This window comes from uncultured Paraglaciecola sp. (assembly GCF_937123705.1).
Taxonomy (GTDB): Bacteria; Pseudomonadota; Gammaproteobacteria; order Enterobacterales; family Alteromonadaceae; genus Paraglaciecola.
In genome coordinates this window covers 1-56,177 of the sequence record NZ_CAKZKO010000012.1, presented here as the reverse complement: position 1 = coordinate 56,177, position 56,177 = coordinate 1, and the positions used below count along the sequence as shown (strand labels likewise).

Here is a 56,177-nt window from a genome sequence, read left to right as displayed (position 1 = left end):
TCTTTTGATGGTTTTAAGCCTTTACGGGCGAGGCTTTTATCTGACTCTCCAAACACTTTACACCTACAACCCCAGCCGTTTTGCGGAAACCATACATTCCAGAACGGGCTGGTTTTGGGCAGTATGGTGCCGTCTTTTGATTTATGGTGTAGGCGCGGGTTGCGACTGTCGCCATGCTTGTAGCGCCAGTATTCAAAGTGTTGCAGCTGCGCATAACGCCCTGCATTGTAGCTTTGGCGCATATTGGTTGAGTAAATGATGTTGGCGCGCCACGCAGCTGAGCCGGTGTGATCCCATCCGTGTTTTTTTACTAGGCCTTTAAACTCTTTTTGAAACCAGTTTAACGACTTGCCGTTGGCTATGGATTGGTCAACAATTTTACGCATGTCGGCCAGTAAATCGGCTTTGGCGGCACCGGCTACCATAAAAGCTAGATTGTGTTGGTCGCGCCAAATGTCTGCCCAGCGCGCAGTGGGTACATCAACTTTGGTTTTAAAAAAGTCGATGGCCTCTGCAAATTTGAGTGAGCCGTATTCTACCTTGGCCATTAGTTACCTTGATTTACGTCAAAGCGCCCTGCTAATTCAGCGGCCACAAAAGCTTGACCAAGCTGCTCTTGGTAGGCCTCTGTATCAAGTTTTGCTTCTAATTCAAGCAATTGTTCTTTGAGGGCCTCTAATGATTCAGCCCCGTCTACAAGGTCTTGAATGGGTTGAAACATGCCAGTAAAACTTTCACCTATTTCACCTTTAAGCATGGCTGTGAAATGTTCTGGTGCGTCTGTAAGCTCTGGCGTTTTTGCTTTAAGGGCGGCTAAAGCCAGTTTTAAGGCGGCTTTTGGTTTTTCTTCTGGCGGCTCAATACTGGGCGCTGTTTGTGCAACCGCTAATACGGGTTCGTTAGCTTCTGGCATGGGGATACGCAATTTATCGTGGGCGTATTGCACTGGCACTTGTACTCCAATGCCAACCAATTTTGGCAATGCATCTGCATACAATGACAAGTCTTCTGGCTCTTGGGTGTCGAACACTAAACGAGGTTTACGCCTGGCATCGCCTGTGTAGCTTTTACCGTTAAGCATGTACATAGGCCAAATTAGGTCGCGGTTTAAGGTGCTGGCGATTTGGCGTAAGTCGTGATCGCGAATATCTAAACGCACTTCGTTATGTACATTACCAAGGGCTTGGCTGCCGCTACTATCCACTTGTGATGTAAGGGTTTGACCGACTATCACTTTTGATTGGATGCGTTCGCAGTGCGACATCATGGTCATAAATGGATCACTGCCGCCACCCTTGGCAGCATCGTGAAATTCGATTTCCATTCCTTTGGGAATGACACCACCGGCATTATGGCCAATGCTAAGCACGGCTTGTAATAGGCGCTGTTTTTCGGTGTCGGTAGCACCGCTGGGGTATTTACCTAATCGCACGGGTATGCCGTAAATTTCGAGGAATTCGGCAAGGTCGCGCAATGAGTAATTTTTAAAGATAAACGGCCACGCTAACTGGCGTATTAAGCCGATACGTGCAGGGTAGCCACTTTTGGCGCTGTGGCGATGTTGCAACCAGTTTAATGGGCGAAGGGCTTCACCTTTGCCGCTTTGGTCGCGCAGCATGATTTGATTTTGGTCGTGCTGGTTAAGCTGAAACCACGTAGCAGGGCGGTGCTGAAAATTAGTGGGTACCCGCCAATTTTGGTATATCTCCCATTCTAGTTCGGTATTACTAAAGCCTTTTAAAATGCCATCGGCCATGCCAAATACAACATCGTGCCATCCGTCTACGTCTTTAAGCATTTGCTCAATGTCGGCGGCGTCTTTTTGCTCTTGGGCGCTGGCATTGGCGGGTGGCTCAATATTAAATTCAACGTCGCTTAGGGCCATTTTGCGTTTAAACAATTCAGCTTGAATGTGGCCGTCTTTTTCTTCTATGTCTTCTGCTAGGTAACATTGCTGAATTAAATCACCTTGTTCGGCATTGGTCATAATTACCGCTAGTTTAGCCGGGGTTAAGCCGCTACTAGGGTGTTCGGCAAACTCACGGCGCATTTGGGCAACACGGGGATTATCTTCGGTTTGATGTTGTTTTAGTTCTTTTTCACGTACCCGATAACGGGTGCCATTGGTTTCGAATGTTTCCATTAGTAGCAGCCTGATTGGTCTATTTTAAAATCATCGTTGTGGTTAGGTTTACCCCAACGTTCTTGTTTGCTGGGCAGTGGCGTAAAGGCAATTTCGCCGCCTTCCATTTGACTGGCTGCCACCATCATGCAACAGGCTACAGCGCTATCGCCGTGGCGGTCTTTGGCTTGGTCGGTTTTGCCTTGAGGTATAGATGGCACGCCCCTAGCGTTAATTTGTAGGGCCCGTAAGTCGTCCATTATGTCGGCATCTTTGGGGATGGTGATCGTAAAGTCTTCAAAGTGGGCCTTCATGCGGGGCATGTTTTCGCGATACCAGTTTTCGGTGATTTTTACCGCTTCTACTAAGCCTACGCCATATTTTTCAACGGTTTGCTCGGCTAAGTAATCACCGTTACCTGTGGCATCTAATTGCGCCCCCACAAACCTTGGCAGGCGGTCGATTAGATAAAACAGTATTTGTTCTTGTTGGCGGTAGGGTATGTTTTTAAGCTCTACGGCCAAGGGCACATGAATACTAAGGTCTTGATTGATTTGCCCTACCCACAAACAGGTTAAGTCGCCTTTACGGGCGAAATCTTCACCTAGGCAATGGCGGTAGTCAGCACTGAGTGATTCTAACCAGGGTAACAATACCTCTTGGCACCAGTCTTTAATGTCGGCACTGCGTAAATGCTCGGCCATGGCATTCCAGGCGTTATCTTTTTTCAACCTGAGTACTTGCCCTTGTGGCTGCATGGCTTTTTCGATGATGGCACGATTGAGATAAGCACCGCCACCTGATTTGGGTACGCAGCAATATTCTTCTAGGGCGTCTTCTTCACTGGCTGTGTCTTTTAGAAGGCCTGCTTTCCAGTCGTCTTCTAGTGCTTGAGTCCACTGGATGCCGCGCACTTGGCAAATACGTTGGTATAAACCCTCTGCACAGGCATCGTCTAGGGTGATGCGGTGAACGCTGTAACGCTTTTTGCCTGCGCGGCTGTCTTCGATTAGTTGGTTAAATAGGTTGCCATCACCGTTATGAGTACTGATGATGCGAATTTTAGCCCCCCACATGGTGAGTGCTAATGCTGCTTTAAGTACCTCGGCCAGCTGCTCGTGAAACGCGGCTTCGTCAATAGTAACGTTACCTTGCATACCCCGTAAGTTACTGGGTTTAGAGCTTAAGGCTTGAATTTTAAAGCCACTGGCAAAGTGAATAACAAAAGTTAATATCTCTTTGCCTTCTTGGCCTTCGTCTACAAATACTTCTTCTTGAATATCACCTGCGGCTTTATCAAAAGCCTTGGCCCACATGGCAGCGGCGTCGATAAATTCGCGTGCCATTTCTTTGTTGCTGCCCACATAGAAATGATTGGTACCTTGTGAGCTACGGCCTTTGGATGCAGATAATACGGCATCGGATGCTTCTGCCCAGGTTAACCCGGTACGCCTGCTTTTTTCGGCAATTTTTAAGGGGGCATCGTCGGCTACCCAGCGTTTTTGGTAGCCTAACAGTAATTCATCGGGATTAAATTCGACTAGCTGCATTAGGCAATACCTAATATTTCACGTTTAATTTGTTCAACGCCTGATGCCGTCATACCCGCTGCTGTAGCCACTGTTGCAGCTTGTTCTGCGGCTTCTTTGGCAAATTCTTTACGTAGCTCTTGCTCACGCTTTAAGCTTTTGCCTTCTGCGTCTTCTAGGCGAACGGATAACAAGGCCAGTTGATTCAGGGCTTTGGGTTCGAGTTTAGATACGTCGCCATCCATCATGGCGTTACCTACTTCAAAGCCTAGGGTGCGGATGATTTCACGGAGGATTTTACCCACTTCAGTGGTGGGCTTATCACCTAGCTCGGCTGTCCATTGCTTAGATACTTCGCGGGCTTGGCGAATACGCGCGCCTACAGCTTCCATTTTAGTGGCGTAGCGATTAAGGCCAGAGCGTGATAGATGCATGTCGTCGGGTAAACCTGCTGATGTGATCATGTTATTGATGCTATCGAGCAGGTCGGTTTGACTAATGGTTTTGTCGCGCAGGCCTTGGATCAGAGTCTTTTGAATGTCGTCTGGTAAAAAGTCGACTTTGTTGGCCTTGCCGCGTGTGGGTTTATCGGTCATGTGGTTTATCCTCGCGTAAACATATGATTAGCAACCAAATGAATAATGAAATACTCCAAAAAGCGGCTACCAGTACAATGATAAAAAGGCCCACAGTGTTATACCCTTGGTGCTGGGCGTTTAATGCCTGGCACTTTGGCTAGTCCGGCTTCGGCGTCAATGCCTCGGCTTGTAAGCGCAGCCACCATGTAAGGGCCGGTTTCTTCAAGCGTTACTAGCCCTTGCTCTTTTAACCAATACAAATGAGTGCGAATTTTGTCGATGGTCATGCTGTTGCCATATTGAGTACATACCGACTGCACTATGCTGTCGTTGGTGCTGTAACTGTCCATTGCGGCCAGGCAATGCAAAATACTCAAGCGCTGGTGTTCATTCATAATTGATTCAATTGCCATTGTTTTTCCCCATGTTTGAACCGCGCAATTCGTTTTCGAACAGCATGTTTTGATTGTTTAAAATCTGTTTTAACAGGGTATCAACCCCTTCTAAACGTCCTCTGGTGAGTGCTAGTTCTTCACGTAGGGCTTGGCTTTCTTTGGCGTCTGGCAAATGGGCTAAATGGCTGTCGATGGTTTTTACGGTGTCACGTAACTTGTAGTGCTCTAACTTATGAGCATCAAAAGCCACTTTGTGAGCGTCGAGGGCATCTTTGTGATCGGCTAATTCTGTTTTGGTGGCAAAATATTTTGATAACCAAAAAAGGGCTAAGCAGCTGAGTAAAAACACAAACAAGCTGTAAAGGCGCCAGTTGTCGTTGATATGTGAAACAAATACTTCCATTAATTACGGCTCCGTTTTTCGTGGTCTGTTTGGCATTCGATACAACGTTGAGTGCTGGGCAGTACTTCACGTCTACGGGTGATATTGGTGTCGCAGTCAATACAAAGCGGATTGCCTTGTGAGTCGGTGTTTTTAGCGGCTACTGGCGCAAGGTCAAACGCACGGTTTTGCATGGCTAGGTCTTGAAAATGTTGGGTGCGCTGCTGGGCGTCGTCGATTACGTCCATTATAACGACGCGCCTTGTTTGCTGAATTTATCCCATGTTCTAAAGCCAAACCAAGCGAGGGTAGGGGCAGCAATAAGGGTGGCGACTTCCCAATTTGCACCTGAGCCGTAGTCAAAGGCAGCAGCCCCTTCAAACATAAACAAATACAGGCAAGTAAACCAACTGTGGCGATTGGCGATTTCTGGCCTAATGCCTTTAATGTCAACGCTTTGAAGGGTGGTTTGTTGGGCTTGGTGCATGCCTAAATCGTGTTCGAGGTGGTTTTTTTCACGCTCTGCGGCTATTTGGGCAAGGCCTATTTCGAGATCTTTCATGACTTCTGGATCAAGGTTTTTAACCATGTCTTGCATTTGGGCTTGGGTTGGCTTGCCATTATTGCCGTCTATAAAACTGGCTACTTCTTCTGCTACGGTTTCAGCTTTGCCGCCTTTGGCCTTGCCAAACATGCGGATAATGGAAGGGCCAGCCGACAGCAATAAACTAATTATAGGGGCCATTGAGGTTCCTTTTTGGGTGAGTCTTGGTATAAAAACAGGTGTGATTTTTCGATATATTCCCCTGGCTTACCTTTGCCCAGTGCTGTGTTGTAGTGGGTTTTCCAGTAATAAGCACGGCCTTTGAGGTCTTGCGGGAACAAGTCTGGGATAAGCTTGTAAAAGCAGCGCGTAAACACTAAGGCTTTAAGTGGGTGGTTGGCTAAGTCGCTGGCAACAAGGGTACGAATATCAAAGCCAAAGTGCTCTAATATGCGTGTTCTGTCGCTTGGGCGAGTGCGATAAGCCACATCGATTACCGCTATTTGGTCGGCTTGGGTTAAACCCCAGCCAGCGCCGTTAGGTGTTGGGTCTTGATAGGTGCCTAGGCAAGTTTCGGCACAGGCGGTTTCGAGTAGCATAGCCACTGCATTATTGTGCCTGCCATGCCCAAGCACGTCACAGACCTGCACAGCCAGTTGCATAGCTTGGTCGGCATTATATAAGCCGTAAAGTGGTTTTTTATTTTCTTGGTTCATGCCGCCATGATATGGCGAAGATATGTGTAGCTGAGATTAGTCTGGGTTAGGGTTTTTGTGGTGTACGTTGTATAAGTTGTTTGAAGGTGACATTAGAGTGGATCGTGGATCAGATTTTCTTTGGTGTCAAATAACAAAGCTGGCGATTGCCAGCTTTTTGTAAAGTTAGAGTGGTGTTATGTCTATTAACCTTTGACCAAGGCTATTTAAAACGCTTATAAGGTGATTGTCGCGGCAGCTGGGTGGTTGCTGGGCCATTTGCTCTGATAGGCATAACAAGGTGATGGCGATTGTTTCGATTTCGGCGTGTTTTTTTTTCAATGTCATTTGGGTTCCTTTTTGACGAGTGAAATTTAATGTATCGCGCTTTTAATATCTCGCCACTTTCCTGACAACATAAAAAAGCCCGCTATTTTAGCGGGCTTTAGGGCTTATTAGTAAGGTTAGTCAGTGTCTGCTTTTAGTTTGTTTTTCTTAAATTTCTTTGCAAGCCATTCAAATTCTTGAAATAACGTTTTACGATCGTTCTTTTGTCTAAGGTCATATACAAAGGATTTAAAGCAATCCCAATCTCTTACTACAGTGCCATAGCTCATACGTTTATAGAGGTTAAAATCAAATGCTTTCTCTCTAACGCCTACTGCTATAAATTCGTAATTATTGAGTATTTCAAGTATGGCGGCTCGTTCTTTTGAGTCCTTGTGAGCATCATCGCAAAACTTGGTGATTTGATTTTTGTGTAGGATAGGATTGATGAGTTCGTCTAATTCTTTGAGTTTATCATCGCTTCTTTGATGGAGAACTAAATCGACTGTAGCTCTGCGCCTACTAATAACAGAATTTCTGTACACTGCAAACAAAGCTACAATCGCTGATATACCTAGAATGGTTGTTTTTGCGTCCAGCATTAATAAAAAGTCCATTTAATACTGTTTACCTATCTGTCCACCCGTCATTAAGGGTAACAGCAATTCCATTCTTTGATGCTAATAATTCTTTATTTAAAACCATATTATGTTCCTTGGTGGTTATAACGACAAACACACTATCTTTGTAGTGTTTATTAATAAAAAAGTTCAATTTTGTTGTTATTAGTAATGTTAACAACTAAGACATATCTTTGTTGTGTATACATAGTATATCGTTTGTTTTAGTAAAAACACCATATTTTAATGATGCCACGGATTGGTTATCTAAACATGGTGATGAGCTATTTAGTAAAAAGCCCGCTGTTTTAGCGGGCTTTTTTGATAGTACTGGGTTTTAGTGTTGCTGCTGTAGCAGTTGGTCTAGGGTGTTTTGTTGCTGGCTTTGTAGGTAGTCGAGTAACACGGCGAGCTTTTTAGTTGAGCACATGCCTTCTGGCACTTCACCTAGTAGCTCGACTATGACCAACTGACAAATAGTGAGGGTGGCGAGTTCGTCTAGGGTGTTATTGTTCATAGGTAACTCCTTGCACGTAATACGCATAGGACGAGCCATTGTATACACTACTCCAATACTTACCTTCGCCATGGGCTAACATGGCTCTGGCTTGTTTATTGTCTTTTGCATAGCCCATAGCAATTAATAAAGCGGTTTTATTAATACCCGGTTGTGATTGAATGATGGCTAAGGCTTGGGTGGTAAAAGCTTGAGTTTTAAGAGCGTGATGCTTTTTTGCTTGGATGCTGATTTTGGATTTTGGGCGGCTAACAGGGCGTTTAGGCTTGCTTTCTAGGGTTTTAACTTTGTCACGATACATATCAAGCAATTCATCTTGTAACTGCTGATTGCGAATTTGCAAGTCGTTTATTGCAGGGTGATTAGCTGGCTGTGCGGTTAATTGCTCTGCCATAACATTAAAGGCATTGATGTAGGCTTCTTTGATTGCCGCTGCTTGTTTGCCAGTAAAGCCCATCACTAAAAACATAAAACCGTCTTTGGTGACATTGTACATGTCGCGCATTTCACCTTTTAAATCCTTGTATTTAACGAGCGAAAAATTTCGCCCGTTAAAATACTCTGAACAATCTAACTTTCTAATTTTGGTTAAAACGTCTTTATGAGGTTTATTGAAGACTTCTGCAACGTGAGTAGATTGGGTGATTAATTGATTATTTTGAATATCGATGTATTGACGTAAGTCCACATCGGGTAGTGTATTGACCATAATGGTCTCCTTTGGTTTTTTCGAATTTAAAGGGTGTCAGGAGGTTCGAAACGGCCCAAAGAAACCGCGGACTTATTTCCCCGAAGGGTGTTGTATTCGTCGCCCTCCCGACATAGAAACTAACTATGAAGGGAAATACAGGCATAAAAATACCAACACTTACGGGGTTGGTTTGCGACCGCTTTGGGAAGAGGTTTCGACGCCTCTGACATGCGGACTGTATGCCTGTTTGATTATTTTGTCAAATTACTCCGTGTTAATTTGAAAACGGGTAATCCTTTGCGTTTTATGCTTTTTTCACTTTCACCAAATAACTGACAAAAGCAACGGGGTTGATACTGGCAATTTTTGTAATGAGAAAAAACAATACCATCTTGATTTACGCTTACCCTTTTATTGACCTTGTTCTCCAAGTCTTTACAGGCTTGTGGCGAATCATTACTGTTGCAACTCAACCTCACGTACTTGAAGCTTTCCATTTGTTTTAATCTACTTTTTTTATGTTCCTCAAAATGTTGTTTTTGACTTGCAGTTAATGCTTTCATGCTCAACCTCATTTTTTATTTGAGATTGAGCATATCCCGACTACTTACTTATTGGAACCACGCGAACAACGCGCACAACGCAAGTTAGTCATTTAGTAGTGAATACATGGTGCGATTAACCTTTTTGGCTGATAGCCAGTAGATGCTGTCGTATTTATCTAGCCGCGCTCTGGCTTGTTTATTGTCTTTTTCGAAACCTGCGGCATTGAGTAGGGCGGTTTTGTTCATGCTGGGTTGCTGTTGTAGGGCTGACTTAACTGCCGTAACAAAATCTAAGTCTTGCTCGGTGGATTGCGCTTCGATTAGGTCTTCTTCGATTAAATCTAGATTATCTGGCGATATATCAAAGGCGCAGTCTTTAATGGCGGCGCGTTCTTTTTTGACTTGCAGCAATACGCCTATGCCTTGTGACATTGCTAATTTAGAAAGCTGGTACATATTGTCGACGCTGTTGCGAATGTTATTACTGCCTTGGTAGTTTTTGCCGTCTTTGTTGGAGTGATGTAATACCAGTACGGTGGCTCCGGCTTCGCGAATGTCCATTAGGTAGTTTAAGGCGAGCATGGTTTTGGCATCGTTGGTGACGTCGGCAAAATTACGCAGGCTGTCGAGAATGATGATCATGTTATCAAACTTGCCACTGACGGCATTGCTGGCGAGCTGACGTAGTAATTCGAGAGGATCAACAGGGCATTTTGAACGGTGTATGTAGTTTATGTTGCGAAATCCTTGCACCATTTTTTCATGCACGCCACGCTGCTTGAGTACGTTTAATGGGTTGTCGAAGTCAAGGAACGCAACGTGCATACCTGCTAAAGCGCACTGCTTTGCTACGCCAAGACCTAACCAGCTTTTGCCATTACCGCCATCGGCATAAACCATAGTGATCATACGTTTGGCTAAAAAATTGGGGATAACCCATTCTACTTGTTGGTTGAAGTCTTCGGCACCAAGTGCGGATTGGGTGAGTATGTCTAGCATGTTAGTCCTCTAAAAATAATTGTAAGCCAAGTATTTTGGCTTTTTGTTTGGCTTTGCGTAGGGCGCGATTTTCTATTCTTGAAATTGCACTGCGGGAGCAGCTGCATACTTCAGCTATGTCGGCACAAGACAGGGTTTGTTCTGACGCGCTAATTGCGCATAACACGCCAAGGCCCACATCTATGTTTGGGTTTTGTAAATGGGTGTTGTGGCGCATGGTTAACACTCGTCTGTAAAGTGGCTGTCGATGTTGGTCATCACCAATTGGAGTTGGCAGCGCTGGCCGTTTATTTCATAGGTGCCTAGCCATTGGCGGCTTTCGTCATCGTTATACTCGACGTCTAGTACGCTTTCGCAGGTACGTCTATGCAGTAAATCTGACTCTTCTACTAAATCAATGATGGGCTGCTCTGCTGGTTCGTAGTCGGGGTGGATGTAGTCAAACATGGTTTATTCCTTATTTAATGTTTGTAGTTCGCATTGTTCGACCCCATGGCCGGTGATGCGGTATTTAAAGCCGTCTTGCTTGATTTGTTTTAGTTCAATCAGTACTGACAGGTTAAAGGTGCATTCGCCAAGGGCTTCGGTAATGCTTGATTCGGTAATGTAACCGGGCTTTAAACGCTGTTCGTTTTGGCGGGCGCTGTAGAGCAAGGTTAGTATTTGTAGGCGTTGTTTTATGATGGTGTGCATGGGGTTTCCTATAGTAGTTGTGGTTGGATTTTTTTAAGGTGCGCTTGCCTTGCTTCACGCAAGATTTTGTACACTTGAATTTGGTTTAGCTCTGGGCAGTATTGGGCGCGGATTTTTTCGGGCGACCAGCTTTGTTGGTGCCAAAGTCTGAACATGTGAATGTTACGTAGCTCTTGCTTGAGTTTGTCGCCACGGGGCAGGTAGTTGCATTGCCCGCCTTGGTAGTGGGCGATTTCGGCAATGATGTGGCAGCTTAATTGATAGGCTTTATCGCCTTGTATGCCTTGCTTGTTTAAACGGCGTTCCACTACGTTTACTAAGGCCCACAAATGGGATTTAAAGCGTTTTTCAGCTTTGGCTTTATCGGCTGTGGCATCGTTTAGGTTTTCGAGTAGTGCATCAAAGTTGTCGTCGAATGCAAAGCCTGCTTGGTTTTCGGTTGAGTCGGTCATTATTGTTTTGCCTTGAATAAATCACGCACTTTGGCGACACGTTGTAAAAAAGGATCGTTGGGGTTTTGGGGTTGATACCCATGGGTAATGTGATCTATCGCTGGCGCAGGTAATGCTTTTTTTATTTGGGGTAAGGTGCCTGCTTTGTGTTGCATTAGGGCGGTTTTGTATTCGCGCTGCATGTGTTTGTTAAAGGTTTTTTCGTCTTTGTTGACGTGCTGAGCACAACGAATATTTAGCACGGCTAACATGGGATGTTGTAGGTGCTTTTGCTCGTAGGTGGTTTTGTCGAAGCGGTATTTGGTATTGCATTCGATAATACGTGTGGCGGCTTCTTCTAGTGAGGGCATGCCGGTTACGCTTTCGTGATCACATAGGGCTAAAAATTCTATTAATTCTGGCGGCCAGCTCATTCGCATATACAGCACTTGTTCGAGTGCGTATTTAATTTGGTTGATGGTGATTTGTTCTTTTAAAAAGGATATGGCCCAAATGCGTTTGGTTTTGTCTATTTCAGCGCTGTTACCAAATCGACTGGTGTATTTACGGCCAAACATGGTTTGCAGTTGGTCGAATACTTCGTTGATTAGTGGTGCTACTGCGTTCATATCACTTTGCCCAGCTTGTGTCTGTTGTGTTTGAGAGGGCTTGGCTAACGCTTTGTTTGCTTGATTGAGCAGGTGCTGAGATGAGTGCATGTGAGGTGCCTTGTGTTTGATCCCATCCTTGGATGCTGGTTAGTACTTTTTTAAAGTAGTTGTGATTGGATAGCGGTTTGCTGTCGCCCGATTGCACGCGGTTTTGCTTAATTTGCACGGTGGTTTGGTCGAGTGCCTGGCATAGTGCTGAGTGATTGGCGTTATATGCCATGATGTCGGCCATTAAGCGTAAGGCGCGGCCATTGTTTAAGTCGGATTTGGCAGGGCGAAATAGGGCGATGTAACTTAAGCAGCTGCTGGCAACTTGTGTGGGCAGCTTTGACATAAGGGCCATAAGCTCACGGCCTGATTCGTCTTGCACTAGTGATTCAAGCGTTATGTGATGATGGCAAACTGGGCAGCGGCTTAACTTCATAGTTTGCCGTCGCTTAGTGCTTCAGCAAATGTTTCTATGATGGTGTTGTAACTTTGTTTGTATAGCACATTGCCTAGTTCGTCATGGGTGATACCTATTGAAGAGAGGCGTTTTAGTGCTTCGCGTATATGCCAGGCTTTAAGCGCTTCTAGCACTTTGTGGGCTAACTCGCCATTTAACCAGGCTACTGCGTCAACGCCTTTGCCGTTATTTTGTTGGGCTGACATGCGTTTTACATAGCCATCTAGTGCGGCTTCGCTGTTATCACGGACTATGCCGTGTAGGTGCATGGTTATCCATACGGCGCGAATTTTACGAATTTGGGGCGTTTTAACTGGCTCGCTTGAGTTAGGTGACATGCGACGACCATTTTTTGGCTTGGCTTTGAACCCTTTATTTTTAAAGTGATCTAGGACATTTTTTAACTGGTTGTCGGACATTTTTGAGCAGCTGCTTTGCCCTGTTATGTGGTTGAGCACATCGCGGTATACGTCGTCGTCTAGGTTTAATTGTTTTTTGGCAATATGAATCTTTGCCATAAGTGCTTTTCTCATTGGTTGGCACCTATGAAAAATGCCGCGATTAAGAAAAGGCAAAAACAGTAGCCGACGGCAACATATCCGGCGATGGTGTCGAGTGAATAACCGGCGATAGTGATAACGCCTAACACAAGTAGTATTAATTTCATTTCAGTTCCTTTTATTGATTAATCAAAAGTCACTCGGTGAGTGGCCTTTGATTAATGCCCGTTTAACGGGCATTTAAAGGGTTATTGAGTGGGTTTTATTTCAATCCACTTTTCGCCTGTTTGGCGGTCGGTGTACTTATTTACCTCGTAGGTTTCTTCTAAGCCTTCTACGTCTTCTGGTAGTTGCTTTAGAAACTCGCGAATGTCACTCACGCAACCAACATATTTGGTGGTGCAGTGTGGTGGTAACTGGGCGGTTTTTGCCATGGAATAGCTCCTATTTTGAGGTGACTTTAATACCCGAATCGGCGATCATTTTATTGCGTAAGACTTTAGCCTTTGGCCCATCCCAAGAGCCGGTCAAACACTGCGTTGCATTTTGATAATTAACTCCTTGTTTCTTACACCATTCGGTGAGTGACGAGCCTTTAGTTACAAACCCACCACGGACGTGGTTATACAATTCTCTGCCAGGCTTGATTTCTTGCATGCGATAACTCCTAGTGAACGTCGGTTATGTTGAGTGGAATTGATTCGTAACCACCTGCCTCGTTGCGGTAATAGGCGCGGTAGTAGGTTTCGGTGTGGCTTTGTTCGATAGAGTTAGCCAGGGCTTTCATGGCGGCTTGCCAGTTGGGATCGTCTTGGCCAATTTTCATGCGCATGAGCTTTTTAAGATCTTGCACTGAGTAACTGCCTTTGCCGTCGGTACGAAAGTACTTTTGCACTAATGCTTGTAGGTCTTTTTTAGCGCCTTTGGCCCATGCTTTAATGCAGTCGTCGACCATTTGTTTAGCAACTAGAATGTGCTCGTTGGTGGTTTCGCGCTCTTGCTGGGTGCGTTCTAATTTTAACGATTTGTCGTAACTGAATAGGGTGACGTTGCCTTTTTTGCCACCCATCTTTTGACCATACTGAGTAAGCATTTCGTTAATAAGATTTTGGATTTCTGTTGAGATGCGTTGTTTTAAGTTTTGTATTTCAAGTGAAATAACTGAGCAATCGGCGCAAACTTTACGGACGAGTTTGTCGCGCACTAGGTCGTGCTTTTTTATTCTGTCGACTATGACTAAGCTGCCGTGCTCGTCTTCCATGCGGCCGTTTTGCGCTTTTTTGTCGGCCAGTGGAAATACTTTGTCGACTATGGTTGGTGCTACTGCATTCATTATTGGTACCTTATTTTGTTTGTAGTTGTGGGTGTGATTGCCAAAGCACAGTGCAACCGTGTAAACGCGTTTGGCTGTGAAAATGGCGACCATGTTGATTACCGGTGATGGTGGTTTCTATACCTTGTAATTTTTTGCTCATTTCTGCGTTGAGTGGCGGCAATATTTCAATCACATTGCCTTGGTCGTTTACGCAAAGGCTTTTAATGGCGCAGCCGTAACTCATAAGCTGATTGATAGCTTTGGTTACTTTGTCGATGCGTGTTTTAAGTGCTTGGTTATGAGGGTTCATTGTGTCCTCCTTGCTTGTTGTGAGGGCAGGTTTTGCACGTTTTATATAGCCGTACACGAGTAGGGTTTGCAGCACTGAATGGTTTCTTTTTCTCGATGTTGCAGCGCTTTACAGGGATGCTTCCGAGTACTGGGCACGTAACTTTTATGTTTGCATAGGCGGCTAAAACATTGGCTTCAATATTCGCCATTGAGCCTGCGTACTTTTTGTTTAGTACTTGGCTTAGCGTGGTTTTGCTCATCCCTGTGTCGCTTTCAACAATGCGGCGGCCAAGGGTGTTTACTTTGAGGGTTAGCAATTCAAACCAATTCATTTTTGTTGTCCTTTTTTGTGGCATTTAATGGGATCAGAATATTTTGGTTTTGGTCCCGCATGCCTTTTGCGCTAACTACTGGGTATTTGTGACCTGTGTTGTTGATTAACAAATATTGATTAAGGTGGCCTCGGCGCTTTGCCATGGATAACTTCACGTTTTGCTTGCGTACTGTTGCTACATATCCATACCTGCGTAGATGCGTTAAGTAGCTTTCTACATTTGCCTTTGAGCAGTCTGCGGCGGCCATGATTTCTGGAATGGTAAATTTGTTTAAAAAACGTATTGCATTCCAAATTTTCTGGCGGATACATTTTTTCCTAGGGCTTGTTGGGTTTTTACCAGGCAGGTGAGGGGTTGCTCCCTCAACTGCGAGGTAAACGGTGCCTTTATATCCACGGTGTGAACTTTTGATTGCACCTAAATCTTTGAGATGGCTAATAACCATTTGCGCTTGATGTAAATTCACATCCATGGCGCTGGCCAGTTCTTTTGAAAGAAACTCTGGCCTTGTTTTTATCCATTCCCAACTGCGTTGACTTAGTGTTTTTGTCATGCCTGTACCCTTACTTCGCTGACCATTGGGCCGCACTTATTTTGGTGAGATTGTTGACGTGACAGAACTTTTCTATATGAGAAAGTGCGACGGTAATTCGTCGGAAATTGCCTTTGGATTCATCTAGTACTTTTTGAATTAGGTCATCTTCTAAAGAGCAGTTTTCTAGAAGCTGAGTTGCCATTATTTGGGTGTCTTCAAAATCAGCAGGTTCGAATTCAACATGCTGGCTGATACGTGAGTCTAGCTGCGGTAGGCGTTTGAGCTTTCTTGGTAGTTCGGCGTATCCAATTAGAATAATTGGGATATTGGCTAAGTCGTAGATGTCGCGAATTGTTTCAAGGACATTGAATTTTTCAGCTAGATAGTCGGCTTCGTCTATAAATAATGGTTTACCTGCTAGCGCTAATTCTTTCACTATATAGTCAATCATGTCGGCTTGACGCTGGCGCTTGTCTAAGCCTAAATCATTTGCTAAACGTTCGAGAAATGTGCCGAGTGTATCGGCCTTTAGGCATCGAACTAATATGCCGTCTGCCTGGCAAAACAACCAAGCCCCAGCTGTGGTTTTTCCTAAACCTGCTTTTCCAGAAAACATGCCCATTGCTGGGATCCCTTCTAATGCGGCTTCGGTTATTGTGATGTACGCGTCGTAAGCGTTTAGTATGTTTTTGGTTTGAGCTGTTATGGATTTCATTTGTATTTCCTACTTTTGGTTGGTGGATTGTGCTGAGAAACTTTTATCAAGCATTTTTGCGGCGTTTGGGTTGGCGTTTCGGTATTTATGAAGCCATGCTTTGTCTAAATTTGTGATAGAGGCATCACGCTTTTGAATGGTTAAACAACGCGCCTTGTGATGGTCATTTTTGTAAACAGAGGTGGTGGTGTTTATGCCTTCAATGATTTCTAACTCTTTGCGACGAGCTTCAAAAACGTTGATTTGTTCTTGAGAGTATTCCGGCACAGTTGGCTTGTTTTTAAGCGCATCTTGTGCAGTACTGATAACGTCGTTTGTAAAGTCTTTGGAAGGCTTTGGAAAGGCGGTTAAACCTTTGGTTTGTTCGGTTCTGAAGTCGAGATACTTTTGTGCTGCGTCACTGACATCATGTGTTTTAGCTAACGATTTAAACGCTTTGCGTTGAATGGCGAGTTTTGAACGCTGTAACTTACGAGCCTCTTGCGCATGCTCTATAGTGATATCGTTATCGGCTATTTCTGGGTTGATTGCCTCACAGATAAAATGGCCATGAAGTGCATGAAACACATAAATTTTGCCAATGTCATTTGGATTGTGACGACAGAAAACTCGCTCGCCTACATACTCTCCCAGATTGGCATGTATGTAATACCCGCCATCAACACTGATGCCTTCCTTGCTAATAGTTCTAAAGCCTTTTTGAGAAGGAACAGGCGCTAGAAGTACGTCTAAAATTCTTTCGTCTTCAATAAAGGAGATGGTTTGCTTTTGCTCTGTTAGTTTTTCAAACGGTGTGCAACCTAATTCACTATGTTCGGTGTGGTGGTAGTGACTGTCGACCCATTGGTCTATGAATGCTTGAAACTCTGTGGAACTTAGCTGGACGTCTAAAGCGACTTTTTGAGCGCCTTTTTCTCGTTTTTCCATCAATCTTTCTGCAAAAGTTAATCGTGCTGATATTTTTTCTCGATCAGATACATTGTGACCGATATAACCTTTGACTAACTCAGCTATGCCATGGGAAAACGTTCTGAAAAAGCGCTCGATAAATGGCTTTTCCCAACCAGAATAAGGGTTGGTAATGTCGTTTATTATGTCTAGTGAATTCCAGACAGTAGTAATATGAGCAGATAGATAATCAGCGCCATTATCGGTTCTCGCTATCTCGGGTTTGCCCCAGTCTATTAATGCTTCACGAATTAATAGTGCTATTCCCTCAGCGTTTGAGGTGGGTTTTAGTATGAGTTTTACTCGTCGAGTGAAAACATCAAGCACACCCACAATACTAAATCGACCATCTGTTAACATTGTGTCTGCGGGAGTTGAATCAAATTCCCAAAGCTGATTGATCCTAATGATGTTTGCCGACATGCTGCCAAAAGCAGTCATTCTTTTGTTGTTGTACGCACTAGGATCAAACATAGACATGTATAAGGAAGAGTTTTCATTCTTCCATGTTTTTAGCCAGTGTCTGCAAGTAGAGGCGCTTGGAATTGGGTATTTAGAGTTGAATTGAGCCTGCAAAAGTTCGTGTATTCTCTGCCCAGTAATATGTGGATATTCTTGGATTAGAGCTAGACAAAATTCTTTTATCTCTAAATTAGAGTCGATAATTCCGGATCCTTTTGCTTTACCATAATTACCGGCTAAAGCAGTAACGCCCTGTGTGTTGTATGTTTTCTCCCAGCGCAAATAAGTTGCGCGACTCAAACTTTTACAGACCGAATAAACTTCTTCATTTAGGCTGATTACGTTCTCATTGAATAGGCGACAAAATTCGTCAACAGATTTAATTTTTGGAAGTTTGGTGCGTGCTTGAAATTCTTTCACAGCTTCAATTATTTGAACTTTTGATAGCGCCCGTTGAAGTTTTTCCCCCTGCATTCCAGCAAGGTTTTTTAAGCTGTCTTGTCTTACTTTGAGTTGGACTTTCTTGTGATTTTGCTCCACCTCAGAGATATGACGACCAGCTGCTGAACCTTTAATAGCAGCTGATGTTTGTGGAATTACTTTAACCGCGAAGTATTTATTTACCTTTTGAGCTATTTCTGGGGGGAGGTCTTCAATAGAGTAACTGGCCGTTTTACCTCCGTTTGCATTAACTAAAGTAAAAGGCCACCCCTCTTTTTTAGCTTTAATTTGTACGGTTCTTTTGGATACACCCAAAACTAAAGAAATATCAGCGGCACTATATTTATGTGTCATATCTATTCCCCAGCATCCATTATCGTGTACACGGACAGATCTTTTGCTATGCTGTTTTTCTTAGTAGAGTGCAGGCCTTTTTTTCTGGTGCCGTCGCAATTGTATCGAGATGGCCATATTTGGTGTGCTGGGATAGAGATAGCTTTTGCTATTACTTGTTCTGGCTTCTCGTATGGGCGTAATAGTGCTTGTTGACACGCAGCCACATTAAGTCCGTTTGAAATTGATAATTTTCTAAGTGAAAAGCCCGTTTTCATTCGAACCTGGGCAATTATCATTGCGTTATGCATATCTACTGATGACATGGGATGTACCAATTACTGTATTTATACATACAATAATGTGTGCTTAATTTTATATAGTCAATAGCAGTAAATACAATAATTTGGACTTTAAGTCCATCTTGTTGTTTTTTATTGTGTTTTTTATACACATGGTTGGGTTTTTATGAGTGCAAAAGAGTTTTGCGAGTTTATATTCGAATTGAGAAAGGCTTTTACAACCCGTTCGGCGATGGCTGAAAAATGGCCTTGGCATAGAAACACAATGATTGGATATGAGAGAGACAGACTTCCAGATGTTGATTACTTGTACGCTATATCTGTGGAAACAAATTATGATTTTATTGAGCTTATTAAAAAACGTTTATCGGCGGGATTTCTCCAATTACCTGAAGATGTGGAGCTTCCTGGTGTAAAAATGGCTGATAGTGATAATAAGGAAGTTATACAGAAAAACACTACGCAAATTAATGATGATTCAATGGCACCTACTATTCTAAAAAACGCATTTATAAGTATTGATTCAACCGATAAAGAACTAAAACAAGGCAGTATTTATGCGATTGTTTTAAACGATCAAGTTATAGCTAGAAGAGTGCAATTTGGTTTGGATGGTGACATTATTTTACTAGCTGAAAATAGTAAATTTATGAATATTACTGTCTCTAAAGAAAAGTTACCAGGTCTAAAGGTTGTTGGTAGGATCGTTAGTTGCTTGAATAGCTTGTAATTACTCAAGGTGCGATCATTGCACAATTATCAGGATCGCACCTTTACCCAGCCATAAATTTAATCAAAATCTCTTTACCCCTTATTTCTACTAACTTTCGCTTAAGGTGCGATCTAATTATCATGGTGCGAAAAATAGGATCGCACCTAGTCCTTAATAAAATTCTCTAATCAATCAGTTTTAGGTTTAATTTCCGAATTATGAAATCCGTTCAACCTCGTATTTAAACAGGTTTCAAACGGTATTTATGGATCAATTAGCCTCTAGATCGCACCGTTCACTAAACTACCCCGCGTTTTTCGATAATAACCATATTTTTATCAAACTACCCCGTTTTTTCAATTCTCAATATTCAAACCAAAATTTACTTGAAACCCTTGCCACTATTGAGTTAACCCGCATTTTCCCGCCAAATTTTATTAGATCCCACTTTTATCAATCTATATCGTTACCTACAATTTACCAAAACCGTCATCCAAAATGCAATCCTGAATTCTTTCTTTTGGGATTTATGACGCAACAATTGTTGAGCAAATGCGGCGCCCGGCCAACCCCCTGCTAAAGCTAGTCCATGCAGCGTGGCCTCTGAGGTGCGCCAATCGCCATTTTTGGCATTAGATTTATCGAATGCATAAACAATATATGTGAATAGACTTAACAGGCAATAAGTCACTGGAATCAAATGTGGAATCTTCCCTAGCAACCAAGTGATAACGATTGTAGCTAAAAAAAATACCGCCAGATACATAGAGAATTTATTGACTTTCTTGGTTGGTTTTCTAGTCAGTTTTTCGCCACTAAAGGTTGCTTCAATGGCGTTTGTTCGTCCTTTTTTATCTGCAGATAAGGTATAAGTGATTATATCGTTAATGGCCGGAACTCGGGCTTTGTTATTAAATCCACTTTTGTGGATAAATATATGACTACCTTTATCTAATGGCGCAATAAAGCCAAATGCTTTTTCTGCATTCCAACTAATAAGCTTCCCTTTTCCTCGCATTTTACGGACTCCATTTTAGTCTCTTTACTCAAGGGTATAACGTTAGAAAGAACAATTCATGAGCGAGCTAAATACTTATGTATAAGTTACAAAGCCCATAATTGAAAAAGGTAGCTCAAAAGCATCGGCTTTGCCGACTGAAAGGCTTTGGTTGCTTTGTGATTCATTAACATGAGATGTCTTTGTGAACTTTCTTATAAATAATATTGGGTGTTTTCATATCTTGGTTATGACGAAAAATATACGTCTAGCATTTAGTCAAGAGCGAGTTATCTCACTCTTGACTAATTAGGTTAATCAGCACTTCCAGCCAACGCCATACATTCTATTTCAACCCGTGCGCCTAAACCTAAACCACTGCCGGCTACTGCGCTACGGGCCGGTAATTTGTCGTTGAAGTACGTCACATATACCTCATTCACCATGCCCCATTCTTTGATGTCGGCCAAAAACAAGGTGCATTTGATCACCTTGTCCATATCCGAACCAAAATGTTGTAGCGTAGTTTTGATGTTTTCCAGTGCTTGTTGGGTTTGTGGTTTAACTCCACCTTCTATCAACTCTAATGTGCCGGGTTTAACACCCAGTTCACCGGATAAATACAACATATCACCTACTTTCACTGCTTGTGAAAAGGGTAAGTTGAGGGCTTTGAAAGCGGGTGTGCTAAGGCGCTCTATATCAGCATCTGCCATTGCCATTGTGGATGTTGAGGCCAGAAATAGACTGCTCAGAAGTAGGTAAATATTTTTCATGATGATCCCTTTGTCTTGGTTAATCGAGCAAATAACGTTTGCTTAACTGTTTTAGTACGACATTAGACTGCTGGTGGGTGTCTTTATCTTGTCCCATTGCATAACCCTGTGACATGCAGCTTTTTTTCATCTGGCCGAGTAAAGCTAAGCGGAAATGAAACTTCTGCTCACGAGTTTTCAGAGGTGGAACTGCAAGGGTGACGCCGTTAATTTTCCAGTCTCCATTATCCATCAACACTTGTTCGCAAGGTGCTGGGTTAAGAGTAGCAATAAATTCTCTTGGTTGAGGCATTTCCCAGCCATGAGCGGCTCTGGGGTATATGACACTGCCAATGGCAGAGCCTGCCGTTCGTAACTTATTTTCGATGTTGGCACAGGCTACCAAATCGTTAGATTGATCTTCGGCTCCACGTAAGCTAAACAATGGGGCTCCGGTGGTTTTTGGGGTCTGCAAATCAAAATGACATGGGCCGTAATAATCCAAATGCAGAGCAAATGGTGTTACACCCTGAGCCAAATTGTCATAAATTCGCTTATCCAGTGCGGAGCGAGTGGCCATGCCGCCATAAGAAAACCCCATTAGGCCGATTTTATTGGTATTGATTGCCGGATGCCGATTGAGCATACGTAACGCGCCATAGGCATCGGCTACCTCATCTGCATCGCTCACTATGGCCACTCGTAAGCCATAAGGTGTTGCATCAGTGACACCCCGTGCGCCGTAGGTATCAACTACCAAACCGGCAATGCCCCAGCTGGCCAGTAACTTTCCATAGGCCAGCTCACGGCTGGGCAATATGCCGCCGCTGCCATGTAAGATCACCATGGCTGGGACTTTGTGCTTAGCTGATGCATTCTTGGGTAAAAACAACTGAGCCTTGACCCGGGTATCTAGCAACGAACCATCGGGATGGACCAGTAATTTATAATCACCTGCGCTGACTGAGTCGAAATACAGCTCCCCTTGGCTACTTGCATTTAGCTGACTCACATCGGAATAAATTGGCAAGTTAGGCAGTGGTGGTGGCTGTTGGGCCAGTGCGTATACACTGGCGAGCAACAATAATAGGACTGATGGCCCTTTGAATAATATGCTCTGCATTAATTTATTCCTTAAAAGTTATATACTATTTCAACGCCGTAGGTGCGTGGCTCAGCATAGTTGTTGGTGACCGTGCCGAAAAAATCCTTACGGTTATCGATAACATCGCGCACATTGGCTAGATTACGCCCCCAAAAATACACTTCCCAATCGCCTTCTTGGCCGAGTATACCAATACGTGCATTAACCAGAGTGATAGTGTCTACATGACCAAAACTGACGGGGGTACCATCACGCAGTACTTGTGTTTTGACGTTGTCTACTGTGGTGAAGAAGCCCGCGCTGTGGGAGAGATCCATGCGCCAGATGATATCGGCATTTAGCGCTGCTAATTCGCTTATATACTGGGCGCTAAAGGAGAAGTTATTCTTCGGTGCATTGACTAAATCATTGCCTTTGGCGTTTTCACCACTGGCTAAGCCGCCTGGGAAATCGTCATACTGGGTATCGAGTAACCCGGCGCTGGCCTGAATTTCCAGATTAGAAATGGGTCTATAGGTCATTTCCAGCTCCAGACCTTGAGTCTTGGCCTCGGCCGCATTACGGATTGAAATAGAAGACGAACCATTGCCCAAGTCGATAAACTGGTTAACCTGATAGTCTTTAAACTGTGAGCTAAAGGCCGCCATATTCACAATCAGTCGATTGGAATAGAAGTTACCTTTCAGCCCTAACTCGGCACTGCCCACGGTTTCTTTGGCAAAATCAATGCCGGCTGCCAAGTCAGAATTGGTCACAAAATCTAGGTTATAACCCCCGCTTTTAAAACCGGTGGAATATTTGGCGTAGCCATTGAGTTGCTTGTTGATGGCATGGTTAAAACTTAATGCATAGGATAAATGGCTGTCATTGCGATTTTGCATAACATCGCCAACACCAATGCCGAAAATACCGGATTCGGAGCCATCTAGTTGCCAATTGACCTCTTTGTCTTCGTCACTGTAGCGTAATCCTAATGCTAGGCTGCTTTGCTCATTGAGATCGTAGCCACTGTTGAAATACAGCGCATAGCTGTCGGTGGTTACGTCGCCGTCGCTAAACACATGTGTACCCGGTGTATTGCCGAGCAAAAATGACTGAGCACCATTGATGGCATCGCGGCGGCTGTGAGCATCTTGTTGGTATAGATACAGCCCAGCTACGTAATCGAATGCTCCTTGGTCTTGGGGAGAAATCAATTGGAACTCCTGAGACCATTGCTTGTATTGATCTGAATATTCGATGGCCAGCAAGTCGGCGGCTGAATAGTCAGAATCGTTCCGATAAAAGATGTCAGTATCGCGGTACGCTGTGATGGACTTTAGATCATAACCATTTTCGAAATGGTACGCTAAATCTAGCGAACCGCCGCTGATGTCTCGCTCCTCTAACGTATCAAACGTAATCGCAACTTCATCTTTATTGGGTGAATCGGTGTTTAGGCTGATCCCTTGTGTATCTGAGATGGCTTCTCCAAGCATCGATAAACGGTCGGTTTCTGTCTTATCATAACTGAAATTTAACTCCAAATTATCACTAAGCTGAGAGCGGAACTGGGCCCGATAAGCCAGCGAATCTCGTTCTGCCATATCGTTACCGCTAAGTAAGTTTTTCACATACCCGTCGCGGTCTAACTTACTAGCTGAAAATTTTATGGCAGTATTATCCGATAAAGGTAGGTTTACTTGGCCCTGAAATTCCCGTGCGCCCATGTTTCCAATTGAGGCGCCTACTTTGCCTTCCAGTACGTCTGAGGGTTTCTTGGAAATGAGGTTGATAGCGCCAGCCACGGTATTTTTACCAAATAGCGTGCCCTGCGGTCCACGCAATACTTCGATGCGTTCTAAATCGAGCAATTCCTGATTAAGGGCTGGCGACTGGCCCAAGTAAACGCCATCCAGATAAACCCCCACGCGAGTATCGAAGCCAATGTTACGACTATTGGCTCCTACACCACGAATGGTAATCGCTGAGGTGAAATCGGTAGCGCGAGAAACGCTCACATTTGGAATGAAATCAGATAGCTCGGCAAGTTGGGTGATGCCTGTTTGGTTGATATTCTCGGCACTGAATGTCGAAATGGAAATGGGGACTTCCGACAGGTTTTGTTCACGTTTTTGCGCGGTTACTACCACAATTTCATATTCTTCATCTTGTTGTGCAACGGGAGTCTGCTGTGCCCATGCTGTTTGGCTGGTCAGCAGACCGATAATGACGGTGGTTAAAAAATTTTTATTAAACAGTGGGCGGACAGATGTGTTCATACAATGTTTGATTTTCATAATATTCTCTTTGTTCAAGTTTAGATTTATGAATAAAAAATTTACCATTTTAGTGTGCTGCTATATTAACCAGTTGGCAAGTCTCTATTAGCGTATCGAACTATTTTATATCCTTATAATTATGAATTCACTGAGCATTGTCTGTACTTCCTAAGTTGTTAGTTAAAAGAGTTTTTTGTTGATTTTGATTGATGTTCTCGTGACCTGTTAGGTTATTACAAAACGTTAATTGGTGATTGAGTTTAGGGTATGCAGGGGAGGTGAATATTGTTAGAAATCTTAGAACCAATTGGTATTGTTTTGATGATTTATATTCTTGAATTTTGGGAGTTTTTGTATCGGCCCATCGGCTTCCATATTGGCTGCATGAATAGTTTGCCGTGGTATTACGACAGCCTATTCAAAATGATTTGGTGGCCTTAAAATGCTGCCTTCATAACTGTTAAAAGGCAGCATTCAAATTGGGATAGATGCGACTATTTATCGAAATGTATAACGGTGCGAATGCTTTCGCCTCTATGCATTAAGTCAAATGAATCATTGATGTTGTCTAAGCTCATAGTGTGGGTAATAAAATCACTTAATTTGAACTCACCTTGTAAGTAACGCTCAACGTAATCAGGTAGTTCAGAGCGGCCTTTAACACCACCAAATGCAGAGCCACGCCATACACGGCCGGTAACTAATTGAAACGGTCGGGTGGCTATTTCTTGCCCTGCACCGGCTACCCCAATGACGATCGATTCCCCCCAGCCTTTATGACAACACTCAAGGGCTGAACGCATTAGGTTCACATTGCCAATACACTCAAACGAGTAGTCAACACCGCCATCAGTTAATTCAACAATGACGTCTTGAATAGGTTTTTCGTAGTCTTTTGGGTTGATAAAGTCAGTCGCCCCTAATTTTTTTGCTAGTTCGAATTTACTTTCGTTAATATCGATTGCAATAATACGACTGGCTTTTGCCATTGTTGCACCTATAACAGCAGACAGCCCAATGCCACCAAGTCCAAAGATAGCGACTGTGGCACCTGCTTCGACTTTTGCGGTATTCATTACCGCGCCCATACCAGTGGTAACGCCACAGCCTAGAAGACATACTTCTTCGAGTGGCGCTTCTTTATTGACTTTGGCTAATGAAATTTCTGGCAGTACTGTGTACTCAGAAAACGTCGAACATCCCATATAGTGGAAGATCGGCTGCTCATCTTTATAAAAACGAGTAGTGCCATCTGGCATCAACCCTTTACCTTGAGTTTCACGGATTTTTTGGCACAGATTGGTTTTACCAGACAAGCAGAACTTACATTCGCCACATTCAGGTGTATACAAAGGAATAACATGATCCCCTACTTTTACACTAGTTACGCCTTCACCTACTTGTTCGACTATACCGCCACCTTCGTGACCCAAAATCACTGGGAATATGCCTTCGGGATCATCACCCGATAAAGTAAATGCATCGGTATGGCATACACCCGAGGCCACAACTTTCACAAGTACCTCACCATGGCGAGGTAACATAACGTCAACTTCTTCAATCGACAATGGCTGTTTTGGACCCCATGCGATGGCGGCTTTTGACTTAATAAATTTATCTGACATTTTTATTCTCACTGTTTGATGAATGATGTTTAAAGGTGTTTGAGGCTATTCAAATTGTTTGTTATTTAACCAAGATAATTAGTGGTTATGACCTCCCGAAAGATTGATCATGGCAATGCCAATCGCGACAAGTGCCATGCCAGTCCATGTTGTAAGGTCAAGATGTTGCCGGTAGATAATTGTAGATAACAAGGTCACTGTGATGATAGCCAGCCCTGCCCATAAAGCGTGTACGATACCTATGGGCATGCCTTTCATAGCTTGCCCTAGAAACATGAAAGCAGCTAAGTGACCGAGTAACACAAAAGCGCTAGGGAATGGCTTTGTGAAGCCATCGGTCTCTTTCAATGCAACATGAGACATAGCTTCAGCAGCAACACCTAAAATCAAAAATATCCAACTCATGTTTACTTCCTAAAATCTCATGCAAGGTTTATGACCTAAGTCACAGCGTGATTGTTTGGCAAGTATTATATTTGTTTCTAAATAAATGATAATGTGTGATTTTGGTAAATAACTATTACTTATGAGTAATAAAATATGAAGTGGGAAGGTATTAGCGAATTTGTTAACGTGGCCGAAAACGAAAGTTTCACCAAAGCCGCAAAAAGCATGGCGATTTCGACGGCGCAGGTAAGTCGTCAAGTTAGTGCTTTAGAGAAACGTCTTAACATAAAATTGTTTTATCGTACTACTCGCAAAGTATCATTAACTGAAGAGGGGCGAGTGTATTATCAGCATTGTCGCAGCGTACTCGACGGCTTGGACGCTGCCGAGCGGGCGGTTACCAACTTGCAATCCAAGCCTCAAGGCAAAATTAAACTGACTGCCCCCGTCACTTATGGTGAGCAACAAATATTGCCACTAGTGAGCGATTTTATGCTGCAATATATGGATATTGAGGTGACGGCTTATTTAAGTAATCTGCAAGTTGACCTAGTTGAAGAAGGGTATGATTTAGCTATTCGACTCGGTAAATTACCCGACTCGAGCATGATGGCAAAGAAACTAGGTAAACGAACCAACTATGTTTGTGCGTCTCCGGCCTACCTCAATAAAAATGGTGTTCCACACTCCCTTTCAGAGCTGGATATGCATAGTTGCCTAAAGGGCACGCTTGATTATTGGCACTTTAAGAATTCACCAAAAGGAAGAAAAGTAAGAGTGTCAGGGAGGTTACGTTTTAACAGTGGCTATGGCTTGGTCGATGCAGCAATAAAAGGGCTGGGCATAGTGCAATTACCTGATTATTATGTTCAGGAATATCTAAAAAGTGGCGATTTGGTCACCTTACTAGACAATTACCGTGAGCCAGATGAAGGTATTTGGGCGGTCTATCCTCATAATCGCCACTTATCACCAAGAATTAAGTTATTGGTGCAATATTTAGACGCTAATTTAACCTAGCAATTGCCGTTCTTGAAGTCAGAGCGGGTATGCATCAATTGGTCAATTCTAATTTGGTTTCCTAAATAACCGAAAAACTGAGGTAAGTCGTTTACTTTATTTGAGTAAAGCATAATCATTGGTTTAGGGTAAGCAATTATGGAGGAGGTAATAACGTGAAAAAGATTAAGCTTATTCAGGACGAAAACCTTTCTGTAAAAGTGAGTTATCAGTTATTGCCAAATGATTTCCAGCGCTTCGATTTGTACTTTTCTTTGCCGAATGAAATGGGTATCAGCCCCAAAACGTTAGAAGAGGAGCAATATTTTCATAACAGTATTCAAAGCCACAGTGCCTATTATTCCGATCAGTTGCATTTGCCTTTGGTTCGTAGTCGTTTTATTAGCCAAAATAAAGGTGAAAAAAGTGACTATCGCTTAAATTTAAACTTGTTTTCCTATCAAATTCGTATTGCTTTAGATACCGATATAAAACAAACCCTTAAGATTAAAGAGTCACAAGAGTTTTACCCAAAAGCGATAGAACTAGCCGAACAGATTTCGGGGTTACTAAAAAAATTAAGGCGATACACTCCGCCGGACCAAAATCTAAAAGCCTACTTCGAAAATGCCGATAATTTCCTGAGTTGGCAAGTTGAGCAATCATTTTTAAAGCTGCTTTCACGAGCGCCTAAAAGTAGCGATTTTAGCAGTGAAAGAGAGTTTTTATTGAAGCTGTGCCGCAGTGAAAACGATTACCGCGAACAAAACCACTATAACTCGCAAGTTACTTTAGACGACCCTAATCGCATCACCAATAAAATGCGCTTGTTACAACGTTTAATTGAATATGGTGTGGTATTTCAAAAAGAGGTTAAAAGCCTCAATAGTAATTTAAACCGTATTGTTCGCGGCACGGTCACAGCCATTATCATGGCCTTTGTGATGGTGTTAGTGTTAAACGCTCGTACTAATTTTACTGAGGTAACTATAGCCCTAGTCGGTATGTTAGGTGTGATTTACGGATTGCGGGAGATATTCAAAGACGATATTACCCGCTTAATATGGCGCCGTATTCAAAAAGGCCTGCCAAAATGGAGAATTATTTATAGCCACAGTGTTAATAAAAGTCGCATAGCGAGTCAAACCATTTGGCTGGAATACATTCGCAATAAAGATCTACCCAAACAAGTGGATGAGTTATTTCAAAACCGCCGCCAGCAAAATAAACAAGAAGCACAGTTACTGCATTTTCGCAGTGACACTAAAGTTAATGCCAAAGGTTTTTTACCGGGGTACGATGCCATTCAACAACGTATTAATTTTAACTTGACGCCTTTTATTCGATTCTTAAAAAAGGGCGAAGGCCGTTTATATGCACTCGATAATAACAAGATCACCAAACAAGCCGTAGAGCGCCGTTATCAAATCAATGTGGTGTTAATGCACATCAACAAACAAAACCAACAACACACTCAGCGTTTTAAAATTACCTTGAACCGCTCGAATATTATTAATATTGAGGCGATTAAGATTGGTGATTAAAATAAAGTTTCAACTATCGCCGCAGCTAGCTAATCCATTGACATTTTCGTAAACCCCAATTGAATATAACAACCCGATCCCCGTTTTAGATGATATAGAAAGGAAAAATAACCGCAGCGGCAAGCCCCAGCTTTGTGCTTAGCGATTCCGAGTAAAGATAGATACTTTTCATTGAATTCAGTATTTCATCAATGCTAGCGTGTACACTTCTTAATCGTTTTTATTTGCAGGCTATTAAAAATGGCGTCAGCATTAACCATCAATATTGGTGTGACAGGGCATAGAGACATTCCCGAGCAAGACCATGATGCGCTTGCCAAAGCGCTTAAAGAAGAACTACTTGCCACTCAAAAAAAGTATCCAAATACCACTATCAATATTTTATCTGGGTTGGCTGAAGGAGCCGACCAATTAATGGTCAAGGTGGCCTTTGAATTAGAACTGGCTGTTATCGCTATTTTGCCTTTTGAGATTTCAGAGTACGAGAAAGACTTTACCACTTCAGACTCACAACAAACCTTTCGCAAGCTGTTAACACAATGTACTGATGTGCAGGTTTGTCCATTAATATTACATCTGCCTCGTGAGCAAGGGTATCGCGAACTCGGTAAAAAGTTAGTGGGCTGTTCGGATATTTTAATTGCATTGTGGGATGGGGTTATCAATGAAGGAAAACTTATCGATGGCACCCAAACCTTGCCTGGTGGGACGGCCGATGTGGTTAAAATGTGTGTGGAAGGCTTAGTAGATGAAAGTAGTTTGTTGTTTTCAAAGCCAAATAAAACCTATTGTAAGTGGCTGGTATGTAACCGTACACGACATGGGAGTCTGCCAGCTAGTATACAATCCTATGCGCACATAGGCACTTGGCAAAGCTTACCAATCAGTGGTCAACAAGACGAGAAGCTTCAGAATGATATTTTAAGTAAAACCGAGCGTTTTAATACTGAAGCGTTGAGTATTAGTGATAAACAAAAGGCAGATAGCGCGGCCTATTTATATGGTAAAAACCCGCCCCAGGATGGGGTGAAATCTATTCAAAAAATTGTCGATGTTTATTGTGTGGCCGATTGTTTAGCGCAGATCAGGCAAAAACAACGTTTTCAGTCTTTAAAATTGATCACCTGTTTGTCGTTTATTGCGATATTTGCGCAACAAATTTATGCGGGGTTGTTTCCCACTATAAGTTGGTTTTTGGCCCATGTATTTTTGGTTGGCTTAGTCATATTTATATACTGGAAATATTTTGTTGGCAGCGACTCTAAGGAAGAAGAATTTGTGGAATGGCGGGTGTTTGCAGAAGATCTAAGAGTGCAAATATTTTGGCATTTGGCAGGCATTGCCGAGCATAGCGCCAATAATTACCGTACCACTAAACTCTATGAAATGGATTGGATAGTCGATAACTTAAACAAGTTAATGTTGCATATTGCTGCGCCAAGTAGCCATCACATACAATTTGTTAGAGAAGCGTGGATCCAAGATCAGCGAAACTATTTTTACGGGCAACGGGGCGAAAGAGGCAGGGCTGCGGAGTGTCTGTTAATAGCAAAGCGCTATCAAATTAAGTCGATTGTTTTGTTTGTTAGTGCAATCTTATTGATGTGCCTAAGTGTGATAAAGATTCATTTAAATCTGTGGCCTGCATTTTCTTCTGAGGTGCTTTTCATTGTCATTGCCATGGCGTTTATCAGTTCAGCATTGCTTAAAACGTTTTCCTCACAAATGGGTTTTGATGAGTTAAGCCAGCGATATTTGCGCACCGGCTATTTTTTCCAACAAGCGATGAATCGCATGGCATTACTAGACAAAGACAAACCAGACGACATTCAAACTTATCAACAAGTGATTAAAACCATTGGTATTGAGGCACTCAACGAAAACGCTGCATGGTTGCAACTCCACAAAATGAATGCCTATCAGATTCAGGTTACTTAACTCAACAGGCTCTAGTCAGTTTGTGGATTAGTCGGGTTTTTGGACAGCATACAAACTGTCTAACTTAGGCCATAATTCAGCGGCACGATCAGGTTGGTCAGTGCGTTCGTAGACCACAATCAAGTCTTCTAATACTTCGATAAGGATATCGTTTTTATTATTTAATTTAATCAATTCGGCGTAACATTTAGCCAGAATGGATTCGGCCTCTTTGAGTTTGTTTTGAGCGAGTAGCGTGCGCGCTAAACCTGCGTGTACTCCCAGCACTATGGGATCAAACGCAGCAAAAGAATGACTCAGTACTTGTAATGATTCGCGCCAATTTGACTCGGCGGCAGAAAAGTCCTTTTGGGCGACATCTAATAGCGCAAGTGACCAAAGGTAATTGCCAATAAATTCATGATTAGGGCGTACTTCTCGGTCTATTTCTATAGCATTTATTAATAGCTCTCTGGCTTTTTCATGATCACCGTCCGATGTGATGAGGAAACTAGCAATGTTTCCCATGGTTTGCGCAACCTCTGGATGCTTCTTACCAAATATTTGTTGCAGCATTTCCAGTGATTGCCAGTACAACGGCTCTGCAAGATCAAAACGTTCCATATCGGTGTAGTGAATGCCAAGATTATCCAATGCAAAGGCCACATTGGGCGCGACTTCGCCATATACCTTTCGTGAAAGTGCTAGAGATTCTTTATATAAAGGTTCGGCTCGCTGATAGTCACCTAATGCACTAATTTGGTTTGCTGCACGGCGTATATACAGCTCTAGTTTTTTTGGGGTAACTTCTGGTGTAATGCGAGCATTGCGAAGCACTTCTTCGCTATATTCTACGGCGAGTTTGTCTTTACCTAACTTAGACATGGCCGAAGACATATTGCTAAGGGCGTCTATTGTCTCTATGGACTTATCACCATGTAACTTTCGATTAATAAGTAGCGATTCAATGGCGTATTTTTCCAATGCTAGATAATCGCCTTGATGCAGGGCGATATTGGCTAAATCATCCAAAGAGGCTAAGGTATCGGCGTGCTTATCGCCTAGATGTTGTTGGCGTATTCGATAGGCGTCATTCTTTACATTACGTGCTTCAGAATACAGTCCCAGCGCTTGATAAACCGAGCCTAAGGTATATAACAATTTCGCTTGAGTAAGAGGCTGTTCTACTAAATCTGATTGGGCTGTTTCTTTCGCTCGGTTGATAACGTCATGAGCCGTTACGGCGTTACCAAGTGACTCCCTTGGGTCAAATAATTCAAACATACCCACCAAAAAATTCGCTACTTTTTCGGCTTCGGTCTTGGCTTTCACTGCGACATCCTTTGATGCAATCGCTTCATCTCTAGCAATAACACTTAAGGCTTGTTGTTGCCTGGCAAAATCACGTTGCTCTAAGGCATAAAAAGACAAAAATGAGGTGACTGCCATTCCTATTACTGATGCAGCAGCTATAGCCATCATGCGTTTTTGTCCTCGAATAGCATCGCGGCGGATTAACTCGTCTAAGCCTACGTTAATCATTCCTGAAATAATCTTCAATTTAGCCATAGCTTTACCATCAAAGCCTGCTCTGGCGTCGGCGGCTAGGGGTTCTATATTACTAGAGATTTCATCTCCCGAGCTATTGAAGTCGACTAGTGTATTGGCAGGAAAGCTACATTCAGGTTTGTCTATCAATAGGCACAGTACGTTATTGCTGCGGCCTAACATTTTAAATTTTTTAACTTCTTCATTTACCCAACGAGATTGAGCCGAGTGTTGTGAGCAAATCACAATAAGATACTCAGAGTCTGCCATGGCCTGTTGAATAACATCAGACAAATTACCGGAAGAAGCCAGCTCATCACGATCACGAAAAATTGGCGTTAAATGGTTGTTTGCAAGTGAGTGTTTTTGTACTAAACGTTTAGGAATACGATAAGTTTCGAGCGCATTATGCAACCAACGAGCCCAAGACTCGTCTGCATGAGAGTAACTGATAAATGCCTTATACTTTTTATGTGCCATGGCGCAAACGACAATTTCTTAATAGAAAGTAGAATAGACACAACACAAAATTTATACAATATGCGCAGCTAGGGCATTTCTATTTAATTCAGAGTTCGAATGGTTTTTACAGGTGTTCTATACACCTGAGTTTTAAACCGGTGATTCAGCAAAACTAGAAACTAGTGGCTTGTTGATACCAGTCAAAACGGCCCAAAAGCAAGCTTGGCATTATTGAGTTTTATTGATATAAATCTATTGTAATGGAAAGTTAAGGAAATGATTTAAATGGAAAAAGTTGCTTTTATCGAATACTGCGCCCAGCAACTAAATCGGGTGTTTGTTGCTACTAAAAAAGGGCAACCTAATGACAAACTCAAACACCAAACTGAAGGATTATTGCGGGCTGCTGAATTGTTAGACATCATTAATCGTACTCAAGCACTTAAATTATTAGAAGATGAGCACGTTAAAGTATTTGGCGTAACGCCAGAACAAAGAGCAGAAAAGAAGCAGTTTTTGGAAAAGGTAAAAGAGGCTTCTTCTCTGGACTTTTTTGAAATCCCTGCAATTCAAAGACGATAGTGTGTTTTGAACCTTGAACTAGATGAAAAGTAGGTGTCAAACGGTAATTACAACACCAGCATTTGCAATATATGCAACAGTTGGTTGAATGGTAGCCTGTGCTAATCGTTTCTTTTCATAAACTCCTTCAAATAACGCTGAGTATTATCTAAATCGTGAGACACAATGACCGAAAATGCGTCGCTTTGATCTAGTGCATGTAGCCACTTTCTAATTTCTGCGGTGCGCGCGGTATTTTCTGGAACAAACAGATAACTATAGGCCCAACTTTTTGGCATATCTTGATGCAAGCTTGCTGCATCGTTAGTTATGTCTCCTGAAAACAACAATACTTTTTCCTTAAAGGCAACGGCCCAAAGTGTAGAGCCTGGTGTATGGCCGCCTAATTCGAACGCTGCAATCCCCGGAAATTGCGGTGATTTATACAGATTATTGGTTGCACCGCTAGTAAAATAGCCTTTTTGCAAGCAAGAGTTGGCCACTAAAACTGCGCCCTCAGTGGTATTAAAATTGTGTAATTGTTGTTGGCTGGTGGTTTGTAACACCACGGCGCCCTTACCTCTTGCCTTGCAGAAGTTTTTTGTGCCTTGGGTGTGGTCAATATGTAAATGGGTATAACCTAGGCCACTAATGCTGTCGATTTCAGAACCGAGCAATTCAGAAATATTGCCTGTTACCGTTGCCTCACCTGCCTTTGAATCCATTTTTTGTAATAGCGCTGCAAAGTTTTTGGCTTCTTGATGATCCATCCCGGTATCTATTAAAAACCTTTTGCCATCCTGCCATTCCACCACAATGGAAATGTGAGAAATTTGTCCACGTTCAAGTTGCTGGCTGGAGGTAAGTATATAACTTAGTTTAGTGGGGCCATTTGGTGACTCCAGCAGAGCCAATAACGCTTCATCCTTTGGAAGTGGTGGCGTGACGGTTCGCACTTGTAAATGCGCTGGGATCAACCGCACTAAAGCAGCAATGATCGCTAGAACGATAACGGCACTGATTATTCTAAGTATCCAATTCATAAGGCATTTATATCCTGTCAATGGCTATATCTTTGGGTTAAATAATATCCCATTTCAACACAGCAGAGCTAGATTTATAATCTCAGCTCATATTTAATGATACAGGTTTTCTCATTTCAAAAGATGTGACTTAATTTTAAAAGGATAAGTAGTAATGAAAAAAGTTTTGCTAGGCATAGTTGTAGTACTAGTTGTTTTAGTCGCAGTATTGTTGCTGCAGCCTGCGCCTATTTCTGCGGCAGCCTACTCACCACCTAAACCAGATGAATTAATGGGTAATTTAGCGCCCAATCAATTATTAAAAAAAGCCGAACTGTTGGCATTAGGAAAAATTAAAGGCCCAGAAGAAGTGGCCGTAGACAACCAAGGTAGGGTGTATGGCGGCACACAAGATGGCAAGATTATGGTGCTGCTTGACGATGGCAAGCTTGACGTTTTTGCTGATACCCAAGGGCGGCCCTTAGGCATGAAGTTTGACGCAGAGCAAAACCTCATTGTCGCCGATGCCTCCAAAGGATTGTTGTCAATCGACCCGCAAGGGAAAATTAGCGTATTAGCCACAACCCACAATGAGGTGCCATTTAAGTTTACCGATGCTTTGGATATCTCCAGTCAAGGTATTATCTATTTCACTGATGCCAGTGACAAGTTTGCGCAAACCGAATATTTGTATGACCTGCTTGAAGCCAAACCCCATGGGCGATTACTGAGTTACAACCCAAAGACTCGGCAAACCAAACTATTACTAAAAGATCTGTATTTTGCCAATGGTGTCGCTCTATCCCAACAACAAGACTTTGTTTTAGTGAATGAAACTTACCGCTACCGCATTGTTAGATATTGGTTAAAAGGCCCTAAAGCCGGCACTCATGATATTTTTATCGACAATCTGCCGGGTTTTCCAGACAACATTACCAGTAATGGTAAAGGCACATTTTGGCTGGCGTTGTTTACGGTGCGAAATGAGTTAATGGATGCTTTGCACCCCAAGCCTTTTCTAAAAGAACAAATGTCGAAATTGCCTAAGGTATTTTGGCCGCAACCAGAGCCTTACGGCTTAGTGGTGGCCTTAAATGAACAAGCTCAGGTAATTCAAAGTCTGCAAGATCCAACGGGTGAACATTTAAAAGATATTACTTCTGCTCGCGAATATCACGGTTATTTGTATTTAGGAAGTTTGAACAATGATCGGATTGGAAAATACCCATTGCCTTAATTTGGGTAAGCTAGGTTCACGGTTTACTCAATTTTGAAAAGGGTTTATAGTGCTTTAAGCGTTACACAACCTTCTAATAATCAAATGGTTAGGGAATAAAAATGTATAGACTAATAGCAACAATTTGCTTGGCTTTAGGCTTGGCTGCGTGTGGGAGTACCGTCAGTGAAACCAATTCGGTAACTGCAAACTATCTCGATAATAGTATGCGCGATGACCGCTTATCTGGTGGCGTGAAAATGATCCCCATTAAAACCGTCAAAGGCACCTTTAATGTGTGGACTAAGCGTGTAGGCAACAACCCCACCATGAAAGTGTTGTTATTACATGGCGGACCAGGTATGACCCATGAATATTTTGAAGCCTTTGACAGCTACTTTCCTAGTGCCAGTATCGAGTATTATTATTATGACCAGCTTGGATCTTATTACAGTGATGATCCTGCAGACCCTAGCTTAGTGAACATTGAGCATTATGTAGATGAAGTAGAACAAGTGCGTACCGCTTTAGGACTGAACAAAGATAACTTTTATGTGTTGGGTCACTCTTGGGGCGGGATTTTGGCCATAGAGTACGCTTTAAAATACCAACAAAACCTTAAAGGCATGATTATTTCAAATATGGTGGCCAGCATTCCCGAATATAATAAATATGCGAACAATGTATTGATGTCGACTATGGATCCAGAGGTGTTACAACAAATTAAAGATATGGAAGCGGCAAAAGATTATACCAATCCCAAATATATGGAGCTATTAATTCCTCATCACTATGAACATCATGTATTACGTATGCCTAGCGAAACCTGGCCTGATCCAGTTAATCGTGCCTTTGAACATGCTAATCCTGATGTGTATGTGCCTATGCAGGGGCCAAGTGAGTTAGGCGCCAGTGGTAAATTATTGTTGTGGGATCAAACTGCTAATTTGCCTAAAATTACTGTGCCCACTTTAAGTATTGGTGCGCAGCACGACACTATGGATCCTAAGGCAATGGAAGCTTTAGCCAATCAGGTTCAAAATGGCCGTTATCTTCATTGTCCAAATGGCAGCCATATGGCCATGTATGATGATCAGGAAATTTACTTTGAAGGCGTGATTAAGTTTATAAAAGACGTCGATCAAAAGCAGTTTTAATCAAATTACCCAAGTGAGGGGATTTCATTCACTTCTAAGTAGTGAATGAAATCCTGCCCCAGACAACATTTATTCAAGTTGTATGGTTATTTCTAATCGCTATGCCCAGTGCTATTAGTATTCAGTGAGTTAACCTTATGAAAATAAACATTAAAAACGTCGCTTTGATGACCATAGCATTTTCTTGCTTAATGGGCATTACGCTGAGTTTTTCTGCAATGGCTGGCTCAGTTCAGGTGCTTGATCCTGATGTAAGTTTTCAAGCCGTGCATCGCCTTGGTGCCCATATTGTAGCTAGTGGTACCAATGGGGGGATTTATCAAAGTACCGATAATGGCGAACATTGGAGCAAGGTGGTAGGGCCTGAAAACAGTCAAGGCTTACAGTTTCGGGATATTCAGATTTTAAGTAACGGTAGTCTCACTCTAATGAGTGCAGGCGAAGGTGATGACTCTCGAATATACCGCACTGATGACGGGAAAAATTGGCAATTACAAATAGCAGGAAAACAAGCGAGCACTTTTTACGACTGTTTGCATTTTGTTAACCATCAGCAGGGTTGGTTATATGGTGATTCGGATGAAGCAGGCTTGTTTATATTGGCCACTGAGGATGGGGGGCGTCATTGGAACAGACAAACCTTGGGACTTGCAGCACAAGCAGGTGAGGGCGGTTTTGCCTCAAGCGGCACGTGTTTAAATCAAGGAGATGACAACAATATTTATATTGGCACCGGCAATGGTCATGCTCCTCGTGTACTCATCAAAGATGGAAAAAAATGGCACAGTCTTGATACACCTTTTTTGGGCGGGGAAGCGGCCGGTGTGTTTAGTGTGCAGCAAACTAAGCAATGGCTTTACCTCTTTGGTGGCAGCTTAAAAGCGCAGCAAAACTCAGCCAAAGCGCAACGCTATAATTTACAATCAAAACAGTGGAGCGCCTTACCTGAAGTGCCGTTAAAAGGCGCGGTGTATGGGTCGGCTATCATCCAAAAAGACAATAAAATTAGGGTGTTGATTGCTAATCCGCAGGGAGTCAGTGTATGGCAAGAAGGAACAAAATCTTGGGCTATGCTCAGTAAAAATAATATTTGGAGCCTTGCCTGCGATGATCAAATGGGATGTGTCGGGGTAGGTAAAGATGGCGTGGTAGAGCGTTTTACTTTTTAAGGTAATCAATAATACTTAGGGTGCTTTCGCTATTGTTGCGCCCCTATAATAGAATGCGCACATTCTCAAAAATTAGAGTGACTTTCCTATGACCCAAGACAACCAAGCATCGGCTGATAAGGGATTACTTTTTAATACCAAAGGCAAAGTGTCTGTATGGGCATCGCAACACCCTTATGCTGATATTCCAGATGAATATTTTGAGGAAACCTTTTCAAAAAAAGGTACGCGAGCCACTAATACTTGGTCAAAAAATTACAAAATTCGCTATTTTGTGCCGCAACAGATGGAAACCAACGGTGCCCTTGAAGGCACGGTTGATATTCACCAAGCGGCAGGTGAATGCTCTTGTTCAAGCTCTTTTATTGTGAATTTGATGAGTAAAGCCAAGAAAAATAATATGCTGCAAGTGAGCTGGATTATTTTACTGTTCGAACAGCAATATAGCGTGAAACAAAGTGCTGTAAGCGAAGACGAATACACGACTTTTTTAGGGGCTTTTAACTACGATGCCGCCAGCGAAAGTCTGTTAGGTGAAGATGACGATTTAGAAGAAGTCGATAACGACTCAGAATAAAGATAAAACACCAATAAGGGTAACCATGGCATCAACAAAATTTCATAACAGTATTCGCAAATACCATCGTTGGTTAGGCTTTTTTTTGGCGGGCATGATAGCTATTTATTCGGTAAGTGGGATATTGCTCATTTTTAGAAAAACCGACTTTTTGCAATTTCCGCAAACTGAAATTCATCAGCTAGAGCCGGGCTTACAAACCGAGGCATTGGCTAAAACCCTAAGGATCAGAAACTTTAAAGTGGAGTCAGACGTTAAGGGGGTGATTATGTTTAACTCGGGGCAATATGATAAACATACCGGAGAGGCGGTTATCAATACCATCGACTATCCTATGCCGCTGGCTAAATTGGTGAACTTACATAAAGCCACGCACAACAGCCCGCTATTTTTTCTTAATATCAGCTTTGGTGTTGCCCTGCTGTTTTTTGTTGTTTCGGCATTTTTGATGTTTATGCCAAAATTACCTTTTTTTAAAAACGGTGTGAAAATATCCCTTGCTGGGGCGTTATTTGCCCTGTTATTTGTGATTTTTGCTTCCTAAAAGTGATACCAATTCATCCTAACAGGAAGACAATCAGCTCTTCCTGTTAGGACTATCACATGCCTTAAAGACAGCTTAGCACTGCATTTTTACCGCTTATCCTGCTATATGACCTTTTAAAGATTTATCCAAAACCCGGCAATTTATTGTTCTATTCTACGCAGCAATATTTTTTCAAAATCAATCAATAACGCATTGATGGGTTATGTCTTTAGGATGAACATTTATGTATAAATATTTAATTAGAGGGCTGTTACTGCTTTTGTTGTTATGGCTGATGCCCGTTCAAAGTCAAACCATAAACCTAATAGAAGCAATAAAGGTCAAAAATGGCCATCGAGCCGAAGCCTTGTTTTATTACCAAAACAATTGGCGAATTTTCCGTGAGTCTGCACTAGCTCGTGGTTATATTGATTCATATGAGTTTGTTGAAGCGAGTTCACAGCAAAATGCCGAATTTGATTTTTTATTGATCACTCGATTTGCCAACCAAGATCAGCAAGATAAGTCAGAGCAACGCTTTGATAAAATCATTGCTCAAAGAACCGGCTTAATGCTGCTTAATGAGATTGAACCCAAAGATTTTAGGCAAAGTGTTTTTGTCAAAATGGCAAAGGGTAACAACAGTGCTGGCACACATTTGGGCGCTGTCGTCAAAGAACAGCTAATAGACGGACTCGACAACCCTTGGAGTATGGCCTTTATCAATGAATCAGAAGTGTTAGTGAGTGAAAAAGACGGCAACTTACTTAAACTTAATTTACTGACAAAACAGAAAACCATCATTCAAAACTTCCCTAACGACCTAGCAAAAGCTGTTGCTATTGATGTGTCCAAATACGAAAAGGGCATTTATCCCGCTTCGATGAATGGCATTTTAAGTAGCTACAATATGGGCATGTTTGATGTGGTGCTCGATCCAAACTTTGCCACTAATCAATTGTTGTATGTTTCTTACGTGTCAAAAAAGGCCGATACCTATACCACTAAAGTGATCCGCGCCACCTTAAACAACAATCAGTTAGCTGATGTTAAAACCTTGCTTGTAGCCGACCCTTATACACCTGGTGGTTATCATTTTGGTGGAGGCTTAACCTTTGGCCAAGATGGAAAACTGTATATCACTATAGGCGAACGGTTATTTAATGAAATGAATCAGCCGGCTATGCCCATCGCCCAAAACTTGTTAGACAAAAGAGGGAAAATTCACCGTATTAATCCCGATGGTTCTATTCCCACCGACAATCCCATTTTTGCCAACAGACAAAGCAGCATTTATGCCATTGGCATTCGGGCTGCTCAAGGTATAACGGTCAATCCTGACAATGGCGATATATGGTTTTCTGAGCATGGCACTCATCAAGGCGACGAATTAAATCTACTAAAAGCAGGGGCCAATTACGGCTGGCCAATCAAAACTACCGGTAAGTATCGATTTAAGGAGTATCAACCGCCCGCACTATCAGAGCGAACCTTTAGTCGACCAAAATGGTTTTGGAAACACACAGTAGCGCCCACAGGTTTAACTTTTTACAAGGGTGATGAGTTTCCACAGTGGCAAGGTGATTTATTTATACCAGGCCTAAGTGGAGGCAGTTTATGGCGCATTCGAATCGAAGACGAAAAAGTGAAAGCAACAGAAGAGCTTTTTGTTGATGACAGAGTGCGGTCACGAAAAGTTGTGCAAAGCCCAATGGGCAAACTGTACCTATTAACCGATGAAAACAACGGCAAGATCATGAGAATTAGGAGAGCAAAGTGATGAAAAGTATTACATATTTGGTTTTGTTAGCGTGCCTTACATTTAGCGCTAACGCCCAACAAACCTCAGATTTAAACGATATTGAAGCCGTGACTAAACCCTTGATGTCTTATTTAACGGGGCATATTAAAGGAGATAAAGTGCTGCTTGGTCAGGCGTTACACAGTGAAGGCAAATTAAGTTACTTAGGCTCAGGGGAATATCGAAAAATCGAATTTTCAGATTACTTAAGTAGAATGAAACTTCGAGACCCCAACGACGGCGTTTCGCGCATTCCCTATATTAAACATATAGATGTCACGGGCAATATGGCGGTAGGAAAGTTAGTGCTCGACTATTCAAGCAGGCTCTTTACCGATTATATGACCTTGTTGAAAATTGCAGGTGAATGGAAAATTGTTAACAAAACCGCTTATTCAATAGGCGATCCCAACAATAATAAAGCAGCAAGTGTTAATATCCCCGAGTTACTTGCGCCGATAAAACGATTGATACAAGGTTACCAGTCAGGAGATATCGCCCCGTTGTCTAAGGTGTATCAAAAAGATGCAAAAATTATGTCTATTCAAAAAGGTCGGTTTCAAGCGGTTGATCTGAATACCTTTATAGGCAATTTTAAGCAGCAGTTTGCAAAACATGAGCTTATCAAAGAGCATCAAATCCAAAACTTGGATGCGACGGGTAACGCTGCTCTGGTTAAAGTGTTGTTTCAATATTCCGAGTCATCGAGTGCCCACTATTTGTCTTTGTTAAAAGTCGATGGCATGTGGAAAATAGTGAATCATGGGTTTGATGTTACCGCTACAAAAACAAAATAAATCGCAGGAGTAAGGGTAAATTGACAGCCAAAGGCTTGTATAAATGAGTTTTGCAAAGCTAACCAACACATTATGGAAATGGCAAGTGATGGGTTGGCTTGTTTATTTTGTTCTGATGTTTTTAACTTTTCTCACCCGAGAGACGTCAGAATCTCTTAGCTATATTTTTGTCATTAAGTCTTTTCGGACTTTAATTGGTTTTTTATTAAGTTGCTTGTTGTGGTTGATTTATCAACGGCTGATTAACAGCCAGTCAATCAGCAAAATGATACTGATTATTGCTCTGTGTTCAGCCTTTTTTGGCATAGTGTGGACCGCGCTAGAAACGACGTTATTTTGGTTAACCTTGGCAGATTATGACCTTTTGCATTCTTTACAATTTAAGCCAAGAGTTGCATTAACCTATACAGTCACTTTGATGGCATGGAGTGCCATTTATTTTGGCGTAACCTATTGGAAACAGGCGCAAGTTGAGCATCAAAACACCTTGCAGGCGAAAATCTTGGCTGAAACCGCACAGTTAGACATGCTGCGCTACCAAGTGAATCCACACTTTTTATTTAACGCTCTCAATTCAGTGCGAGCTTTGATCCATCCAGACAATCCCGCTGCAAAACAAATGATCACTCAACTCTCAGAGTTTTTAAGGCACTCACTTATGAGTGATAAAAAAAGCCAAAATAGCTTAGCAGAAGAGTTACAAGCCATTGAAAATTACCTCGCCATTGAAAAGGTTCGTTTTGAAGATGCCTTAGACATCACTTTTGATATTGATGAGTCGGCCAAAAACGTAATGTTGCCAAGTTTTTTACTTAATCCATTAGTTGAGAACGCCATTAAGCATGGATTTAAAACAAGTACAGATGTTTTGACGGTCATTATTTCAGCAAAATTAACAGCTGACAGATTGTTTATAGAGGTGAAAAATAGCGGTAAATTAACGCCAAGCAATACCAATAAAAACAGTCATATTGGACTAAATAACGTGCAACAACGATTAGAAAAACAGTTTCCTAATCAGAGTTCATTTTTGCTACATGAAGCAAATGGCATGGTGATTGCCGGCATAGAGGTTGCTTTAAAATGACCTCTAGAGCCCTGATAGTGGATGACGAAAGGTTAGCTCGGCAAGAACTTCGGCTGCTTTTAGAGGATATTAACGAGGTGCAAATAATTGGCGAAGCCGCTAATTTGACCGAGGCCATTGCTGTTATTAAAACTGAGAAGCCAGATTTGGTCTTTTTAGATATTCAACTAAGGCATGAAAATGGTTTTGATTTGCTACACCAAGTAAAGCACAACTTTAACCTTATCTTTGTGACAGCTTTTGACGAATATGCCATCCGCGCCTTTGAAATTAATGCCCTCGATTATCTATTAAAACCGGTCAACCCCAAAAGGCTTAAAGCAGCAATCGATAAGTTATATCAAGCCCCACATACAAAAGTGCCGCCTGATGCCGATGAGCAAACCTTAAGTATTGATGATCCTATTTTTTTAAATCTTGGTGAGCAGTCGCACTTTTTACACCTGAGGGATATTTCCCATATATGTGCTTCGGGTGATTACACTGAGGTATATTGTCTAAATAAAACAAACAATAACAATCCGCTTCTAGTGGAAAAATCCCTTAAAAACTGGGAGCAACGCTTGCCAGAAAAGCACTTTGTGCGTATCCACCGCTCTACCATTATCAACATTAACCAAATTGATTCTATGGAAACGCAAGTGAATCGCACTATGAAAGTAAACCTAAAAAACGCCTCTGAAAGATTTACCGTAAGCCGCCGTTTCGCGAGTAAAATTAAACTACATTTCACTTGAGCAAAACGACTAGGTATTCCGGTTTAAATCCGCATTCGGGTTAATTTACCGGTGTAAATTGCAACTCGCTGACGGTATTCGCGGCCACATCTGCTTCGCTAAAATGCTGCTTCATATACTGGCCTTTAATATAAGGCTGTGCTTGATCTTGGTAGTGGGTATCAAAAGGCACACCACTTTGACCTACAGGATTGATCCCCAGCGCTTGACTGGCATCAGCAAAGTCCACTAGGCGGCGAGTCGATGGACCATAAGCCACCGCCCAAGGTGCAGGACCCATTTTATTGGATAGGTTGTTAGGTGTTTCATGTCCACCTGGAGAGGCAAACTGACCCACGTTGAATAGTTTATCAAGCGGACGTTGTTGGCTTAATGGATGTTTGTGGGTGAGCGTATGTGCAACTCCCCAACCCCAAGTGCTGGTATCTGTACCAAAGGTCGCACTAAGGTGTTCTAAGCTGGCGTTCCAAGCATTAACGACTATTGTTGTGCGATCTTCAGTGTTTGCTGTGGTGCGATCATCCCACCAAGGTGAGTTGGCTTGTGCGGCTAATCGCGGTAACGCAAAATCAATAACTCGCGTGCTAGTTAAGGTGGCAAAATAGTTGTCACCCATTTCGTCAAACATGGCTTCTTTAGCAAGTTGGTAAACAAACTGGTTAAAAATGGTAGGGGCGATGTCTGCTATCTTATGTTCTCCATTCCAAGTGCTGAGTAGTTGCACTAGCTGTTGTTCATCGGCACTGGCACTCGCTTTTATGATGGGAAGCAAAGGGCTAAGTAAACGTTTTGCATAACCACTGCCTGTGTCTAGTTGTAAGGCTTGGCTGTTTTCTAGGTTCCACTTTACAGTCGTATCGGCTAACTGTTTATCAAGTTGTATGGCACGGGCAGGCAGGTTGTAATAACCAGGCACCTGAATACCACTTGCTGGTACAGGTTGATGGTTGGCCGAAACAATATAACCACGCTCTGGGTTTTCTTCCTGAGGGTTAGCGCTAAAAGGTTCAAAACCTAGTTTGTCGGCCTCAGCACTTGCGCCGTTGAGGATAAAGCTAGGATTCACGCCCGCAGGGCGAATAGGCAGTTTTGCTGCCGCCCACCAGCCTATATCACCACTGGCATTGGCCCAAACTATGTTAAGACCCGGTGCATGGATTTTTGAGGTGGCCGCACGGGCTTTTGCCAATGTATCGGCATGGTTTAGCTCATAGAAGGCATCAATAATGGGATTTTCGGTTTCAAGAAAGGCCCACCACATGGCGATTGGCGTGGTGCCCTTATGTTTACCCAGCGCATCGTTCACTATGGGCCCATGAGGAGAGCGGCGGATCGTTAGGGTTTCTGACGCTGCACCTTTTACCTCAATCACTTCTGTGCGACTTTGCATGTCTACCCATTGGCCTTGATACCAAACCTGATTGGCATTGTCGGGATTAACCTTTTCAGCGATAAGGTCAATATCATCGTTTTGGAACATGGTAATGCTCCAACCAAAGTCCATATTATGGCCAAGGCTAGCCATAGGATTAAGCGCTTGATGATGGCCATATAACTCAAAACCAGGGTAAGACAAATGGGCTTCGTACCAAACAGCAGGAACAGCAAAACCAATGTGTGGGTCGCCTGCTAAAAGCGGTTTGCCACTTGCGGTGCGACTACCCGATACTGACCACGCATTACTGCCTTCAAATAGTGCAATGGAGTTATCTGTAAGCCCTTGCTCACTTAAATAGGCGAGGTGATCAAGCCCTTCCCAGTCTTTTGCAGTAAGACTAGTAGGTACTACGCCTTCTGGATGCCAAGCTAAGTCAAATACCTCAAGATATTGTTCACCAAGCTGGTCACGTACGTAAGTCAAAAGTGGCTCGGTACGAAACGCCGCTGCAAAACTATAAGCCATATAACCACCCACACTAAGGGTATCTTGTGCTGTGAAGGGGCGTTTTTCGATCCCTAGCATGTCAAATTCTAATGGCGCTGGATGTGTATTCTGGAATTGATTGATGCCGTCTAGGTAGGCATCTAACACTTTAAAGGCTGTAGAGTTGGGATCTAACTTAGCCACATAGGCATCGGCATGTTGGCGAATGCCAAGCGTACGAAATAAGCGGTCTGTGTCGAGCAATTTTGGCCCAAGGATTTCAGCTAGTTCACCTCGTGCAAGGCGACGGGCCATTTCCATTTGAAATAAGCGATCTTGGGCATGCACGTAGCCAAGTGTGCGATAAGTGTCGAGTTGATTTTGGGCCTTAATATGGGGCACACCACGTTCGTCATAACGCACACTAACAGGTGCTTGCAAATGAGTGAGCTGAATATCACCATTTCGCTGCGGTTGTTTGCTTTGTATGTACCAAACACCTGTGGCTCCCAGAGCCAAAACAATAACAAGTAACACTTTTAAGACAAACTTCATTGAACACTTCCGTTTTGTAATTTCATTAAAATAACGCTAACTAAATGTGTGTGGTGAGTAAAGGTTATGAACCCAACTCTGCTTTATACATTTTAAGCTTACCAATAGCAGGTTTCGCCGCTTTTCGCATGCGATTAAGTACCGCTAACTTTTTGAATTCGTAAAATTTTACCGAAGCAACCATCTTCATAAAACCGTCGAGCCGATTATTTTGCAACCATGTTTTTAATCCAGGCTCTTTAGACCAGAAAAATTGGTTCATCATATTTTGATAGGTGAGTTCAATCCAGTCGTAATCATGGTTTGGCAACACAACCACACGGCACAGGTTGTTCTTTTTGTCGATGTTTGGATAAGTTAACTCGATATGGGCAATAAAAGATGCGCTAAACACCGGCTGATAGGCCCGCACCGTTTGTAAGGTGATAGTGTTATCTTTGAATACTGACGTTATCTCAAGATTAGAGATAGCACTGGCGGTGCAATCGACTATAGTTTGCCCTTCTGGAATGTTTACTTCTGTTTCTTCAAATCGCATTTTATCATGATGTAACGACAGCACTCGTCCTTGGCGGATCACATTTTTGACTTGCTGAATCAGTTGTAATTCTTTTTTACTGACAGTGGCGCCATGAAACATTTTGGGGAGCACTTCTGAGTCCAAACGCAAAAACACCCCTGCTTTTTCAAGGCGTAAAAACATATCGGCTAAAGACGTTGATTCGGCAATGGCTTCCATTTGAGCGGCTTGGGCACCAATAGAGTCGAAGAAAAAATCCGCTGAAGGCTGGGTGTTCTTCCGGTCAATAAACCAGCCATCTCTGGGCATCACCCACATAATATTGTTGGCGGGTACGCCATGCTCTAACAGCCATAAACAACTATCTATGGCGGTTTTACCGCCTCCTATTATGGTGACACCTTTAATAGGGGCAGCTAAAAACGGTAGTTTGTTAGGCGGGATAAAATTAACACCTTGGTCTACATGAAAAGCAGGGGTATGGGTGGCCGGAATACTGGTTTTGTAATAAGTGGCATCCACCAACTTTTGATAGCCAAGCTGAATTGTTTCACCTGTAACCAGTGACCTAATCACGCCATCGCCTAAATGCTCGCACCTTGGGAAATAAAACACTCGTCCGCTGGGTAAAAATGCTTCGTGCATTAGGTCACAATAATAAGCATTGATTTGGGCACCGCTGGCCAACTCGTTTAGGCCCTGATTTAATCCCACTTTATCAATCACGCCGCGGCTTAATTCTTTAGAGCTGACACCGTAAAAGGCAGAGGGTTGATGTAAAGTCACAAAGGGATAGGCATGGTTCCAGTGGCCACCGGGTTTGTGTTCTTTATCGACCAAGATGATAGTGGCAGATGATTCGGACAGCAGCGTGTCGGCAAAGGCCATACCGCTGGCGCCGGCACCTACTATCAGGTAGTCAGCATCAACTTTTTCAAACATCTGTGCTTTCCGTTTACATTTTTAGATGACGATAATGTAATGGGATTACATGAAAAGTACAGATTTTAATTTAATTTGCTGTGGGAAGTTTCCAATCGGGTCTTGCAAAGTGGCAAGTGTAACCATTAGGACGGGTTTCTAAGTAATCCTGATGTTCGGGTTCCGCTTCCCAAAAATCACCGGCGGGTTCTACCTCGGTTACGACTTTACCCGGCCACAAACCAGAGGCGTCGACGTCAATTATGGTTCGAAGTGCTTCGGCGCGTTGCTCGTCAGTCACATAATAAATGGCCGAACGATAAGAGGTACCCGCATCGTTTCCTTGCCTGTTTTTAGTGCTAGGATCATGAATTTGAAAGAAAAACTCTAAGATACGTCGATAGTCGATAATCTCATTGTCGAACATTATTTCAATGCCTTCTGCATGCGTACCGTGATTGCGATAGGTAGCATTAGGTACATCACCACCAGTGTAACCCACACGGGTTTCGATAACGCCAGGACGCTTACGAATAAGATCCTGCATGCCCCAAAAACAGCCACCGGCTAATACTGCTCGTTCAATCGCCACGTCTAAATCTCCTCAACTTGATCTAAATAAGCAGCGTAACCTTGGCTTTCCATGTCATTTTTAGCAATAAAACGCAAAGACGCAGAGTTAATACAATAACGCAAGCCTCCTTGGTCTTGAGGCCCATCAGGGAATACATGGCCTAAGTGGCTGTCACCGTGAGCAGAGCGCACTTCGGTACGGGTCATGCCATGAGTTGTGTCGGTGAGTTCGTTAATATTGGCTGCTTCTATCACTTTAGTGAAACTTGGCCAGCCACAACCCGATTCATACTTAGCCGAAGACGCAAATAACGGCTCGCCCGAAACAATATCCACATAAATACCGGGCTGGGTGTTGTGTAATAACTCACCTGTGCCTGGGTGTTCGGTGCCATTGTTTTGGGTGACATGAAATTGCTCTTTGGTTAAAGCAGAAATGGCAGTTTGTGACTTTTGGTAAATACTCATAATTTCCTCATTGTCTATTATATCTAAGAAGGATGGCCTACTGACTCAATCTTAGTTGGCTATTTAGACGTTTAGATGGCTATAGTATGCTTATTTTACTAATAGAGCACCAATTAAGTTGTAATAATATAAATGAAATAGACCTAATTCCATTTTGGCTCGATTTCTAAAGGGGGGACTTAATGAATGATGGCTGGTTTATGCTTGCGCGTTTTTAGTTTTACCTGTTTTTCTACGCTTTAAAATTTTTACATTCATAAAGGCGAATAGCAGCGCCACAACGGGGTTGATAAGGTTAAAAAAGCAGTAGGGCAAATAACCAAATGTGGCGACGGCTAAGGTACCGGCCATAAACACCCCACAAGCGTTCCAAGGAATCAGCGGTGAACTGAGGGTGCCGGCATCTTCTAAGGTACGAGATAGATTGACCGAGGCCAAGTTACGTTTTTTGAATTCTGATTTCCACATATGCCCGGGCAAGACTAAGGACATATATTGGTCGCCAGTGACGATATTCACGCTTAAGCAGGTGGCCATGGTTGATGCGATGAGTGAGCCGGTAGAGCGTACAAATTTCATTAATACATTTAATAACACCTCAATGTAGCCAATTTTTTCCAATACTCCGGTCATCATCATAGAGGCAATTACTAGCCACACCATGTTCACCATTGATGCCATGCCTCCCCGCGACAATAAGCTATCGACACTTGGGTTGTGGGTTTGAATGCTAAAACCATCGAATAAAACCTGCCACATAGCTTTAAAAATCGCCGCAGGGTTAGTACTCGATGCAAAATTGACCAGAACATCGTATTGAAATATTAAGGTAAAGACACATGAAAACAGCGATATGCCTATTATGGCGATAAAAGCTGGCGTTTTTTTAATGGCCAACCCAAGTAACAATACAATAGGCAGTAAATTAATCGGTGAAATAACAAAGTGCTGACTTAAGGTTTGCATAAAAGCATCGATGCTATGTTGGTTGCCTTGAGTAATAGGCGTTTGTAAACCTATCACTAAAAATAGACTCACGGCTATCACAAAACTGGGAACTGAAACCCAAATCATATGGCGAATATGATCGAATAAATCACTACCGGCTATAGATGGGGCTAAGTTGGTGGTTTCTGATAAAGGCGACATCTTATCGCCAAAATAAGAGCCAGAGATAACTGCTCCAGCGGTGATTTCTGGTGACAGTTCAAAACCATAAGATACACCCATTAGTGCCACACCCACAGTGGCGGCAGTGGTCCACGAGCTGCCGATACAAATGGCCACTAAGGCACAAATCAAACAACTTAAGGGATAAAAATAACTGGGGGAGAGGATATTTAGCCCATAATACAACAAGCTAGGCACGGCACCAGATAGCATTAAACTGCCTATTAATGCGCCCACCGATAAAAATATTAAATTGGGGCCAGTGGTTTTGACAGATGAGGCAATGATGCTTTGCTCTATTTCAAGCCAACTTATGCCATTTTTAAAACCAACTAAAGTGGTGAAAAATGCGATGACCATCATCGCCACTTGTGTGGCTCCCGACAAAGAATCACTACCAAATAAAGCAATCACCGCACCCATTAAGGAAACCAAAATGACGCTTACCAAAAGAAAGTCGAAACGACTTAACGGTTTAGTAACGGTGCAGTGCTGATTGGACTCGATAGTGTGATCCTTAGCTATTTCTAGTTGTCTTTTAAGATTTCTCGCGCCGCATTGTGGCCCGGCGCACCTGTTACGCCGCCTCCGGGATGCGTACCCGCACCACACATATACAAACCTTTTATGGGCGAACGGTAATTACCATGTCCTAGCAAGGGCCGAGTGCTAAACATCTGATCTAAACTCATATTGCCGTGCATAATGTCACCTTTAGTAAGCCCGAATGTACGCTCAAGATCAAGGGGGCTCATCAGCTGACGTCCTAACACCGATGCTTTAAAACCGGGGGCGACTTTTTCCACTTGTTCAATGATCAAATCGGCGGCGGCTTCGCGGTGTGTATCCCAATCCATATCGGGGTCAAACTGTTGGCAAAACAAACTGGCTACGTGCTGACCTTCTGGTGCTAACGTATCGTCAAGGGTTGACGGGATAAGCATTTCGACTATGGGCGCTTTCGACCAACCATGTTGTTTTGAGTCGCGGTAGGCTTGGTCAATATAGTCACAGGTTGCGCCTACAATAATGCCACCGGTTAGGTGATCGGCAGTAGCGCGTTCTTGCTGTGACAAGCAGCTGAATTTAGGTAATTCACTAAGAGCCACATTCATTCGAAAGGTGCCAGAGCCATTTTTATAATGTTTCATGCGCCGTGCAAAATCTTCGGGAAGTGCTTGTTGATCAACCAGTTGGTTATACAACAGACTAGGATTTAAGTTTGAAACGATAACCTTGGCTTCTATGGTTTCGCCACTTTCTAGTAATACACCGTAGGCTTTACCATCTCGCACTAACACTTTTTTTACGGCTGCATCGGTTTGAATATCAACACCTTTAGCAATGGCTGATTTGGCCATAGCTTGGGTAATAGCTCCCATGCCACCTATGGCATGGCCCCACACGCCTTTTTCGCCGTTAACTTCACCAAAAGCATGGTGCATCAATACATAAGCAGAGCCGGGCGTTTGTGTATCGGCGTAATTGCCTACTATGCCATCAAAAGCAAACGCACCTTTTACGTATTGGTTTTCAAAGTATAAATCTAAGAAATCTGAGACACTTTTGGTGAAAATATCCAGCACTATACGTTCGTCCTCAACAGGCAGTTTGCGAAGGCGATTACCAAATTTTGCTGCTTTGAAGATGTCTTTTATTCCACCACCTACATTAGGAGGCGTTTCTAACAAAAAGTCGCGGATCAAGTCAGCGGCCATGCCGGTATCTCTAAAGTATCTATCGAGTGCCTCTGCATCTGATTTTGAAAAGCGGGCTATTTCAGCTTTTAAATTATCTGAGCCCACCACAAAAGCTAAAAAGTCATCATTATCATGGGGCCACAAATTGTTGACCTTTCGATGCACAATATTAAGGCCATTTTTATGCAATTCTAGGTCGGCAATCACCTTAGGATTAAGCAAACTTACGGTATAAGAGGCCACCGAATTTCTAAAGCCGGGATGAAACTCTTCGGTCACCGCAGCGCCGCCTACAACATGGCGGCGTTCTAGTACTTTTACCTTTTTACCGCTCATAGCAAGGTAGTTGGCACACACTAACCCATTGTGCCCGCCGCCTATAACAATTGCATCTACCATCTGTTTTCCTAAATGTGTATTTTGATGATTGACAGTATTTAACACCCGTTCAATACTGTCAACAACCCAAATTTTGGAGGTACAGCAAGGCTAATGGCACAATCAAAAAACGATAAAATTAAGCAACTTTTAGCCGAGCAGCCATCTGGGTTTTCCTTGGCGCAAAGTTTTTATAAAGATGCCGATATTTATCAAACAGAAATCGATAATCTGTTTTTGAAACATTGGTTGTATGCAGGGCACCTATCCCAACTAGCTAAAGCCGGCGACTACTTTACCTTTGAATTTGATAGCGAATCGGTGATTGTGCTGCTAACCGCTTCAGGCGATGTCAAAGCCCATATGAATGTGTGTCGTCATCGGGGTTCAAAAATTTGTTTAACGTCTTCGGGAAATCAAAAGTCCTTAACTTGCCCTTATCATGCGTGGAGTTACAACTTAGACGGTGAGTTAATTTCTGCCCGTAATATGCCAGAGGACTTTGAGCCTGCAGAAAACGGTCTGCATCAAGTAAAAGTAGAGCTGCTAGGCGGCCTGATTTTTGTCTGTTTGCATGATAACCCACCAAGTTTGAGTGCCTTACGTAGAGATTTGTCACCTTGTATCCCGTTATTTGGCCTTAACAGTATGAAATTGGCCGCGCATAAATCTTATGTTATTCCTGCAAATTGGAAGTTAGCGGTTGAGAATTATCAAGAATGTTACCACTGCGCCCCATCTCACCAAGAATTTGCCAAAGTACATGCTATGGCTAAGTCACCGCAAGTGTTCAAAACAGCAAAAGATAAATTTAAACAAGCCAACCAAGGTAACCCAAAATTTGCGACTTTTGATTGTTATTTCGACTTAGCCGAAGACGGCCAAGAAGGTTATCAATACGACCGCAATCCGCTGTTACGCCATGCCGTAAGTGGCAGTGCAGACGGCAAAGCGGTAGCGCCGTTGTTAGGTGCCATTACTGAGTATGACGGCGGCGCGTCTGAGTTAATGATTGGGCCGCTAAGTTATTTTTTAATTTACGACGACTACATGGTGGCCTATCGGTTTTTACCTCGCTCAATAGACGAATGTGTTTGTGATGTTTCTTGGTTTGTAAATAAGCGTGCCATTGAGGGCAAAGACTACCAACTAGAGCAACTGACTTGGCTTTGGGATGTGACCACCCAAGCCGACAAAACCATCATTATGAACAATCAAAAAGGTGTAGATTCACGTTTTTATCAACCCGGAAGATTGTCTGAAATGGAAACTTTCCAGCAGAGTTTTTTGAATTGGTATTTGCAAGCCTTGGTTAAGTAATTCGTGATAGCACAAAGTGCTGAATATGGCTTGATTGATCAAATTTGGTGTCTGATTTTTATACACTTTTACAAGCAGATAAATGTAACGTGTTGTTTTATAAGGAAGGAATACTTCTTGCTTAGACGTTTGTCGTTAAACTCTGACTAAAAACACAAAGGCAGGCAAACATGTTGAAAAATATTAGAGGGATAATTGTTGTTTTAGCATTGATTGGGTGGGGCGGCGCTGCAAACGCTACGCTAATTTTCGACTTTTCATTTAAGAATGTGAGTAATGGTGGCGGATTAGTGACTGGTGAGATATTGGGGCTAAGTGACAACGTTACAGGTATGGCGACAAGTTTTCGTATTTTAAGTAATACCTCAGGTTTTGGTATTGGTGAATATATAGAAACGCAACCAGCGGGTTTGTTCACAGTTGCATCCGGTGTGTTAACGGGCGCAAGTTTCTTTAGCTTTGCAGCTAGTAATTCTAACGGAGCCTCTATGGGACTTAGGCTTAACCCTAATGGAAGAGGGTGGGTTGGATTAACTAATGGTACAGATAATATTTTGCGGAGATTAACAACAACCGGATTCACTGTAACGCAAAGAGTCAGTATTCCTGCACCCTCGACTCTGGTTATCTTTACATTGGCTTTGGTTGGGCTTGGTTTAGCAAGGCGTGAAAAAGCGTAAACTCTCATAACAAATAAACTCGACATCAGTCGGGTTTTCTGTGTCTATTTCATCAACATAAGTTGTGGGCAAGTGAGAATAACAAGCCAATATTTAAAGTAAGTTGGCCAAATTTGAGCTGTATTTTTTTCTTATGCTTGAAAATGTGCCATTTCGCTCTAATTTTCTCATAGTGTTTTGCAGCTTATCCACAATGTTTTGTTCAGTATTAAGGCTACAAGCTAAATGAAAATCTAGGGTGAGTTCTTTGAGGTTATACACCTTTTTATATTTTGTGGCGGCTTGGGTACTTTTAACTCTATGGAAAATAAGCTCATCATTCAGCACAACCAAATCAATATTACGGTTAGCCTTTTCTAATAGTTCAAGAAGTGCGTCATAGTTATCCATAACATAAAGGTTATCTCCCTCGACAAAACCTTGAGATAATAGGAAATGATGGGCTACATCTTCTCGTATCACAGCTGTTTTATAATTCTTGGTATCTTCTAATGATGATATTTTCAGCTGTTTTGAAGCTAAAGAGTAAAAAGAGGTGCTGGCGCTAATAATATGACCAATCCAGTTAAATAAAGGCTCTCGTATTGGGATGCGGCCTATGGAGTATATACAGGTGTTTTTTTCACGTTTAGCAAGGTTAAAGGATAAGGCCCAAGGTAAGGCTTCTATTTTGTAGTTGAATTTTGCTTCATCTAGGGTCTTCTTGACGATTTCGGTTGAAATACCCGTTATTTTATCTTTATCGACAATTTGAAAAGGCGCCAAGTGCTCAGTAACTATGGTCAAATCTGTTGCATAAATACACTTGCTTAGCAAAATTGAGCCAATAAAAATTCCATTTAAAAGTAACGCACTGACTCTCATGTGTAAAAATTTCATTAATAAAGCATTTGACAGCATTCTACCTATTTTTCTAATTATTGTAATTCAAAGTAGCACTTAAAATTGTGCTAAATCAATTATTAGGTTTAGCACCCGTTAACTCCTTTAAAATGATACTCCAATGATCTAGGCCATCATAAAAGGTTTTAATAGGTAAACGTTCATTCAAGCCATGAGCAAACATTTCATCGGGGCGCATAAACCCACTAGACATGGCCCAAGTTGGAATGCCAGCTTTACGAAAATGCTTCCCATCTGTGCCCCCTGATTCCATATAAGCGATGACTTTTACGTTAGGGTAACGAGCATGAACGGCTTTATTAATAGCGGTCATCACATCTTCACGTAATTCTGATATAGGGCTTTCTGTTGGGTCGCCTAAAATCACAAATTCGATGGCGTCGTTTTTCACCACTTTTTGTAGGGTTTGTTTAACTTCTTGCACACTCGTTCCGGGGAAAATACGGCAATTGACGGTTGCAGTAGCAGATTGGGGTAAAGCATTTTCGGCATGGCCGGCGCTGAGCATAGTGGTTACGCAAGTGGTGCGGGTTGTACCCACGTAGGAGGACTCAATGGCTAGTCGGTCAGATGCCTTTTTATTAGTAGGATCTTTAGCAAAGGCTTGCATGGCCATTCCTAATTCGCCGCCCATTTGTTTTCCAGATACGTCGAAAAACTCCCGGGTCATATCACTCCACATCACTGGGAATTGATAATCTCTGATGTGATGTAAAGCGCTGGCCAGTTCATAAATGGCGTTGTCGGGACGGGGTCTTGAGCTATGACCACCTTTATTGCGTAACGTCAGCTCAAAACTGACATAGGTTTTTTCAGCCGCTTGCACTAAATAAGCTAAAGCTTTGCCATTTTGATCTAAGTCGCCCCCGCCTGCATCAGAATTTAACGCATACTCAGCCTTTGCTAGTTTAGGATGGCTGGCAAGCATTTTAGTGGTGACCATGCCGGTTTCTTCATCACCAGAAAAAGCCAGAAAGATATCGCGATCAGGAACAAAGCCTTGTTTTTTTAAGCGGATAAAGGTGGATGTCAACATAGCAATGCCAAGTTTGTTGTCTATGGTACCGCGGCCATAAAAATACTTGTCATCTTGGGTGAGTTTAAAGGGAGGGCGCTGCCAATCTTTATCTAAAGCTTCTACTACGTCCATGTGACCCAGCAGCAAAATAGGTTGTTTGGCAGTGGCGCTTTTGCCTAGGTATCGGGCAATAAACAAGGCCGTTTCACCTGTAGGAATAATTTGTACATCTTCGGGTTTAAAACCAGCCTGTTGCAGTTCTTTGGCTAAATAGGCCGCCATTTCTGGTACTTTTCCACGGCCCGCCACAGTAGGAATACCTATGATTGTTCGGTATATCTCTAAGGTTTTTTTAGCGTGGTGGGAGTCTTTTAGTACGGCAGCTTGAATAGATAGCGAGGATAACATTAGTAGGCTGAGTAATAGCGTTTTGGACATTCTGATGTTCCGTTAATCAGTAAAAACAAGTGTTAACTCTAGCCCTAATTGCTAGAAAGTGGCAATTTGTTATGAATTTAATTGGCGGTTATTGAGGTTACTGTAAGAATGACGTCTTTATGAGTAAACCAATTGCTGGATGAAATTTGTACTATCGAATGGGATGTATCTATAATGCCTATTCTGTTCACTTTTCAATAACTTGCTGTCAATTTGGGTTTTAGATCACTAACAGGCGATAAATTGGAAAGATCTTATAAAAATAGTATTTAACCCGAATTCGGGATAAGGAATGTCGAAAAATACAGATTTACATTTATATTTCAAAGACTTACTTTTATTAAAA

The 56,177-nt window shown here is 42.6% G+C and carries 64 protein-coding genes (1 of these 64 running past the window's edge); 16 read left to right on the top strand and 48 right to left on the bottom strand.

Annotated features, from left to right (window positions below):
• From Q0688_RS02690 to Q0688_RS02535, 32 genes are all read right to left on the bottom strand, one after another.
• On the bottom strand, window positions 1-548 hold the beginning of the coding sequence (locus Q0688_RS02690; protein ID WP_299072870.1) for a phage minor head protein. Its footprint begins 652 nt before the window's first position; 548 of the gene's 1,200 nt are visible here — the first part of the coding sequence; it begins with the start codon at window positions 546-548; its stop codon lies beyond the left edge, outside the window.
• Complete coding sequence (locus Q0688_RS02685; protein WP_299072867.1) at window positions 548-2,143, bottom strand: DUF935 domain-containing protein; 1,596 nt, start codon at window positions 2,141-2,143, stop codon at window positions 548-550. The genes Q0688_RS02690 and Q0688_RS02685 overlap by 1 nt, the downstream gene beginning before the upstream one ends.
• Window positions 2,143-3,672, bottom strand: coding sequence for a terminase family protein (locus Q0688_RS02680; RefSeq protein ID WP_299072865.1), 1,530 nt, complete (start codon window positions 3,670-3,672; stop codon window positions 2,143-2,145). The genes Q0688_RS02685 and Q0688_RS02680 overlap by 1 nt, the downstream gene beginning before the upstream one ends.
• Complete coding sequence (locus Q0688_RS02675) at window positions 3,672-4,247, bottom strand: DUF3486 family protein (protein WP_299072862.1); 576 nt, start codon at window positions 4,245-4,247, stop codon at window positions 3,672-3,674. Before Q0688_RS02675 ends, Q0688_RS02680 begins: the two co-directional genes overlap by 1 nt.
• A gap of 98 nt (window positions 4,248-4,345) precedes the next feature.
• Window positions 4,346-4,642 (bottom strand): ArsR family transcriptional regulator, encoded by a 297-nt coding sequence (locus Q0688_RS02670; RefSeq protein WP_299072859.1) that lies wholly within the window; start codon window positions 4,640-4,642, stop codon window positions 4,346-4,348.
• Complete coding sequence (locus Q0688_RS02665) at window positions 4,632-5,027, bottom strand: DUF2730 family protein (protein WP_299072856.1); 396 nt, start codon at window positions 5,025-5,027, stop codon at window positions 4,632-4,634. Before Q0688_RS02665 ends, Q0688_RS02670 begins: the two co-directional genes overlap by 11 nt.
• The gene (locus Q0688_RS02660; RefSeq protein ID WP_299072853.1) at window positions 5,027-5,254 is read right to left on the bottom strand and encodes a hypothetical protein; all 228 of its coding nucleotides are present in this window, start codon (window positions 5,252-5,254) and stop codon (window positions 5,027-5,029) included. Before Q0688_RS02660 ends, Q0688_RS02665 begins: the two co-directional genes overlap by 1 nt.
• Window positions 5,254-5,751 (bottom strand): hypothetical protein, encoded by a 498-nt coding sequence (locus tag Q0688_RS02655; RefSeq protein WP_299072850.1) that lies wholly within the window; start codon window positions 5,749-5,751, stop codon window positions 5,254-5,256. The genes Q0688_RS02660 and Q0688_RS02655 overlap by 1 nt, the downstream gene beginning before the upstream one ends.
• Window positions 5,739-6,266, bottom strand: a complete 528-nt coding sequence (locus Q0688_RS02650; protein ID WP_299072847.1) for a hypothetical protein — start codon at window positions 6,264-6,266, stop codon at window positions 5,739-5,741. The genes Q0688_RS02655 and Q0688_RS02650 overlap by 13 nt, the downstream gene beginning before the upstream one ends.
• Window positions 6,267-6,431: 165 nt before the next feature.
• Window positions 6,432-6,593 (bottom strand): hypothetical protein, encoded by a 162-nt coding sequence (locus tag Q0688_RS02645; protein ID WP_299072844.1) that lies wholly within the window; start codon window positions 6,591-6,593, stop codon window positions 6,432-6,434.
• Between the two features lie 116 nt (window positions 6,594-6,709).
• Window positions 6,710-7,189: a DUF4760 domain-containing protein gene (locus tag Q0688_RS02640; RefSeq protein WP_299072841.1), complete on the bottom strand. Its 480-nt coding sequence runs from the start codon at window positions 7,187-7,189 to the stop codon at window positions 6,710-6,712.
• A 340-nt stretch (window positions 7,190-7,529) separates the two neighbouring features.
• Window positions 7,530-7,709 (bottom strand): hypothetical protein, encoded by a 180-nt coding sequence (locus tag Q0688_RS02635; protein ID WP_299072840.1) that lies wholly within the window; start codon window positions 7,707-7,709, stop codon window positions 7,530-7,532.
• Window positions 7,699-8,418: a Rha family transcriptional regulator gene (locus tag Q0688_RS02630; RefSeq protein ID WP_299072837.1), complete on the bottom strand. Its 720-nt coding sequence runs from the start codon at window positions 8,416-8,418 to the stop codon at window positions 7,699-7,701. The genes Q0688_RS02635 and Q0688_RS02630 overlap by 11 nt, the downstream gene beginning before the upstream one ends.
• A gap of 233 nt (window positions 8,419-8,651) precedes the next feature.
• Window positions 8,652-8,963, bottom strand: a complete 312-nt coding sequence (locus tag Q0688_RS02625; RefSeq protein ID WP_299072833.1) for a hypothetical protein — start codon at window positions 8,961-8,963, stop codon at window positions 8,652-8,654.
• Window positions 8,964-9,047: 84 nt separating this feature from the next.
• On the bottom strand, window positions 9,048-9,944 hold the full coding sequence (locus Q0688_RS02620) for an AAA family ATPase (protein ID WP_299072830.1): 897 nt from the start codon (window positions 9,942-9,944) through the stop codon (window positions 9,048-9,050).
• Between the two features lies 1 nt (window position 9,945).
• Window positions 9,946-10,161: a hypothetical protein gene (locus Q0688_RS02615; protein WP_299072828.1), complete on the bottom strand. Its 216-nt coding sequence runs from the start codon at window positions 10,159-10,161 to the stop codon at window positions 9,946-9,948.
• A gap of 2 nt (window positions 10,162-10,163) precedes the next feature.
• Window positions 10,164-10,391, bottom strand: coding sequence for a hypothetical protein (locus Q0688_RS02610; protein WP_299072825.1), 228 nt, complete (start codon window positions 10,389-10,391; stop codon window positions 10,164-10,166).
• Between the two features lie 3 nt (window positions 10,392-10,394).
• Window positions 10,395-10,637 carry a hypothetical protein gene (locus Q0688_RS02605; RefSeq protein ID WP_299072822.1) on the bottom strand — a complete coding sequence of 81 codons (243 nt, stop codon included), beginning with the start codon at window positions 10,635-10,637 and terminating at the stop codon, window positions 10,395-10,397.
• Window positions 10,638-10,645: 8 nt separating this feature from the next.
• Window positions 10,646-11,089 carry a Mor transcription activator family protein gene (locus Q0688_RS02600; protein ID WP_299072819.1) on the bottom strand — a complete coding sequence of 148 codons (444 nt, stop codon included), beginning with the start codon at window positions 11,087-11,089 and terminating at the stop codon, window positions 10,646-10,648.
• Window positions 11,089-11,787: a replication protein P gene (locus tag Q0688_RS02595; protein ID WP_299072816.1), complete on the bottom strand. Its 699-nt coding sequence runs from the start codon at window positions 11,785-11,787 to the stop codon at window positions 11,089-11,091. The genes Q0688_RS02600 and Q0688_RS02595 overlap by 1 nt, the downstream gene beginning before the upstream one ends.
• Window positions 11,699-12,163 (bottom strand): hypothetical protein, encoded by a 465-nt coding sequence (locus Q0688_RS02590; protein ID WP_299072814.1) that lies wholly within the window; start codon window positions 12,161-12,163, stop codon window positions 11,699-11,701. Before Q0688_RS02590 ends, Q0688_RS02595 begins: the two co-directional genes overlap by 89 nt.
• A complete protein-coding gene (locus Q0688_RS02585; RefSeq protein WP_299072811.1) occupies window positions 12,160-12,717 on the bottom strand; it encodes a gp16 family protein in 558 nt (185 codons plus the stop codon). The genes Q0688_RS02590 and Q0688_RS02585 overlap by 4 nt, the downstream gene beginning before the upstream one ends.
• Window positions 12,714-12,851 carry a hypothetical protein gene (locus tag Q0688_RS02580; protein WP_299072809.1) on the bottom strand — a complete coding sequence of 46 codons (138 nt, stop codon included), beginning with the start codon at window positions 12,849-12,851 and terminating at the stop codon, window positions 12,714-12,716. The genes Q0688_RS02585 and Q0688_RS02580 overlap by 4 nt, the downstream gene beginning before the upstream one ends.
• Before the next feature lie 81 nt (window positions 12,852-12,932).
• Entirely contained in the window at window positions 12,933-13,118 is a 186-nt protein-coding gene (locus tag Q0688_RS02575; protein WP_299072806.1) for a hypothetical protein, read from the bottom strand.
• Window positions 13,119-13,128: 10 nt separating this feature from the next.
• A complete protein-coding gene (locus tag Q0688_RS02570; protein WP_299072803.1) occupies window positions 13,129-13,341 on the bottom strand; it encodes a hypothetical protein in 213 nt (70 codons plus the stop codon).
• Window positions 13,342-13,351: 10 nt separating this feature from the next.
• Window positions 13,352-14,017 carry a DUF3164 family protein gene (locus Q0688_RS02565; protein WP_299072801.1) on the bottom strand — a complete coding sequence of 222 codons (666 nt, stop codon included), beginning with the start codon at window positions 14,015-14,017 and terminating at the stop codon, window positions 13,352-13,354.
• A 10-nt stretch (window positions 14,018-14,027) separates the two neighbouring features.
• Window positions 14,028-14,309, bottom strand: coding sequence for a hypothetical protein (locus Q0688_RS02560; RefSeq protein ID WP_299072800.1), 282 nt, complete (start codon window positions 14,307-14,309; stop codon window positions 14,028-14,030).
• Window positions 14,296-14,622 (bottom strand): hypothetical protein, encoded by a 327-nt coding sequence (locus Q0688_RS02555; RefSeq protein ID WP_299072797.1) that lies wholly within the window; start codon window positions 14,620-14,622, stop codon window positions 14,296-14,298. Before Q0688_RS02555 ends, Q0688_RS02560 begins: the two co-directional genes overlap by 14 nt.
• Window positions 14,609-15,178, bottom strand: coding sequence for a hypothetical protein (locus Q0688_RS02550; RefSeq protein WP_299072794.1), 570 nt, complete (start codon window positions 15,176-15,178; stop codon window positions 14,609-14,611). The genes Q0688_RS02555 and Q0688_RS02550 overlap by 14 nt, the downstream gene beginning before the upstream one ends.
• A gap of 10 nt (window positions 15,179-15,188) precedes the next feature.
• The gene (locus tag Q0688_RS02545; protein WP_299072791.1) at window positions 15,189-15,875 is read right to left on the bottom strand and encodes an AAA family ATPase; all 687 of its coding nucleotides are present in this window, start codon (window positions 15,873-15,875) and stop codon (window positions 15,189-15,191) included.
• Between the two features lie 9 nt (window positions 15,876-15,884).
• Window positions 15,885-18,080: a Mu transposase C-terminal domain-containing protein gene (locus tag Q0688_RS02540; RefSeq protein ID WP_299072788.1), complete on the bottom strand. Its 2,196-nt coding sequence runs from the start codon at window positions 18,078-18,080 to the stop codon at window positions 15,885-15,887.
• 2 nt (window positions 18,081-18,082) lie between these two features.
• Window positions 18,083-18,385, bottom strand: a complete 303-nt coding sequence (locus Q0688_RS02535; protein WP_299072786.1) for a helix-turn-helix domain-containing protein — start codon at window positions 18,383-18,385, stop codon at window positions 18,083-18,085.
• Between the two features lie 142 nt (window positions 18,386-18,527).
• On the opposite strand from Q0688_RS02535, the gene Q0688_RS02530 reads away from it, so the two are divergent.
• Window positions 18,528-19,091 carry a S24 family peptidase gene (locus Q0688_RS02530; RefSeq protein ID WP_299072783.1) on the top strand — a complete coding sequence of 188 codons (564 nt, stop codon included), beginning with the start codon at window positions 18,528-18,530 and terminating at the stop codon, window positions 19,089-19,091.
• A 448-nt stretch (window positions 19,092-19,539) separates the two neighbouring features.
• Here Q0688_RS02530 and Q0688_RS02525 read toward each other — a convergent pair whose 3' ends face one another.
• The 6 genes from Q0688_RS02525 to Q0688_RS02500 all read right to left on the bottom strand — a co-directional run bounded on the left by Q0688_RS02525 (window position 19,540) and on the right by Q0688_RS02500 (window position 26,221).
• Window positions 19,540-20,091, bottom strand: a complete 552-nt coding sequence (locus tag Q0688_RS02525; RefSeq protein ID WP_299072780.1) for a DUF1294 domain-containing protein — start codon at window positions 20,089-20,091, stop codon at window positions 19,540-19,542.
• Window positions 20,092-20,384: 293 nt separating this feature from the next.
• Window positions 20,385-20,846 (bottom strand): Rid family detoxifying hydrolase, encoded by a 462-nt coding sequence (locus Q0688_RS02520; RefSeq protein WP_299072777.1) that lies wholly within the window; start codon window positions 20,844-20,846, stop codon window positions 20,385-20,387.
• Window positions 20,847-20,865: 19 nt separating this feature from the next.
• The gene (locus Q0688_RS02515; RefSeq protein ID WP_299072773.1) at window positions 20,866-21,948 is read right to left on the bottom strand and encodes a dienelactone hydrolase family protein; all 1,083 of its coding nucleotides are present in this window, start codon (window positions 21,946-21,948) and stop codon (window positions 20,866-20,868) included.
• A gap of 11 nt (window positions 21,949-21,959) precedes the next feature.
• Window positions 21,960-24,209: a TonB-dependent receptor gene (locus tag Q0688_RS02510; protein ID WP_299072771.1), complete on the bottom strand. Its 2,250-nt coding sequence runs from the start codon at window positions 24,207-24,209 to the stop codon at window positions 21,960-21,962.
• Between the two features lie 476 nt (window positions 24,210-24,685).
• Window positions 24,686-25,816: an S-(hydroxymethyl)glutathione dehydrogenase/class III alcohol dehydrogenase gene (locus Q0688_RS02505; RefSeq protein ID WP_299072768.1), complete on the bottom strand. Its 1,131-nt coding sequence runs from the start codon at window positions 25,814-25,816 to the stop codon at window positions 24,686-24,688.
• Window positions 25,817-25,894: 78 nt separating this feature from the next.
• Window positions 25,895-26,221 (bottom strand): multidrug efflux SMR transporter, encoded by a 327-nt coding sequence (locus tag Q0688_RS02500; protein ID WP_299072766.1) that lies wholly within the window; start codon window positions 26,219-26,221, stop codon window positions 25,895-25,897.
• Window positions 26,222-26,356: 135 nt separating this feature from the next.
• Here Q0688_RS02500 and Q0688_RS02495 point away from each other — a divergent pair, with 135 nt between their 5' ends.
• The 3 genes from Q0688_RS02495 to Q0688_RS02485 all read left to right on the top strand — a co-directional run bounded on the left by Q0688_RS02495 (window position 26,357) and on the right by Q0688_RS02485 (window position 30,684).
• Window positions 26,357-27,223: a LysR substrate-binding domain-containing protein gene (locus Q0688_RS02495; RefSeq protein ID WP_299072763.1), complete on the top strand. Its 867-nt coding sequence runs from the start codon at window positions 26,357-26,359 to the stop codon at window positions 27,221-27,223.
• A gap of 155 nt (window positions 27,224-27,378) precedes the next feature.
• On the top strand, window positions 27,379-28,746 hold the full coding sequence (locus Q0688_RS02490; RefSeq protein WP_299072760.1) for a hypothetical protein: 1,368 nt from the start codon (window positions 27,379-27,381) through the stop codon (window positions 28,744-28,746).
• A 240-nt stretch (window positions 28,747-28,986) separates the two neighbouring features.
• Window positions 28,987-30,684 (top strand): hypothetical protein, encoded by a 1,698-nt coding sequence (locus Q0688_RS02485; RefSeq protein WP_299072757.1) that lies wholly within the window; start codon window positions 28,987-28,989, stop codon window positions 30,682-30,684.
• Window positions 30,685-30,711: 27 nt separating this feature from the next.
• On the opposite strand, the gene Q0688_RS02480 is transcribed toward Q0688_RS02485, so the two are convergent.
• Complete coding sequence (locus tag Q0688_RS02480; protein WP_299072754.1) at window positions 30,712-32,691, bottom strand: toll/interleukin-1 receptor domain-containing protein; 1,980 nt, start codon at window positions 32,689-32,691, stop codon at window positions 30,712-30,714.
• A gap of 267 nt (window positions 32,692-32,958) precedes the next feature.
• Here Q0688_RS02480 and Q0688_RS02475 point away from each other — a divergent pair, with 267 nt between their 5' ends.
• Window positions 32,959-33,255 (top strand): hypothetical protein, encoded by a 297-nt coding sequence (locus Q0688_RS02475; protein ID WP_299072751.1) that lies wholly within the window; start codon window positions 32,959-32,961, stop codon window positions 33,253-33,255.
• A 101-nt stretch (window positions 33,256-33,356) separates the two neighbouring features.
• On the opposite strand, the gene Q0688_RS02470 is transcribed toward Q0688_RS02475, so the two are convergent.
• A complete protein-coding gene (locus tag Q0688_RS02470; protein WP_299072748.1) occupies window positions 33,357-34,277 on the bottom strand; it encodes an MBL fold metallo-hydrolase in 921 nt (306 codons plus the stop codon).
• Between the two features lie 154 nt (window positions 34,278-34,431).
• Here Q0688_RS02470 and Q0688_RS02465 point away from each other — a divergent pair, with 154 nt between their 5' ends.
• From Q0688_RS02465 to Q0688_RS02425, 9 genes are all read left to right on the top strand, one after another.
• Window positions 34,432-35,493 carry an SMP-30/gluconolactonase/LRE family protein gene (locus Q0688_RS02465; protein WP_299072745.1) on the top strand — a complete coding sequence of 354 codons (1,062 nt, stop codon included), beginning with the start codon at window positions 34,432-34,434 and terminating at the stop codon, window positions 35,491-35,493.
• Between the two features lie 101 nt (window positions 35,494-35,594).
• On the top strand, window positions 35,595-36,629 hold the full coding sequence (locus tag Q0688_RS02460; RefSeq protein WP_299072743.1) for a proline iminopeptidase-family hydrolase: 1,035 nt from the start codon (window positions 35,595-35,597) through the stop codon (window positions 36,627-36,629).
• A gap of 137 nt (window positions 36,630-36,766) precedes the next feature.
• Window positions 36,767-37,798, top strand: a complete 1,032-nt coding sequence (locus Q0688_RS02455) for a hypothetical protein (RefSeq protein WP_299072741.1) — start codon at window positions 36,767-36,769, stop codon at window positions 37,796-37,798.
• Between the two features lie 88 nt (window positions 37,799-37,886).
• Complete coding sequence (locus Q0688_RS02450; RefSeq protein WP_299072739.1) at window positions 37,887-38,375, top strand: immunity 22 family protein; 489 nt, start codon at window positions 37,887-37,889, stop codon at window positions 38,373-38,375.
• Window positions 38,376-38,400: 25 nt separating this feature from the next.
• Window positions 38,401-38,919 (top strand): hypothetical protein, encoded by a 519-nt coding sequence (locus Q0688_RS02445; protein ID WP_299072737.1) that lies wholly within the window; start codon window positions 38,401-38,403, stop codon window positions 38,917-38,919.
• A gap of 226 nt (window positions 38,920-39,145) precedes the next feature.
• Window positions 39,146-40,681, top strand: a complete 1,536-nt coding sequence (locus Q0688_RS02440; protein WP_299072735.1) for a PQQ-dependent sugar dehydrogenase — start codon at window positions 39,146-39,148, stop codon at window positions 40,679-40,681.
• Entirely contained in the window at window positions 40,681-41,499 is an 819-nt protein-coding gene (locus Q0688_RS02435) for a nuclear transport factor 2 family protein (RefSeq protein ID WP_299072732.1), read from the top strand. Before Q0688_RS02440 ends, Q0688_RS02435 begins: the two co-directional genes overlap by 1 nt.
• 43 nt (window positions 41,500-41,542) lie before the next feature.
• On the top strand, window positions 41,543-42,586 hold the full coding sequence (locus Q0688_RS02430; RefSeq protein WP_299072730.1) for a sensor histidine kinase: 1,044 nt from the start codon (window positions 41,543-41,545) through the stop codon (window positions 42,584-42,586).
• Entirely contained in the window at window positions 42,583-43,323 is a 741-nt protein-coding gene (locus tag Q0688_RS02425) for a LytTR family DNA-binding domain-containing protein (protein ID WP_299072727.1), read from the top strand. Before Q0688_RS02430 ends, Q0688_RS02425 begins: the two co-directional genes overlap by 4 nt.
• A gap of 40 nt (window positions 43,324-43,363) precedes the next feature.
• Here the strand turns inward: Q0688_RS02425 and Q0688_RS02420 are convergent, their stop codons facing one another.
• The 6 genes from Q0688_RS02420 to Q0688_RS02395 form a co-directional block, all read right to left on the bottom strand.
• Complete coding sequence (locus Q0688_RS02420) at window positions 43,364-45,742, bottom strand: penicillin acylase family protein (protein WP_299072722.1); 2,379 nt, start codon at window positions 45,740-45,742, stop codon at window positions 43,364-43,366.
• Between the two features lie 64 nt (window positions 45,743-45,806).
• A complete protein-coding gene (locus Q0688_RS02415; protein WP_299072719.1) occupies window positions 45,807-47,204 on the bottom strand; it encodes an NAD(P)-binding protein in 1,398 nt (465 codons plus the stop codon).
• Window positions 47,205-47,274: 70 nt separating this feature from the next.
• Entirely contained in the window at window positions 47,275-47,775 is a 501-nt protein-coding gene (msrA, locus tag Q0688_RS02410; protein ID WP_299072717.1) for a peptide-methionine (S)-S-oxide reductase MsrA, read from the bottom strand.
• A gap of 2 nt (window positions 47,776-47,777) precedes the next feature.
• On the bottom strand, window positions 47,778-48,224 hold the full coding sequence (msrB, locus tag Q0688_RS02405; protein WP_299072714.1) for a peptide-methionine (R)-S-oxide reductase MsrB: 447 nt from the start codon (window positions 48,222-48,224) through the stop codon (window positions 47,778-47,780).
• Between the two features lie 198 nt (window positions 48,225-48,422).
• Window positions 48,423-49,829, bottom strand: a complete 1,407-nt coding sequence (nhaC, locus tag Q0688_RS02400; protein ID WP_367179774.1) for a Na+/H+ antiporter NhaC — start codon at window positions 49,827-49,829, stop codon at window positions 48,423-48,425.
• Between the two features lie 92 nt (window positions 49,830-49,921).
• Entirely contained in the window at window positions 49,922-51,493 is a 1,572-nt protein-coding gene (locus tag Q0688_RS02395; protein ID WP_299072708.1) for an NAD(P)/FAD-dependent oxidoreductase, read from the bottom strand.
• 93 nt (window positions 51,494-51,586) lie between these two features.
• Here Q0688_RS02395 and Q0688_RS02390 point away from each other — a divergent pair, with 93 nt between their 5' ends.
• Complete coding sequence (locus Q0688_RS02390) at window positions 51,587-52,792, top strand: aromatic ring-hydroxylating dioxygenase subunit alpha (RefSeq protein WP_299072703.1); 1,206 nt, start codon at window positions 51,587-51,589, stop codon at window positions 52,790-52,792.
• Between the two features lie 170 nt (window positions 52,793-52,962).
• Complete coding sequence (locus tag Q0688_RS02385; RefSeq protein WP_299072701.1) at window positions 52,963-53,472, top strand: hypothetical protein; 510 nt, start codon at window positions 52,963-52,965, stop codon at window positions 53,470-53,472.
• 93 nt (window positions 53,473-53,565) lie between these two features.
• Here Q0688_RS02385 and Q0688_RS02380 read toward each other — a convergent pair whose 3' ends face one another.
• A complete protein-coding gene (locus Q0688_RS02380; RefSeq protein WP_299072698.1) occupies window positions 53,566-54,351 on the bottom strand; it encodes an ABC transporter substrate-binding protein in 786 nt (261 codons plus the stop codon).
• A 76-nt stretch (window positions 54,352-54,427) separates the two neighbouring features.
• A complete protein-coding gene (locus Q0688_RS02375) occupies window positions 54,428-55,831 on the bottom strand; it encodes a M20/M25/M40 family metallo-hydrolase (protein WP_299072695.1) in 1,404 nt (467 codons plus the stop codon).
• Between the last annotated feature and the right edge of the window lie 346 nt (window positions 55,832-56,177).

Bases quoted from the DNA above. Each gene is read 5' to 3' on its own strand.
- Q0688_RS02685 (WP_299072867.1), bottom strand. From the start codon at position 2,143: ATGGAAACATTCGAAACCAATGGCACCCGTTATCGGGTACGTGAAAAA.
- Q0688_RS02680 (WP_299072865.1), bottom strand. From the start codon at position 3,672: ATGCAGCTAGTCGAATTTAATCCCGATGAATTACTGTTAGGCTACCAA.
- Q0688_RS02675 (WP_299072862.1), bottom strand. From the start codon at position 4,247: ATGACCGATAAACCCACACGCGGCAAGGCCAACAAAGTCGACTTTTTA.
- Q0688_RS02670 (WP_299072859.1), bottom strand. From the start codon at position 4,642: ATGGCAATTGAATCAATTATGAATGAACACCAGCGCTTGAGTATTTTG.
- Q0688_RS02665 (WP_299072856.1), bottom strand. From the start codon at position 5,027: ATGGAAGTATTTGTTTCACATATCAACGACAACTGGCGCCTTTACAGC.
- Q0688_RS02660 (WP_299072853.1), bottom strand. From the start codon at position 5,254: ATGGACGTAATCGACGACGCCCAGCAGCGCACCCAACATTTTCAAGAC.
- Q0688_RS02655 (WP_299072850.1), bottom strand. From the start codon at position 5,751: ATGGCCCCTATAATTAGTTTATTGCTGTCGGCTGGCCCTTCCATTATC.
- Q0688_RS02650 (WP_299072847.1), bottom strand. From the start codon at position 6,266: ATGAACCAAGAAAATAAAAAACCACTTTACGGCTTATATAATGCCGAC.
- Q0688_RS02645 (WP_299072844.1), bottom strand. From the start codon at position 6,593: ATGACATTGAAAAAAAAACACGCCGAAATCGAAACAATCGCCATCACC.
- Q0688_RS02640 (WP_299072841.1), bottom strand. From the start codon at position 7,189: ATGGACTTTTTATTAATGCTGGACGCAAAAACAACCATTCTAGGTATA.
- Q0688_RS02635 (WP_299072840.1), bottom strand. From the start codon at position 7,709: ATGAACAATAACACCCTAGACGAACTCGCCACCCTCACTATTTGTCAG.
- Q0688_RS02630 (WP_299072837.1), bottom strand. From the start codon at position 8,418: ATGGTCAATACACTACCCGATGTGGACTTACGTCAATACATCGATATT.
- Q0688_RS02625 (WP_299072833.1), bottom strand. From the start codon at position 8,963: ATGAAAGCATTAACTGCAAGTCAAAAACAACATTTTGAGGAACATAAA.
- Q0688_RS02620 (WP_299072830.1), bottom strand. From the start codon at position 9,944: ATGCTAGACATACTCACCCAATCCGCACTTGGTGCCGAAGACTTCAAC.
- Q0688_RS02615 (WP_299072828.1), bottom strand. From the start codon at position 10,161: ATGCGCCACAACACCCATTTACAAAACCCAAACATAGATGTGGGCCTT.
- Q0688_RS02610 (WP_299072825.1), bottom strand. From the start codon at position 10,391: ATGTTTGACTACATCCACCCCGACTACGAACCAGCAGAGCAGCCCATC.
- Q0688_RS02605 (WP_299072822.1), bottom strand. From the start codon at position 10,637: ATGCACACCATCATAAAACAACGCCTACAAATACTAACCTTGCTCTAC.
- Q0688_RS02600 (WP_299072819.1), bottom strand. From the start codon at position 11,089: ATGACCGACTCAACCGAAAACCAAGCAGGCTTTGCATTCGACGACAAC.
- Q0688_RS02595 (WP_299072816.1), bottom strand. From the start codon at position 11,787: ATGCACTCATCTCAGCACCTGCTCAATCAAGCAAACAAAGCGTTAGCC.
- Q0688_RS02590 (WP_299072814.1), bottom strand. From the start codon at position 12,163: ATGAAGTTAAGCCGCTGCCCAGTTTGCCATCATCACATAACGCTTGAA.
- Q0688_RS02585 (WP_299072811.1), bottom strand. From the start codon at position 12,717: ATGAGAAAAGCACTTATGGCAAAGATTCATATTGCCAAAAAACAATTA.
- Q0688_RS02580 (WP_299072809.1), bottom strand. From the start codon at position 12,851: ATGAAATTAATACTACTTGTGTTAGGCGTTATCACTATCGCCGGTTAT.
- Q0688_RS02575 (WP_299072806.1), bottom strand. From the start codon at position 13,118: ATGGCAAAAACCGCCCAGTTACCACCACACTGCACCACCAAATATGTT.
- Q0688_RS02570 (WP_299072803.1), bottom strand. From the start codon at position 13,341: ATGCAAGAAATCAAGCCTGGCAGAGAATTGTATAACCACGTCCGTGGT.
- Q0688_RS02565 (WP_299072801.1), bottom strand. From the start codon at position 14,017: ATGAATGCAGTAGCACCAACCATAGTCGACAAAGTATTTCCACTGGCC.
- Q0688_RS02560 (WP_299072800.1), bottom strand. From the start codon at position 14,309: ATGAACCCTCATAACCAAGCACTTAAAACACGCATCGACAAAGTAACC.
- Q0688_RS02555 (WP_299072797.1), bottom strand. From the start codon at position 14,622: ATGAATTGGTTTGAATTGCTAACCCTCAAAGTAAACACCCTTGGCCGC.
- Q0688_RS02550 (WP_299072794.1), bottom strand. From the start codon at position 15,178: ATGACAAAAACACTAAGTCAACGCAGTTGGGAATGGATAAAAACAAGG.
- Q0688_RS02545 (WP_299072791.1), bottom strand. From the start codon at position 15,875: ATGAAATCCATAACAGCTCAAACCAAAAACATACTAAACGCTTACGAC.
- Q0688_RS02540 (WP_299072788.1), bottom strand. From the start codon at position 18,080: ATGACACATAAATATAGTGCCGCTGATATTTCTTTAGTTTTGGGTGTA.
- Q0688_RS02535 (WP_299072786.1), bottom strand. From the start codon at position 18,385: ATGTCATCAGTAGATATGCATAACGCAATGATAATTGCCCAGGTTCGA.
- Q0688_RS02530 (WP_299072783.1), top strand. From the start codon at position 18,528: ATGAGTGCAAAAGAGTTTTGCGAGTTTATATTCGAATTGAGAAAGGCT.
- Q0688_RS02525 (WP_299072780.1), bottom strand. From the start codon at position 20,091: ATGCGAGGAAAAGGGAAGCTTATTAGTTGGAATGCAGAAAAAGCATTT.
- Q0688_RS02520 (WP_299072777.1), bottom strand. From the start codon at position 20,846: ATGAAAAATATTTACCTACTTCTGAGCAGTCTATTTCTGGCCTCAACA.
- Q0688_RS02515 (WP_299072773.1), bottom strand. From the start codon at position 21,948: ATGCAGAGCATATTATTCAAAGGGCCATCAGTCCTATTATTGTTGCTC.
- Q0688_RS02510 (WP_299072771.1), bottom strand. From the start codon at position 24,209: ATGAAAATCAAACATTGTATGAACACATCTGTCCGCCCACTGTTTAAT.
- Q0688_RS02505 (WP_299072768.1), bottom strand. From the start codon at position 25,816: ATGTCAGATAAATTTATTAAGTCAAAAGCCGCCATCGCATGGGGTCCA.
- Q0688_RS02500 (WP_299072766.1), bottom strand. From the start codon at position 26,221: ATGAGTTGGATATTTTTGATTTTAGGTGTTGCTGCTGAAGCTATGTCT.
- Q0688_RS02495 (WP_299072763.1), top strand. From the start codon at position 26,357: ATGAAGTGGGAAGGTATTAGCGAATTTGTTAACGTGGCCGAAAACGAA.
- Q0688_RS02485 (WP_299072757.1), top strand. From the start codon at position 28,987: ATGGCGTCAGCATTAACCATCAATATTGGTGTGACAGGGCATAGAGAC.
- Q0688_RS02480 (WP_299072754.1), bottom strand. From the start codon at position 32,691: ATGGCACATAAAAAGTATAAGGCATTTATCAGTTACTCTCATGCAGAC.
- Q0688_RS02475 (WP_299072751.1), top strand. From the start codon at position 32,959: ATGGAAAAAGTTGCTTTTATCGAATACTGCGCCCAGCAACTAAATCGG.
- Q0688_RS02470 (WP_299072748.1), bottom strand. From the start codon at position 34,277: ATGAATTGGATACTTAGAATAATCAGTGCCGTTATCGTTCTAGCGATC.
- Q0688_RS02465 (WP_299072745.1), top strand. From the start codon at position 34,432: ATGAAAAAAGTTTTGCTAGGCATAGTTGTAGTACTAGTTGTTTTAGTC.
- Q0688_RS02460 (WP_299072743.1), top strand. From the start codon at position 35,595: ATGTATAGACTAATAGCAACAATTTGCTTGGCTTTAGGCTTGGCTGCG.
- Q0688_RS02455 (WP_299072741.1), top strand. From the start codon at position 36,767: ATGAAAATAAACATTAAAAACGTCGCTTTGATGACCATAGCATTTTCT.
- Q0688_RS02450 (WP_299072739.1), top strand. From the start codon at position 37,887: ATGACCCAAGACAACCAAGCATCGGCTGATAAGGGATTACTTTTTAAT.
- Q0688_RS02445 (WP_299072737.1), top strand. From the start codon at position 38,401: ATGGCATCAACAAAATTTCATAACAGTATTCGCAAATACCATCGTTGG.
- Q0688_RS02440 (WP_299072735.1), top strand. From the start codon at position 39,146: ATGTATAAATATTTAATTAGAGGGCTGTTACTGCTTTTGTTGTTATGG.
- Q0688_RS02435 (WP_299072732.1), top strand. From the start codon at position 40,681: ATGAAAAGTATTACATATTTGGTTTTGTTAGCGTGCCTTACATTTAGC.
- Q0688_RS02430 (WP_299072730.1), top strand. From the start codon at position 41,543: ATGAGTTTTGCAAAGCTAACCAACACATTATGGAAATGGCAAGTGATG.
- Q0688_RS02425 (WP_299072727.1), top strand. From the start codon at position 42,583: ATGACCTCTAGAGCCCTGATAGTGGATGACGAAAGGTTAGCTCGGCAA.
- Q0688_RS02420 (WP_299072722.1), bottom strand. From the start codon at position 45,742: ATGAAGTTTGTCTTAAAAGTGTTACTTGTTATTGTTTTGGCTCTGGGA.
- Q0688_RS02415 (WP_299072719.1), bottom strand. From the start codon at position 47,204: ATGTTTGAAAAAGTTGATGCTGACTACCTGATAGTAGGTGCCGGCGCC.
- msrB (WP_299072714.1), bottom strand. From the start codon at position 48,224: ATGAGTATTTACCAAAAGTCACAAACTGCCATTTCTGCTTTAACCAAA.
- Q0688_RS02395 (WP_299072708.1), bottom strand. From the start codon at position 51,493: ATGGTAGATGCAATTGTTATAGGCGGCGGGCACAATGGGTTAGTGTGT.
- Q0688_RS02390 (WP_299072703.1), top strand. From the start codon at position 51,587: ATGGCACAATCAAAAAACGATAAAATTAAGCAACTTTTAGCCGAGCAG.
- Q0688_RS02385 (WP_299072701.1), top strand. From the start codon at position 52,963: ATGTTGAAAAATATTAGAGGGATAATTGTTGTTTTAGCATTGATTGGG.
- Q0688_RS02380 (WP_299072698.1), bottom strand. From the start codon at position 54,351: ATGAAATTTTTACACATGAGAGTCAGTGCGTTACTTTTAAATGGAATT.
- Q0688_RS02375 (WP_299072695.1), bottom strand. From the start codon at position 55,831: ATGTCCAAAACGCTATTACTCAGCCTACTAATGTTATCCTCGCTATCT.